The 57,671-nt window shown below is 71.5% G+C and carries 44 protein-coding genes, 1 tRNA gene and 1 rRNA gene (1 of these 46 running past the window's edge); 30 read left to right on the forward strand and 16 right to left on the reverse strand.

Features of this window, described 5'->3' with window-relative positions; all coding sequences use genetic code 11:
* From rrf to ACFC09_RS30555, 3 genes are all read left to right on the forward strand, one after another.
* Window positions 1-91 (forward strand): 5S ribosomal RNA (rrf, locus tag ACFC09_RS30545); the annotation flags it as partial.
* A 114-nt stretch (window positions 92-205) separates the two neighbouring features.
* Window positions 206-868 (forward strand): DegT/DnrJ/EryC1/StrS family aminotransferase, encoded by a 663-nt coding sequence (locus tag ACFC09_RS30550; protein WP_376533640.1) that lies wholly within the window; start codon window positions 206-208, stop codon window positions 866-868.
* Window positions 869-953: 85 nt separating this feature from the next.
* Window positions 954-1,026 (forward strand) — tRNA-Thr (locus ACFC09_RS30555).
* A gap of 109 nt (window positions 1,027-1,135) precedes the next feature.
* Here the strand turns inward: ACFC09_RS30555 and ACFC09_RS30560 are convergent.
* Entirely contained in the window at window positions 1,136-3,892 is a 2,757-nt protein-coding gene (locus ACFC09_RS30560) for a SpoIIE family protein phosphatase (protein ID WP_376533577.1), read from the reverse strand.
* A gap of 416 nt (window positions 3,893-4,308) precedes the next feature.
* On the opposite strand from ACFC09_RS30560, the gene ACFC09_RS30565 reads away from it, so the two are divergent.
* From ACFC09_RS30565 to ACFC09_RS30605, 9 genes are all read left to right on the forward strand, one after another.
* Entirely contained in the window at window positions 4,309-9,768 is a 5,460-nt protein-coding gene (locus ACFC09_RS30565) for a HAMP domain-containing protein (protein ID WP_376533578.1), read from the forward strand.
* Between the two features lie 187 nt (window positions 9,769-9,955).
* Window positions 9,956-10,642, forward strand: coding sequence for a two-component system response regulator (locus ACFC09_RS30570; protein WP_376533579.1), 687 nt, complete (start codon window positions 9,956-9,958; stop codon window positions 10,640-10,642).
* Between the two features lie 122 nt (window positions 10,643-10,764).
* Window positions 10,765-13,488, forward strand: coding sequence for a DNA translocase FtsK (locus tag ACFC09_RS30575; protein ID WP_376533580.1), 2,724 nt, complete (start codon window positions 10,765-10,767; stop codon window positions 13,486-13,488).
* A 281-nt stretch (window positions 13,489-13,769) separates the two neighbouring features.
* Window positions 13,770-14,612: a helix-turn-helix domain-containing protein gene (locus tag ACFC09_RS30580; RefSeq protein WP_376533581.1), complete on the forward strand. Its 843-nt coding sequence runs from the start codon at window positions 13,770-13,772 to the stop codon at window positions 14,610-14,612.
* Between the two features lie 94 nt (window positions 14,613-14,706).
* Window positions 14,707-16,185: a 30S ribosomal protein S12 methylthiotransferase RimO gene (gene rimO / locus ACFC09_RS30585; RefSeq protein WP_376533582.1), complete on the forward strand. Its 1,479-nt coding sequence runs from the start codon at window positions 14,707-14,709 to the stop codon at window positions 16,183-16,185.
* Window positions 16,182-16,925, forward strand: a complete 744-nt coding sequence (gene pgsA / locus ACFC09_RS30590) for a CDP-diacylglycerol--glycerol-3-phosphate 3-phosphatidyltransferase (protein WP_376533583.1) — start codon at window positions 16,182-16,184, stop codon at window positions 16,923-16,925. Before rimO ends, pgsA begins: the two co-directional genes overlap by 4 nt.
* A complete protein-coding gene (locus tag ACFC09_RS30595; protein ID WP_376533584.1) occupies window positions 16,922-17,467 on the forward strand; it encodes a CinA family protein in 546 nt (181 codons plus the stop codon). The genes pgsA and ACFC09_RS30595 overlap by 4 nt, the downstream gene beginning before the upstream one ends.
* A 109-nt stretch (window positions 17,468-17,576) precedes the next feature.
* Window positions 17,577-17,951 carry a helix-turn-helix transcriptional regulator gene (locus tag ACFC09_RS30600; RefSeq protein WP_351359580.1) on the forward strand — a complete coding sequence of 125 codons (375 nt, stop codon included), beginning with the start codon at window positions 17,577-17,579 and terminating at the stop codon, window positions 17,949-17,951.
* Between the two features lie 261 nt (window positions 17,952-18,212).
* Window positions 18,213-18,404, forward strand: a complete 192-nt coding sequence (locus ACFC09_RS30605) for a hypothetical protein (RefSeq protein WP_376533585.1) — start codon at window positions 18,213-18,215, stop codon at window positions 18,402-18,404.
* Window positions 18,405-18,692: 288 nt separating this feature from the next.
* On the opposite strand, the gene ACFC09_RS30610 is transcribed toward ACFC09_RS30605, so the two are convergent.
* The 3 genes from ACFC09_RS30610 to ACFC09_RS30620 form a co-directional block, all read right to left on the reverse strand.
* On the reverse strand, window positions 18,693-19,457 hold the full coding sequence (locus ACFC09_RS30610; RefSeq protein WP_376533586.1) for an SDR family NAD(P)-dependent oxidoreductase: 765 nt from the start codon (window positions 19,455-19,457) through the stop codon (window positions 18,693-18,695).
* A 32-nt stretch (window positions 19,458-19,489) separates the two neighbouring features.
* A complete protein-coding gene (locus tag ACFC09_RS30615) occupies window positions 19,490-20,332 on the reverse strand; it encodes a DNA-formamidopyrimidine glycosylase family protein (protein WP_376533587.1) in 843 nt (280 codons plus the stop codon).
* Window positions 20,333-20,778: 446 nt separating this feature from the next.
* Window positions 20,779-25,977, reverse strand: coding sequence for an ATP-dependent helicase (locus tag ACFC09_RS30620; protein WP_376533588.1), 5,199 nt, complete (start codon window positions 25,975-25,977; stop codon window positions 20,779-20,781).
* 115 nt (window positions 25,978-26,092) lie between these two features.
* Here ACFC09_RS30620 and ACFC09_RS30625 point away from each other — a divergent pair, with 115 nt between their 5' ends.
* The 3 genes from ACFC09_RS30625 (at window position 26,093) to ACFC09_RS30635 (ending at window position 28,082) form a co-directional block, all read left to right on the forward strand.
* Entirely contained in the window at window positions 26,093-26,959 is an 867-nt protein-coding gene (locus ACFC09_RS30625; RefSeq protein WP_376533589.1) for an AraC family transcriptional regulator, read from the forward strand.
* The gene (locus ACFC09_RS30630) at window positions 26,956-27,699 is read left to right on the forward strand and encodes an AzlC family ABC transporter permease (RefSeq protein WP_376533590.1); all 744 of its coding nucleotides are present in this window, start codon (window positions 26,956-26,958) and stop codon (window positions 27,697-27,699) included. Before ACFC09_RS30625 ends, ACFC09_RS30630 begins: the two co-directional genes overlap by 4 nt.
* 74 nt (window positions 27,700-27,773) lie before the next feature.
* Window positions 27,774-28,082 (forward strand): AzlD domain-containing protein, encoded by a 309-nt coding sequence (locus ACFC09_RS30635; RefSeq protein ID WP_376533591.1) that lies wholly within the window; start codon window positions 27,774-27,776, stop codon window positions 28,080-28,082.
* 55 nt (window positions 28,083-28,137) lie between these two features.
* On the opposite strand, the gene ACFC09_RS30640 is transcribed toward ACFC09_RS30635, so the two are convergent.
* The gene (locus ACFC09_RS30640) at window positions 28,138-29,091 is read right to left on the reverse strand and encodes a hypothetical protein (RefSeq protein ID WP_376533592.1); all 954 of its coding nucleotides are present in this window, start codon (window positions 29,089-29,091) and stop codon (window positions 28,138-28,140) included.
* Window positions 29,092-29,171: 80 nt separating this feature from the next.
* Between ACFC09_RS30640 and ACFC09_RS30645 the strand changes: the two genes are divergently transcribed.
* Complete coding sequence (locus tag ACFC09_RS30645; protein ID WP_376533593.1) at window positions 29,172-29,366, forward strand: DUF3046 domain-containing protein; 195 nt, start codon at window positions 29,172-29,174, stop codon at window positions 29,364-29,366.
* A gap of 60 nt (window positions 29,367-29,426) precedes the next feature.
* A complete protein-coding gene (locus tag ACFC09_RS30650; RefSeq protein WP_376533594.1) occupies window positions 29,427-30,692 on the forward strand; it encodes an AI-2E family transporter in 1,266 nt (421 codons plus the stop codon).
* A 96-nt stretch (window positions 30,693-30,788) separates the two neighbouring features.
* Here the strand turns inward: ACFC09_RS30650 and ACFC09_RS30655 are convergent, their stop codons facing one another.
* Entirely contained in the window at window positions 30,789-31,532 is a 744-nt protein-coding gene (locus ACFC09_RS30655; protein ID WP_376533595.1) for a hypothetical protein, read from the reverse strand.
* Window positions 31,533-31,888: 356 nt separating this feature from the next.
* Here ACFC09_RS30655 and recA point away from each other — a divergent pair, with 356 nt between their 5' ends.
* Together recA and recX are read left to right on the forward strand one after the other, a co-directional pair.
* Entirely contained in the window at window positions 31,889-33,016 is a 1,128-nt protein-coding gene (gene recA / locus ACFC09_RS30660; protein WP_376533596.1) for a recombinase RecA, read from the forward strand.
* 3 nt (window positions 33,017-33,019) lie between these two features.
* Window positions 33,020-33,913: a recombination regulator RecX gene (gene recX / locus ACFC09_RS30665; protein ID WP_376533597.1), complete on the forward strand. Its 894-nt coding sequence runs from the start codon at window positions 33,020-33,022 to the stop codon at window positions 33,911-33,913.
* Between the two features lie 208 nt (window positions 33,914-34,121).
* Here recX and ACFC09_RS30670 read toward each other — a convergent pair whose 3' ends face one another.
* The 8 genes from ACFC09_RS30670 to ACFC09_RS30705 all read right to left on the reverse strand — a co-directional run bounded on the left by ACFC09_RS30670 (window position 34,122) and on the right by ACFC09_RS30705 (window position 41,380).
* The gene (locus tag ACFC09_RS30670) at window positions 34,122-34,493 is read right to left on the reverse strand and encodes a rhodanese-like domain-containing protein (RefSeq protein ID WP_376533641.1); all 372 of its coding nucleotides are present in this window, start codon (window positions 34,491-34,493) and stop codon (window positions 34,122-34,124) included.
* Window positions 34,494-34,594: 101 nt separating this feature from the next.
* A complete protein-coding gene (locus ACFC09_RS30675; protein ID WP_376533598.1) occupies window positions 34,595-35,149 on the reverse strand; it encodes a cysteine dioxygenase in 555 nt (184 codons plus the stop codon).
* 80 nt (window positions 35,150-35,229) lie between these two features.
* Window positions 35,230-35,277: a hypothetical protein gene (locus tag ACFC09_RS30680; RefSeq protein WP_351741692.1), complete on the reverse strand. Its 48-nt coding sequence runs from the start codon at window positions 35,275-35,277 to the stop codon at window positions 35,230-35,232.
* 133 nt (window positions 35,278-35,410) lie between these two features.
* Complete coding sequence (locus ACFC09_RS30685; protein WP_376533599.1) at window positions 35,411-37,024, reverse strand: FAD-dependent monooxygenase; 1,614 nt, start codon at window positions 37,022-37,024, stop codon at window positions 35,411-35,413.
* 767 nt (window positions 37,025-37,791) lie between these two features.
* Window positions 37,792-38,694: an amino acid ABC transporter permease gene (locus ACFC09_RS30690; RefSeq protein WP_376533600.1), complete on the reverse strand. Its 903-nt coding sequence runs from the start codon at window positions 38,692-38,694 to the stop codon at window positions 37,792-37,794.
* Window positions 38,691-39,356, reverse strand: a complete 666-nt coding sequence (locus tag ACFC09_RS30695) for an amino acid ABC transporter permease (protein WP_376533601.1) — start codon at window positions 39,354-39,356, stop codon at window positions 38,691-38,693. The genes ACFC09_RS30690 and ACFC09_RS30695 overlap by 4 nt, the downstream gene beginning before the upstream one ends.
* Window positions 39,357-39,430: 74 nt before the next feature.
* Window positions 39,431-40,270: a glutamate ABC transporter substrate-binding protein gene (locus ACFC09_RS30700; protein ID WP_376533602.1), complete on the reverse strand. Its 840-nt coding sequence runs from the start codon at window positions 40,268-40,270 to the stop codon at window positions 39,431-39,433.
* 333 nt (window positions 40,271-40,603) lie between these two features.
* Window positions 40,604-41,380 carry an amino acid ABC transporter ATP-binding protein gene (locus tag ACFC09_RS30705; protein ID WP_376533603.1) on the reverse strand — a complete coding sequence of 259 codons (777 nt, stop codon included), beginning with the start codon at window positions 41,378-41,380 and terminating at the stop codon, window positions 40,604-40,606.
* A 331-nt stretch (window positions 41,381-41,711) separates the two neighbouring features.
* Here ACFC09_RS30705 and ACFC09_RS30710 point away from each other — a divergent pair, with 331 nt between their 5' ends.
* Both ACFC09_RS30710 and ACFC09_RS30715 read left to right on the forward strand, forming a co-directional pair.
* Entirely contained in the window at window positions 41,712-42,398 is a 687-nt protein-coding gene (locus tag ACFC09_RS30710) for a response regulator transcription factor (protein WP_376533604.1), read from the forward strand.
* A gap of 9 nt (window positions 42,399-42,407) precedes the next feature.
* Window positions 42,408-43,832, forward strand: coding sequence for an ATP-binding protein (locus ACFC09_RS30715; protein ID WP_376533605.1), 1,425 nt, complete (start codon window positions 42,408-42,410; stop codon window positions 43,830-43,832).
* Between the two features lie 346 nt (window positions 43,833-44,178).
* Here ACFC09_RS30715 and ACFC09_RS30720 read toward each other — a convergent pair whose 3' ends face one another.
* On the reverse strand, window positions 44,179-45,177 hold the full coding sequence (locus ACFC09_RS30720) for a TAXI family TRAP transporter solute-binding subunit (RefSeq protein ID WP_376533606.1): 999 nt from the start codon (window positions 45,175-45,177) through the stop codon (window positions 44,179-44,181).
* Window positions 45,178-45,261: 84 nt separating this feature from the next.
* Here ACFC09_RS30720 and ACFC09_RS30725 point away from each other — a divergent pair, with 84 nt between their 5' ends.
* The 3 genes from ACFC09_RS30725 (at window position 45,262) to ACFC09_RS30735 (ending at window position 48,052) form a co-directional block, all read left to right on the forward strand.
* A complete protein-coding gene (locus ACFC09_RS30725) occupies window positions 45,262-45,681 on the forward strand; it encodes a MazG nucleotide pyrophosphohydrolase domain-containing protein (protein ID WP_376533607.1) in 420 nt (139 codons plus the stop codon).
* A 112-nt stretch (window positions 45,682-45,793) separates the two neighbouring features.
* The gene (gene miaB / locus ACFC09_RS30730) at window positions 45,794-47,320 is read left to right on the forward strand and encodes a tRNA (N6-isopentenyl adenosine(37)-C2)-methylthiotransferase MiaB (protein WP_376533608.1); all 1,527 of its coding nucleotides are present in this window, start codon (window positions 45,794-45,796) and stop codon (window positions 47,318-47,320) included.
* A 15-nt stretch (window positions 47,321-47,335) separates the two neighbouring features.
* Window positions 47,336-48,052: a class III extradiol dioxygenase subunit B-like domain-containing protein gene (locus ACFC09_RS30735; protein ID WP_376533609.1), complete on the forward strand. Its 717-nt coding sequence runs from the start codon at window positions 47,336-47,338 to the stop codon at window positions 48,050-48,052.
* 36 nt (window positions 48,053-48,088) lie between these two features.
* Here the strand turns inward: ACFC09_RS30735 and ACFC09_RS30740 are convergent, their stop codons facing one another.
* Window positions 48,089-48,406, reverse strand: coding sequence for an antitoxin (locus tag ACFC09_RS30740; protein WP_376533610.1), 318 nt, complete (start codon window positions 48,404-48,406; stop codon window positions 48,089-48,091).
* Between the two features lie 496 nt (window positions 48,407-48,902).
* Here ACFC09_RS30740 and miaA point away from each other — a divergent pair, with 496 nt between their 5' ends.
* From miaA to hflX, 6 genes are all read left to right on the forward strand, one after another.
* Complete coding sequence (gene miaA, locus ACFC09_RS30745) at window positions 48,903-49,841, forward strand: tRNA (adenosine(37)-N6)-dimethylallyltransferase MiaA (protein ID WP_376533611.1); 939 nt, start codon at window positions 48,903-48,905, stop codon at window positions 49,839-49,841.
* A gap of 108 nt (window positions 49,842-49,949) precedes the next feature.
* A complete protein-coding gene (locus ACFC09_RS30750; protein WP_376533642.1) occupies window positions 49,950-50,456 on the forward strand; it encodes a hypothetical protein in 507 nt (168 codons plus the stop codon).
* Window positions 50,457-50,691: 235 nt separating this feature from the next.
* Window positions 50,692-51,561, forward strand: coding sequence for a diaminopimelate epimerase (gene dapF / locus ACFC09_RS30755; protein WP_376533612.1), 870 nt, complete (start codon window positions 50,692-50,694; stop codon window positions 51,559-51,561).
* Window positions 51,562-51,959: 398 nt separating this feature from the next.
* Window positions 51,960-54,311 (forward strand): RelA/SpoT family protein, encoded by a 2,352-nt coding sequence (locus ACFC09_RS30760; protein WP_376533613.1) that lies wholly within the window; start codon window positions 51,960-51,962, stop codon window positions 54,309-54,311.
* Between the two features lie 288 nt (window positions 54,312-54,599).
* Window positions 54,600-56,270: a M1 family metallopeptidase gene (locus ACFC09_RS30765; RefSeq protein ID WP_376533614.1), complete on the forward strand. Its 1,671-nt coding sequence runs from the start codon at window positions 54,600-54,602 to the stop codon at window positions 56,268-56,270.
* A 146-nt stretch (window positions 56,271-56,416) separates the two neighbouring features.
* A protein-coding gene (gene hflX, locus ACFC09_RS30770; RefSeq protein ID WP_376533615.1) for a GTPase HflX crosses the window boundary here: on the forward strand, window positions 56,417-57,671 show its 5' portion. Its footprint extends 245 nt past the window's final position; 1,255 of the gene's 1,500 nt are visible here — the first part of the coding sequence; it begins with the start codon at window positions 56,417-56,419; its stop codon lies beyond the right edge, outside the window.

Raw genomic sequence — 57,671 nt, forward strand, 5'->3', positions numbered from 1 at the left:
GCCCGGTTACATTCCGAACCCGGAAGCTAAGCCTTACAGCGCCGATGGTACTGCAGGGGGGACCCTGTGGGAGAGTAGGACGCCGCCGAACTAATATTGAAAAGGGTTGGTCCTTGAATTCGATTCAAGGACCAACCCTTTTTTGTTTGCCGTAACGTGACGTTCACGTTGCCCGCCCAGCATCCAGCACATGGGTACTGCTGCCATGCTCAGCGCCGCCGGTGTCGGAGTCGGCGACGAGGTCATCGTGCCGGCCTTCGGGAACGTCGAGGTCACCGAGGCTGTGGGCCTCGTCGGTGCACTTCCGGTGTTCGCCGACATAGACCCGGTGTCGTACTGCCTCGACGTCTGTGCGGTGGAGGCCGCGGTGACGTCCCGTACCGCGGCGGTGGTCGTCGTCCACCGCTTCGGACGGCGGGCGGACCTGACGCGGTTGCACGGCATCGGACAGCGACACGGGCTGTTGGTGCTGGAGCGGGCCGAGACCGAAGTGCCGTACGACGAGGTCGCCCAGCGGCGGCAGCGGGCCGCCTATCTCGACGCCAAGCTGCGCGGCGTACGCACCCCCGACGGCGGAGACGGGCACACCTTCCAGCAGTACGTCGTGCGCGTGCCCGGCAACGGCCGGCCGGACCGGGACGCCTTCGCCCGCGCCGTGCGGGCCAGGGGAGTCGAGTGCCGTGTGCCGGTCAAGACGCCCGTGCACCGGCTGCCCGAGTTCCGCCGGTGCGTGTCGCTGCCGGAGACCGAGCGGGCCGCGGACGAGACGCTGGCGCTGCCCGTGGACGCCTCGTTGACCAAGCGGGACATGCAGCGGATCGTGTCCGCGTGCAATGTGCTCGGCGGGCTGCTTCAGCCCGCCTTCTGAACGAGCACCGAACGAATTTGGGAGCGCGGCTCCGTTCGGGGTATGCTCTCTTCCGTTGCCGGGGGAAACCTCGAAAAGGCAACTGGCCCCTATAGCTCAGTCGGTAGAGCGTCTCCATGGTAAGGAGAAGGTCAACGGTTCGATTCCGTTTGGGGGCTCCGCTGAGAAAGGGTCCCACCCGGTCGGGTGGGACCCTTTCTCGTTTTCCCGGGTTTTCCAGTGCCGTGTTCTCCGGAGTCTCCGTGTTCTTCGGACTTTCCGGCCGTTTCAGTCCTTTTGCAGGCCCGGGACGCGCATCGCCAGGATCGCCATGTCGTCGGACGGCGCGTCGGACGCGAAGCGTTCCACCGCGCGCATGATGCGCGCCGCGACCGCGCCGGCCGTGAGGCCCGTGCACGTCGTGAGGACGTCCGCGAGACCGTCGTCGCCCAGCATGCGGGCGCCCTCGCGGCGTTCGGTGACGCCGTCCGTGACGCAGAGCAGGACGTCGCCCGGGTCGAGGGTGACCGTCTCCTCGTACAGTTCCAGGTCCTCGATGACGCCGAGCAGCGGCTGTGGTTCGGCCGCGGCCTCCACCGTGCCGTCCTGGCGGAGCCGGAGGGGGAGCGGATGGCCCGCGCACACCACCTTCAACTCCGCGCTGCCGTCCGGCTGTGGGCGCATCTCGCCGTACAGGAGCGTCAGGAACCGGCTGCGGGCGCCCTCGTCGAGGATGGCCGAGTTCAGGCGCTCCAGGACCGTGGGGCCGCTCAGGCCCTCGCGCGCCAGCAGCCGCAGCGCGTGCCGGGCCAGGCCGGTCACCGCCGCCGCGTTGGGGCCCGTGCCGCAGACGTCGCCGATGGCGAAGCCGTAGGCGCCGTCGCTGATGGGGAAGAGGTCGTAGAAGTCGCCGCCGACCTCGTTGCCCTCGCCGGCCGCGCGGTAGATGACCTCCACCTCCACGCCGTCGATCTGCGGCAGGCCCGGCGGCAGGAGGCTGCGCTGGAGGGACTGGCTGATGGCCGTGCGCTCCGAGTACAGGCGGGCGTTGTCCAGGGCCAGGGCGGCCCGGCGGGACAAGTCCTCGGCCAGCTCCAGGATTTCCTGCCGGAAGTGCTCGTCGGTCGGCTTGCCCAGGGTGAGCATGCCGATGACGCGGTTGCGGGCCACGAGCGGAAGGACGACGGTCTCGCCGCCCACCGCGGAGGCGGTGGCGAGCGTCGGGCCGATACCGGCCGAGAGCTGCTGCGGCGGTCGGCCGCCGCTCAGGCCGAGGCTGCGCATGGACGTGCGCAGGGCCGCCTGGTGGGCCACCTCGGCGGGGGCCGTCCAGACCCGGGCGCCGGGGGTCGGTACCGGGTCCGGCGGCGGGACCTTCGACAGCAACGACTTGATGCCGTCGATGAGTTCCTCGTCCTCGTGCAGGACGTACGACAGGTACGGTTCCGACGCCTGGTCGGCGATGGTGTAGACGGCGCACCACGTGGCCAGGGTCGGCACCGTCATCTGGGCCATCAGGGCGAGCGTCTGGTCCCGGTCGAGCGTGCCGGCGAGCAGGTCGGAAGCCTCCACCAGGAAGCTCAGCGAGCCGCGCCGCAGCCGCTCCAGCTCGCCCAGGCGGGCGGATTCGACGGCCAGGGCGATGCGGTCGGCGGCGAACTGCAGGCGCAGGGCCTCCTCGTTGGAATACCTGCGGGGCGCCTCCGCGGCGACGCCGAGGGAGCCCGTGAGGCGGCCCTCCACCTTGAGCGGGACGGTGACCACCGAGCGCATGCCGGTGCCGTCCAGCAGCGGTGCGGCGCCCGGGACGGCCGCGAGGTCGTCGTGGACGGCCGGCATCCGGGCCGAGCCGTAGCGGCCGGGTCCTGCTTCCACGGGCACGCGTGCGAAGCGCTGACGCGCCGAGGGCAGTCCGGTGGAGGCCCGGACCTCCAACTCCGTCTCGTCGTCGGTCGCCAGGAGCAGGAAGGCGGAGTCGCCGTCGAGCATGTCGCGGGCGCGCTCCACCGTGCGCTGGAGGAGTCCGTCGAGGTCGTCCGGGGCGGGCGAGCCGATGAAGACCTCGAAGGGGTCGGCGCCCTGGCCGTCGGCGGCCGGGGGAGTGTCGGCGGCCGGGCCGCGCAACGGGGTCTGCAGGACGGCGCGTTCGTGGTCCCGTACCAGGAGGCAGACCGTGGACGGCTCGCCGCCCGTGTCGCGCACCCGCAGGTGGGAGGCGTACACCGGGGTGACCCGGCCGTCGGCGCCGCGGATACCGTAACTGCCCTCCCAGCGGGAGAGGCGCAGCGCCTCCGCGATGCCGGTGCTGGTGCCGGGGGTGTGCGGCCAGGCCGCCAGGTCGGTCAGGGGCTTGCCGGTGACCTGGTCGGCGGTGTAACCGAAGAGTTCCCCGGCGTCCTCGTTCCAGGACGTGACGGCGCCCTCACGGTCGATCTGGACGACCGCCACGCGGACCCGGCCGTCGGCGAGCGGCAGCAGGTCGGCGGGCAGGGACGGGCCGGCCGTACGGGTGCCGACCGGGCGCTCGGGCGGGTCGAGCTGGAACCAGACGTTCTTGTGCGTCGGCGTGTAGTCGACGCCCCAGCGGTCGGCCAGGGCCGCGCACAGTTGGAGTCCGCGCCCGCCCTCGCGGTCCGGGCTGCCCATGGTGACCGCCGCGCTCTGCAGGGGCACCTCGCGCTCCGGGTAGCGGTCGGCGACCTCGATCCGTACGCCTTCCTCGGTGCGCAGGCACAGCACGTCCGCTTGCGTGCCCGCGTGCACCACGGCGTTCGTCACCAGTTCGCTGGTGAGGACCACGGCGTCGTCGACGATGTCGGCGAAGCCCCAGCCCTGGAGGGTGTCGCGGACGAAGGACCGGGCGGTCGCGACGGATCGCCCCACGGGCTCGAAACTGGCGGCCGCGCGCGCGGTGATCACTGAACTCCTCGGCCGGTTGTCGACGGAAAGGGCTGCGTGGCCGGTCCGCTCGCGCCGCTGCTGCGGCATCCGCGTGTCCTTCGGCCGGTCCGGGGGCTGTCCCCCGGGGATCAGTCCGGTGGTCATGGTTCTGCGGCCGCCCCTCCGATGCCCGCTCGTGCTCGTCCCACCGCCCAGGCCGGTCGGACCGGTGCGGCTGGACAGCCGCATGCAAGGTTACTTACCTTCGCGGTCCGGACGGATGCCGGTTGCCGGTGTTTACGCCCCCCGGGTGTGCGGACGATGTGCGAAGCTGCCGAACTGTTATGGCCTGGTTCGGTGGGGGTGAAACACTGGGCAAGCTTCTTGTGAAGGTCCGGGCAGGCTGGGTGTGTTCTGTGCACGGGGGGCAAGCAGCCCTTGGTGCGGGCGGATCACATCTGGCAGAAAGACCCTGCAGCAGTAGGCGGTACGCCGGAACACCGGTACGCCGCAGTAATTGGTACGCCGAGCGGTGGTACCCGAACACAGCAGTGAAGGTCGACCCCTGCGGGAGGGACACAGTGGAGTCTGGCGCAGCGACGCGGAGCACTGAGACGCGCGCGAAAGGCGGACGCTCCCAGGGAAAGCAGGGCGGCACCGCCACGGTGGACGGCGCCGCCCTGAACCGGCTGCTCGTGGCTCTCGTCGCCATGCGCGACGGGAACTTCCGCAAGCGGCTCACGGTGTCCGGCGACGGGGTGATGTCGGAGATCGCCGCCGTGTTCAACGAGGTCGCCGAGCGCAACATGCACCTGACAGGCGAGCTGTCCCGGGTGCGGCGCATGGTCGGACGTGAGGGAAAGCTCACGGAGCGGCTGGAGACGGGGGCCTGCGAGGGCTCCTGGGCGGCGGCCATCGACGCGTCGAACGCGCTCGTCGACGATCTCGTACGGCCCGTCTCGGAGGTCGGCCGGGTCCTGACCGCGGTGGCCGAGGGCGACCTGTCGCCGCGCATGGAACTGCGGACGCACGGGCCGAACGGCACGGGGCATCCGCTGCGGGGCGAGTTCCTGCGGGTGGGACGGACCGTCAACAATCTGGTCGACCAGCTCTCCACGTTCACCGACGAGGTCACGCGCGTGGCCAGCGAGGTCGGCACCCAGGGCAAGCTGGGCGGCCAGGCCAGGGTGCGCGGCATGTCCGGTTCGTGGAAGGACCTCACGGACTCGGTCAACACCATGGCCCGGCAGCTGACCGCGCAGGTCAGGGACATCGCGCTGGTCACCACGGCGGTCGCGCGCGGTGATCTGTCACGGAAGGTCACCGTCCATGTGGCCGGTGAGATGCTGGAGCTGAAGAACACCGTCAACACGATGGTGGAGCAGCTCTCCGCGTTCTCGTCCGAGGTGACGCGGGTCGCGCGCGAGGTGGGCACCGAGGGCATCCTGGGCGGTCAGGCGCAGGTGTCCGGAGTGGCCGGCGTGTGGAAGGAACTGACCGATTCGGTCAACACCATGGCGGGCAACCTGACCGCCCAGGTGCGGGGGATCTCGCAGGTCACGACCGCGGTCGCCAACGGTGACCTGTCGCGGAAGGTGACCGTCCCGGCGCGCGGCGAGGTCGCGCAGCTCGCCGAGACGATCAACCAGATGACCGAGACGCTGCGGATCTTCGCCGACGAGGTCACCCGGGTGGCCAACGAGGTCGGCGCGGAGGGCCGGCTCGGCGGCCAGGCGAACGTGCCGGGTGCCGCGGGGATCTGGAAGGACCTCACGGACTCCGTGAACACGGTGTTCCGGAACCTGACCACCCAGGTGCGGGACATCGCCGCCGTGACGACGGCGGTGGCGAGCGGTGACCTGTCGCAGAAGGTCACCGTGGACGTGGCCGGCGAGATGCTGGAGCTGAAGAACACCGTCAACGGGATGGTGGACCAGCTCTCCGCCTTCGGTGCCGAGGTCACGCGGGTGGCGCGGGAGGTCGGGGTCGAGGGCGAGCTGGGCGGCCAGGCGCAGGTGCCGGGCGCGGCGGGTACCTGGAAGGACCTCACCGACTCGGTCAACACCGCCTTCCGCAACCTCACCGGTCAGGTCCGCAACATCGCCCAGGTGACGACGGCAGTGGCGAACGGCGACCTGTCGCAGAAGGTCACGGTCGACGTCTCCGGCGAGATGCTCCAGCTGAAGAACACCGTGAACACGATGGTGGACCAGCTGTCGAGCTTCGCCGACCAGGTGACCCGGATGGCCCGGGACGTGGGCACCGAGGGCCGCCTCGGCGGTCAGGCCCGGGTGGACGGCGTCTCGGGCACCTGGAAGGAGCTGACGGACTCCGTCAACTTCATGGCGGGCAACCTGACGTCCCAGGTGCGGCAGATCGCCCAGGTGACGACGGCGGTGGCGCGGGGCGACCTGTCCCAGAAGATCGACGTCGACGCGCGCGGGGAGATCCTGGAGCTGAAGAACACCATCAACACGATGGTCGACCAGCTCTCCGCCTTCGCCGACCAGGTCACCAAGGTGGCCCGCGAGGTGGGCACCGAGGGCCGCCTCGGCGGGCAGGCCCAGGTACCCGGCGTGGCGGGCGTGTGGCGTGACCTGACCGACTCGGTGAACGGCATGGCCGGCAACCTCACCGCCCAGGTCCGCAACATCGCGCAGGTGGCCACCGCGGTGGCGCGGGGCGACCTGTCCCAGAAGATCACCGTGGACGCGCGCGGGGAGATCCAGGAGCTGAAGAACACCCTGAACACGATGGTCGACCAGCTGTCGTCGTTCGCCGAGGAGGTCACCCGCGTCGCGCGCGAGGTGGGCACCGAGGGCATGCTGGGCGGCCAGGCCGAGGTGCAGGGGGTGGCGGGCACCTGGAAGGACCTCACGCAGTCCGTGAACTTCATGGCGAACAACCTGACGATCCAGGTGCGCAACATCGCCGAGGTCACCACCGCGGTCGCCAAGGGCGACCTGTCGAAGAAGATCACCGTGGACGCGAAGGGCGAGATCCTCGAACTGGTCACCACGGTCAACACCATGGTCGACCAGTTGTCGTCCTTCGCCGAGCAGGTGACCCGGGTGGCCCGCGAGGTGGGCACCGAGGGGATCCTCGGCGGCCAGGCGCACGTGCCGGGTGTCACCGGCATCTGGAAGGACCTCAGCAACAACGTGAACCTGATGGCCAACAACCTGACCATGCAGGTGCGCAACATCTCCCAGGTCTCGGCGGCCGTCGCCAACGGCGACCTGACGCGCCAGGTGACGATCGAGGCGCGCGGCGAGGTGGCGCAGCTCGCCGACACCATCAACACGATGGTCAAGACGCTGAGTTCGTTCGCCGACCAGGTCACCAAGGTGGCCCGCGAGGTGGGCACGGACGGCATCCTCGGCGGGCAGGCGCACGTCCCGGGCGTGGCCGGCACCTGGAAGGACCTCACCGAGTCGGTGAACCAGATGGCGTCGAACCTGACGGGCCAGGTCCGCAACATCGCCATGGTCACCACGGCCATCGCCAAGGGCGACCTGACGAAGAAGATCGACATCGACGCCCGGGGCGAGATCCTCGAACTCAAGACGACGATCAACACCATGGTCGACCAGCTGTCGAGCTTCGCCGAGGAGGTCACCCGGGTCGCCCGCGAGGTGGGCACGGAGGGCCAGTTGGGCGGGCAGGCACGCGTGCGTGACGTGGACGGGACCTGGCGGGACCTGACCGAGTCCGTGAACGAGATGGCCGGGAACCTGACCCGGCAGGTGCGGGCCATCATGCGGGTGGCGACCGCGGTGACCCGGGGCGACCTGAACCTGAAGATCGACGTGGACGCGTCCGGCGAGATCGAGGAGTTGCAGGACTACATCAACAAGATGATCGCCAACCTGCGTGACACGACCATCGCCAACGAGGAGCAGGACTGGCTCAAGGGCAACCTGGCCCGTATCTCGGCGCTGATGCAGGGCCGTCGCGACCTGGAGGACGTCGCCTCGCTGATCATGAGCGAGCTGACGCCGGTGGTCTCCGCGCAGCACGGCGCGTTCTTCCTGGCGATGCCGACGGTCGACGGCAAGGACCGGAACGCCGCGAACGAGGACGCGTACGAGCTGCGCATGCTCGGTTCGTACGGCTATTCGATGGGCTCCATGCCGACGTCGTTCCGCCCCGGTGAGGCGCTGATCGGGACGGCCGCCGAGGAGAAGCGCACGATCCTGGTGGAGAACGCGCCCAGCGGCTATCTGAAGATCTCCTCGGGGCTCGGCGAGGCGCCGCCCGCGCAGGTGATCGTGCTGCCGGTGCTGTTCGAGGGCAAGGTGCTCGGGGTGATCGAGCTGGCGTCCTTCACGCCGTTCACCCACATCCAGAAGGACTTCCTCAACCAGATCGCCGAGATGATCGCGACCAGCGTCAACACCATCTCGGTGAACACCAAGACCGAGGTGCTGCTGAAGCAGTCGCAGGAGCTGACCGAGCAACTGCGGGAGCGTTCGGCCGAGTTGGAGAACCGGCAGAAGGCGCTCCAGGCGTCCAACGCCGAGCTGGAGGAGAAGGCCGAGCTGCTGGCCCAGCAGAACCGCGACATCGAGGTCAAGAACACCGAGATCGAGGAGGCGCGGCAGGTCCTGGAGGAGCGCGCCGAGCAGCTCGCGGTCTCCATGCGCTACAAGAGCGAGTTCCTGGCCAACATGTCCCACGAACTGCGCACCCCGCTCAACTCGCTGCTGATCCTCGCCAAGCTGCTCGCCGACAACGCGGACTCCAACCTCACGCCGAAGCAGGTCGAGTTCGCCGAGACGATCCACGGGGCCGGCTCCGACCTGCTCCAGCTGATCAACGACATCCTGGACCTGTCGAAGGTCGAGGCCGGCAAGATGGACGTCTCCCCGACGCGCATCGCGCTCGTCCAGTTGGTGGACTACGTGGAGGCCACGTTCCGGCCGCTGACCGCGGAGAAGGGGCTGGACCTGTCCGTACGGGTCTCCCCGGAGCTGCCGGCCACGCTGCACACGGACGAGCAGCGCCTCTTGCAGGTGCTGCGGAACCTGCTGTCGAACGCGGTGAAGTTCACCGACTCCGGGTCGGTCGAGCTGGTGATCCGGACGGCCGGTGCGGACGTCCCGGTGGGGGTCCGGGAGCAGCTGCTGGAGGCCGGTTCGCTCACCGACGCGGACGCGGAGCTGATCGCCTTCTCGGTGACCGACACCGGGATCGGCATCGCGGCCGGCAAGATGCGGGTCATCTTCGAGGCGTTCAAGCAGGCGGACGGCACCACCAGCCGCAAGTACGGCGGTACGGGCCTCGGGCTGTCCATCTCGCGGGAGATCGCGCAGCTGCTCGGCGGCGAGATCCACGCGCAGAGCGAGCCGGGCCGCGGTTCGACGTTCACGCTGTACCTGCCGCTGCACCCGAGCGAACTGCCGCCGCAGGGCTACCAGCAGTCGGTGCCGGTGCTACAGGTGAGCGACCTGATCTCGTCCGAGGACCAGCTGTCCGAGCTGTCCGCGGCGGAGATCGAGACGCCGGCCGAGGTGAAGTCGTACCAGGAGACGCAGAACGGCGCCGCCGCCCTCTTCCGGCGCCGCCGCAGGGGCACACCGGAGATCGACCAGCGGCCCGAGCCGCGGCCGGCCCCGGAGCAGCAGGCCGCCCCGCAGCCGCGCCGTGGCGTGCGGTTCGGCGGCGAGAAGGTGCTGATCGTCGACGACGACATCCGCAACGTCTTCGCCCTCACCAGCGTCCTGGAGCAGCACGGCCTGTCCGTGCTGTACGCCGAGAACGGCCGTGAGGGCATCGAGGTGCTGGAGCAGCACGACGACGTGGCGGTCGTCCTGATGGACATCATGATGCCCGAGATGGACGGCTATGCGACGACGACCGCGATCCGTCGGATGCCGCAGTTCGCCGGGTTGCCGATCATCGCGCTGACCGCGAAGGCGATGAAGGGCGACCGGGAGAAGGCGATCGAGTCCGGGGCGTCCGATTACGTCACCAAGCCGGTCGACCCGGACCATCTGCTGTCGGTGATGCATCAGTGGATGCAAGAGGAGACCGTGTGATGGTGTGGGTTTCGGGGAACCTTCCGGTCTCCCGCGGCGTTTCTGCTATGTGCACAGTGACATCGCGGTGACAGGGTGTGGCGACGGGCGGGGTGCGGCTACCATGACCGGCACAAGGACGGGCGGCGCAAGGGAGTCGTCCCCAGGGGTGGCGCCCGGTGTACCGCCGGGGCGAGGAGGGCGGGCCATGGTGCAGAAGGCCAAGATCCTCCTGGTCGATGACCGGCCGGAGAATCTGCTGGCGCTGGAGGCCATCCTCTCTGCGCTCGATCAGACACTGGTGCGGGCATCGTCCGGGGAGGAAGCGCTCAAGGCACTGCTCACGGACGATTTCGCGGTCATTCTGCTGGACGTCCAGATGCCGGGCATGGACGGTTTCGAGACCGCGGCGCACATCAAGCGGCGGGAGCGGACCCGGGACATCCCGATCATCTTCCTGACCGCGATCAACCACGGCCCGCACCACACCTTCCGGGGCTATGCCGCGGGCGCGGTCGACTACATCTCCAAGCCCTTCGACCCGTGGGTGCTACGCGCGAAGGTCTCGGTGTTCGTCGAGCTCTACATGAAGAACTGCCAGCTGCGCGAGCAGGCGGCACTGCTGCGGCTCCAGTTGGAGGGCGGCGGCAAGGGCGCGGTCGGCGGACCCGGCAAGGAGCCCGCGGGGCTGCTCGCCGAGCTGTCGGCGCGGCTCGCGGCCGTGGAGGAGCAGGCCGAGGCGCTGTCCAAGCAGTTGGACGACGAATCCGCGGACGCGGCGGCGGTGGCCACGGCCGCCCATCTGGAACGCAAACTGACGGGGCTGCGCCGGGCGCTCGACGCCCTGGAGCCCGGAACCGGCGGCGGTGCCCCGACGCTGCCGACACAGAACTGACGCCCGCCCGGTCCGCGGTCGCATGAGCGGGCGTCAGTTTTGTGCCTCGGCAAGGGCGACACGAACGGGTGAAGCACTGGGCACGCGTGTCCACCGTCGTCTCCCCCGGTAATCTCACATCCATGGCCTCACGTCCCTCCGCAGCGAAGAAGCAGCCCGCCAAGAAGGCGGCAGCTCAGGCGAAGGCCCCGGCGAAGAAGGCCGCCGCGAAGAAGGCACCGGCCAAGAAGGCGCCCGCCAAGAAGGCCGCGGCGAAGAAGCCCGCGCCCAAGCCGGCACCGAGCCCAACCGGGGGTCTCTACCGGCTCGTGCGGGCGCTCTGGCTGGGGCTCGCGCATGCCGTCGGCGCCGTCTTCCGCGGGATAGGCCAGGGCGCGAAGAACCTCGACCCGGCGCACCGCAAGGACGGTGTCGCACTGCTGCTGTTCGGCATCGCGCTGATCGTCGCCGCCGGCACCTGGGCGGATCTGCGCGGCCCGGTCGGTGACCTCGTCGAGATCCTGGTGACCGGTGCCTTCGGCCGGCTCGACCTGCTCGTGCCGATCCTGCTCGCGGTGATCGCCGTGCGCTTCATCCGGCATCCCGAGAAGCCGGAGGCCAACGGCCGTATCGTGATCGGCCTGTCCGCGCTGCTCATCGGCGTGCTCGGGCAGGTCCACATCGCCTGCGGCTCGCCCGCCCGCAGCGACGGGATGCAGGCGATAAGGGACGCCGGCGGACTCATCGGCTGGGCGGCGGCGACCCCGCTGTCGTACACCATGACCGATGTCCTCGCCGTGCCGCTGCTCGTGCTGCTCACCGTCTTCGGGCTGCTCGTCGTCACGGCCACCCCGGTCAACGCCATCCCGCAGCGACTGCGGACGCTCGGCGTCCGGCTCGGCGTGCTGCACGAACCGCAGGACGCACAGGACGAGGGCGCCACCGAGGACGACGAGCGCTACGAGCAGCAATGGCGCGACGCCCTGCCCGCGCGCCCCCATGGCCGCCGGGGCGGCTCCCCGGCGTACGACCCCGAGGGAGCCGAACAGGAGGCCCTCTCCAAGCGGCGGGGCCGTCCCAGGCGTTCCGCGGTGCCGCAGCCCGCGATGGACCGGCGGCTGGACGCCGTCGACATCGCCGCGGCGGCAGCGGCCGACCTCGACGGCGCCGTCATGCACGGCATGCCGCCCTCGCCGCTGGTCGCCGGCCTCACCCAGGGCGTGAGCGTGGGAGACCGCGAGGAGACCACCCCGACGCCGGTCCCGACCCCCGTCCCGGCCGCGCGGCCCAAGCAGGAGCGGCTGGAGACCGACGCGGTCGTACCCGACCTGACCAAGTCGGCCCCCGAGGAGATCCGCTACCTGCCGCCGCGCGCCGAGCAACTCCAGCTGTCCGGCGACATCACCTACTCGCTGCCCTCGCTCGACCTCCTCACCCGCGGCGGCCCCGGCAAGGCGCGCAGCGCGGCCAACGACGCCATAGTCGCCTCGCTCACCAACGTCTTCACGGAGTTCAAGGTCGACGCGGCCGTCACCGGCTTCACCCGCGGGCCGACGGTCACCCGCTACGAGGTCGAGCTGGGCCCCGCCGTCAAGGTCGAGCGGATCACCGCGCTCACCAAGAACATCGCGTACGCCGTCGCCAGCCCGGACGTGCGGATCATCAGCCCCATCCCCGGCAAGTCCGCGGTCGGCATCGAGATCCCGAACACCGACCGGGAGATGGTCAACCTCGGCGACGTGCTGCGCCTCGCGGAGGCCGCCGAGGACGACCATCCGATGCTGGTCGCGCTCGGCAAGGACGTCGAGGGCGGCTACGTGATGGCGAACACCGCGAAGATGCCGCACGTGCTCGTCGCCGGCGCCACCGGCTCCGGCAAGTCGTCCTGCATCAACTGCCTGATCACCTCGATCTTGATGCGGGCGACCCCGGAGGACGTCCGGATGGTCCTGGTCGACCCCAAGCGCGTCGAGCTGACCGCCTACGAGGGCGTCCCGCACCTGATCACGCCGATCATCACCAACCCGAAGCGGGCGGCCGAGGCGCTCCAGTGGGTGGTGCGCGAGATGGACCTGCGCTACGACGACCTGGCGGCCTTCGGCTACCGGCACATCGACGACTTCAACGCGGCCGTCCGCAGCGGCAAGGCGAAGGTGCCGGAGGGCAGCGAGCGGGAACTCCAGCCGTACCCGTACCTGCTGGTCATCGTCGACGAGCTGGCCGACCTGATGATGGTTGCGCCGCGCGACGTGGAGGACGCGATCGTGCGCATCACCCAGCTCGCGCGCGCCGCCGGCATCCACCTCGTGCTCGCCACCCAGCGCCCCTCGGTCGACGTGGTCACCGGACTCATCAAGGCGAACGTGCCTTCCCGGCTCGCGTTCGCCACCTCCTCGCTCGCCGACTCGCGGGTCATCCTCGACCAGCCCGGCGCCGAGAAGCTGATCGGCAAGGGTGACGGCCTGTTCCTGCCGATGGGCGCGAACAAGCCCACCCGTATGCAGGGCGCGTTCGTGACCGAGGAAGAGGTCGCGGCCGTCGTCCAGCACTGCAAGGACCAGATGGCGCCCGTCTTCCGGGACGACGTCACCGTCGGCACCAAGCAGAAGAAGGAGATCGACGAGGACATCGGCGACGACCTCGACCTGCTCTGCCAGGCGGCCGAACTGGTCGTCTCCACGCAGTTCGGATCGACGTCGATGCTCCAGCGCAAACTGCGCGTCGGGTTCGCCAAGGCGGGCCGGCTCATGGACCTCATGGAGTCCCGCGGTGTCGTCGGGCCCAGTGAGGGATCCAAGGCCCGGGACGTTCTGGTGAAACCCGACGAGCTGGACGGCGTGCTCGCCGTGATCCGCGGGGAGTCCTAAGGACAGGGAAGGGCCCGTTCGGCGGTCTGGATTCAGCCGGGCGGGGCATGACCGTGATCCACCCGTTAGAGATCGGCGAGCAACCGTTTCCCTTTGTGGTACGTCAAGTTGAGCGAGTGGCCAGGCGCGGGTCCCGTCCGGGGTCCGGGCCCGGCCCGTCATCGGGATGACCGGCCATACCGATGGCGTACAAAGTCCTACCGCCCGGTTGCCCCACCCTTTCGTACCCCCCCTAGACTGAATTTCCAGCACAGGTGGCTACACGCTCGAAAGGCGCCCCCGTGTCCATCGGCAACTCCCCTGAAGACGAGCGTCCGTTCCCAGACGTGTCCGAGGAATCCCGAGTCTCCGTCGGCCGTACCCTCCGCCAGGCGCGCATCGCGGCCGGGCTGACGGTCGATGACGTCAGCAGCGCCACCCGGGTGCGTAACGCCATCGTGCACGCCATCGAGGCCGACGACTTCGCCCCGTGCGGCGGCGACGTGTACGCCCGCGGGCACATCCGGACCCTGGCCAAGGCCGTGCACCTCGATCCGGCCCCGCTGATCGCCCGGTACGACGCCGAGCACGGCGGGCGGCCCGCGCCCACCTCGACCGCCCCGCTCTTCGAGGCGGAACGCATCCGCCCGGAGCGGCGCGGGCCCAACTGGACCGCGGCCATGGTCGCCGCGATCGTCGCCGTGGTCGGCTTCGTCGGCTTCACCGCCTTCAAGGGCGGCGACGGCGGAAACGGCGACAAGGCGCAGGTCGCCGAGGGCGCCACGGCCGCGACCAGCAACCCCGCCTCCCCGACGCCGACGAAGACCAGGTCCGAGGAGCAGACGCCCGCGCCGTCCGACAGCGCCATCGCGGCCGCCCCGCAGGACAAGGTGACCGTCCAGGTGAGCGCCGTCGACGGCCGGAGCTGGATCTCGGCCAAGGACCACAACGGCCGGATGCTGTTCGACGGCCTGCTGGAGAAGGGCGATTCCAAGACCTTCCAGGACGGCTCGAAGGTCAACCTCATCCTCGGCGACGCCGGGGCCGTCCAGCTCTACGTCAACGGCAAGAAGATCCAGGACGACTTCAAGCCGGGCGCCGTCGAGCGCCTCACCTACACCAAGGGCGACCCCGCGATCGGCTAGCCGGTTTCCGGGAGGGCGTGCGAAGACGGGGTTGGCCATGATCGGCCAACCCCGTCGGCGTGGGCTGTCAGTGAGACAAAGTAGTCTTGAGCGCATGCCTGAACGCCGTACCGTCGCACTCGTCACACTCGGCTGCGCCCGTAACGAGGTGGACTCCGAGGAGCTCGCAGGCCGTTTGGAAGCGGACGGCTGGCAGCTCGTCGAGGACGCCACGGACGCCGACGTTGCCGTGGTCAACACCTGTGGCTTCGTCGAGGCCGCCAAGAAGGACTCCGTCGATGCCCTCCTTGAGGCCAACGACCTCAAGGGACATGGCAGAACACAGGCCGTCGTGGCGGTGGGCTGCATGGCCGAGCGGTACGGCAAGGACCTGGCCGAGGCCCTTCCCGAGGCGGACGGCGTGCTCGGCTTCGACGACTACGCGGACATCTCCGACCGGCTGCAGACCATCCTGAACGGCGGCATCCACGCCGCACACACCCCGCGCGACCGGCGCAAGCTGCTGCCGATCAGCCCCGCCGAGCGCCAGGAGTCGGCCGCCTCGGTCGCCCTGCCCGGACACGGACCCGCCGACCTGCCGGAGGGCGTCGCCCCTGCCTCGGGCCCGCGGGCGCCCCTGCGCCGCCGCCTGGACGGTTCGCCGGTCGCCTCGGTCAAGCTGGCCTCCGGCTGCGACCGGCGCTGCTCCTTCTGCGCGATCCCCTCCTTCCGCGGCTCCTTCGTCTCACGCCGTCCGAGTGATGTGCTGAACGAGACGCGATGGCTGGCCGAGCAGGGCGTCAGGGAGATCATGCTGGTCTCCGAGAACAACACCTCGTACGGCAAGGACCTGGGCGACATCCGCCTGCTGGAGTCGCTGCTGCCCGAGCTGGCCGAGGTCGACGGCATCGAGCGGGTGCGGGTCAGCTACCTCCAGCCGGCCGAGATGCGCCCCGGGCTGATCGACGTGCTGACCTCCACCCCGAAGGTCGCCCCCTACTTCGACCTGTCCTTCCAGCACTCCGCGCCCGGTGTGCTGCGCGCCATGCGCCGATTCGGTGACACCGACCGCTTCCTGGAACTGCTCGGCACCATCCGCTCCAAGGCCCCGCAGGCCGGCGTGCGCTCCAACTTCATCGTCGGCTTCCCCGGCGAGAGCGAGGCCGACCTCGCCGAGCTGGAGCGCTTCCTGAACCACGCCAGGCTGGACGCCATCGGGGTGTTCGGCTACTCCGACGAGGAGGGCACGGAGGCGGCAACGTACGACGACAAGCTCGACCAGGACGTCGTCGCCGAACGGCTCGCGCACATCTCCCGGCTGGCCGAGGAACTGGTCTCGCAGCGGGCCGAGGAACGCGTGGGCGAGACGGTGCGGGTGCTGGTCGAGTCCGTCGACGAGGACGCCGAGGACGGGCCGTACGGCCGCGGCGCGCACCAGGCGCCGGAGACGGACGGCCAAGTGCTGCTCACGAGCGGCGCGGGCCTGAGTGTCGGTCGTATGGTCGAGGCGAAAGTGGTCGGTACGGAAGGTGTCGACCTGGTGGCCGAGCCGTTGCAGGGCTCGCTCGCGTGTAGTGAGGAGGCGGGCAGATGACGGGAGCCCCGGCATCCGCCGCGGGCGGGCCCTCCGGCCCGCAGGGGGCTCCGGCCTCCGCGGGCGAGGGACTCCCGGGCACGGCGGCATCCGGAGCGCAGGGCGGCACGCTGCCCGCGCGTGCCGGGAAGCTGGCGGCCGCGGCCGTCGACCAGGCCAGCGTCTGGAACGTCGCCAACCTGCTGACCATGCTCCGGCTGCTCCTCGTCCCCGCCTTCGTGGCGCTGATGCTGGCCGACGGCGGTTACGATCCGGCGTGGCGCTCGCTGGCCTGGGCCGCGTTCGCCATCGCCATGATCACGGACCTGTTCGACGGCCACCTGGCGCGCACCTACGACCTGGTGACCGACTTCGGGAAGATCGCCGACCCCATCGCCGACAAGGCGATAATGGGGGCCGCGCTGATCTGTCTCTCCTCGCTGGGTGACCTGCCCTGGTGGGTGACGATCGTCATCCTCGGCCGGGAACTGGGCATCACCCTGCTGCGCTTCCTGGTCATCCGCTACGGCGTCATCCCGGCAAGCCGCGGCGGCAAGCTCAAGACGCTCACGCAGGGCGTGGCCGTGGGGATGTACGTGCTGGCGTTGACGGGCTGGCTGGCCAGCCTGAGGTTCTGGGTGATGGCGGCGGCGGTGGTGCTGACCGTCGCGACCGGACTCGACTATGTGAGACAGGCCATTGTGCTGCGCAGGCGCGGAGTGGCCGAGCGCACGGCGGTGCTGGAGGATTCGGAAGCGTGAACTCCGAGGCAGCCGACGTGGTGCGACTACTCACGGTGAGGGGCGAGACGCTCGCCGTCGCGGAGTCGCTCACCGGCGGGCTGGTGGCGGCCGAGATCACCGCGGTCGCCGGGGCCTCGAAGATGTTCCGGGGATCGGTCACCGCCTACGCCACCGACTTGAAGCACCGGCTGCTGGCCGTCGACGACGGTCTGCTGGCCCGCACAGGGGCGGTGGATCCGCAGGTCGCGGCCCAGATGGCGGCCGGGGTGCGCAAGGCGCTGGGTGCCGACTGGGGCATCGCCACGACCGGCGTGGCCGGGCCCGAACCGCAGGACGGGCAGCCCGTGGGCACGGTGTTCGTGGCCGTCGACGGGCCCCACGGACCAGGATCCGGTTCTGCCGGTGGCGGAAAAGTGGAGGCCCTGCGGTTGAACGGCCGACGTGCGGAAATTCGTATGGAGAGTGTACGGAGCGTACTCGCACTGCTTCTGAAGGAGCTTGCGGGCGAACAGACCGGGAATGAGCGGGCACAGGATACGGAACAGAACGGGGGGTTTTGATGTTTGCAGCCCTGAGTGAACACGACATCGCTCCCCGCACGGCCGCGGCGCGAGGCGGTACGGTGGGGCGAGAAGGATGCGGCTACGCGGTCCGAGGAGGGAGCCACCGATGATTCTGCTCCGTCGCCTGCTTGGTGACGTGCTGCGTCGGCAGCGCCAACGCCAGGGCCGTACTCTGCGCGAAGTCTCCTCGTCCGCCCGAGTCTCACTCGGCTATCTCTCCGAGGTGGAGCGGGGGCAGAAGGAGGCATCCTCCGAACTGCTCTCCGCCATCTGCGACGCGCTGGACGTACGGATGTCCGAGCTCATGCGAGAAGTGAGCGACGAACTCGCCCTCGCCGAGCTTGCCAGGTCTGCTGCGGCCACCGAGTCCGTGCCCGCGCCGGTTCGCCCGATGCTGGGTTCCGTCTCGGTGACCGGTGTGCCACCGGAACGGGTGACCATCAAGGCGCCCGCCGAGGCGGTGGACGTGGTCGCCGCGTGACGTTCACACGCATGGCCCTGTAACGCGAAACGTGGGAGGCCCTGGCCGGGCCCTTCCGGGAAGACCCGGAGGGCATGGCCAGGGCCTCCGCCCTGTGTACCTGCTGTGCGTCCTAGGCCGTCGGTGTTTCCTTTGCGTCCATTTGCCGGTATTGGGCGGGGCGGTCATGGTGGAGGGGCGGATCGAGATCGGGTTTGGAGCAGGTCCGGATTTGGATCGTGTTCGGATCGGGTGAGCCGACGGAGGCTACGGAGGCTGTGCATGTACGTCGAGAGCCTGCTGTCGGACAGGAGCCCGCTTCCGGACGCGGACCCCGGGACCGTGGCCGAGGCGCCGCACGGCGTCCTCGTCGGCCTGCCGACGGTCGGCCCGCCGCCGGCGGATGGCGGACCCCTCGGCGACGGCCCGTCGGCCCGGTGGCCGACCGTGTGTGGTCCGGTGCTGCATCGGTGAGCCGTCCATGCGCCTGCACGGCGGGTGAGGCGGCGTTCTAGCGTCCGGCTGGAGGTGGGCCCATGGTGCGGCGGACAGTGTGCTGGGGGATGGTTGCGGGGCTCGGCGCGGTGTGGGCGTGGGCCGTCGTGCGCATCGTGCTCGGAGCGGACGTGGGCGCTCTGGAAGGTGCCGTCGCGGCGGGCGGGTGGGGGTTGAGCCTGCTGCCGGTGCACTGCATGCCGAAGGCGTCCGCCGCGGGAGCCGTCGGGCCGGAGCGGTGGGTGGCCGCCTGGCGGGCCGGTGATGTCACCAGGGCATCGCGACGCCACCGTTCGGACGCAGGATCTGGCCGGTCGTGAACGACGACGCGTCGGACGCCAGGTACAGCACGGCGTGCGCGATCTCCTCCGCCGTGCCGACCCGGCCCAGCGGCGCCCTGCGGGACATCAGCGCCTCGGTGTGGGTCTGCGCCGCGTGGTCGTGGCGCTCGGTCATGGGCGTGCGGATCCAGCCGGGTGCGACCGCGTTGACCCGGATGCCGTGCCGTCCGACCTCGGTCGCCAGGGTTTTTGTGAGCTGCACCACGGCGGCCTTCGCCGCGCCGTAGCAGAGCAGCCCGGGGCCGCCGGTGTCGACGGCGCCGGAGGCCATGGTGACGATGCTGCCCGGCGAGCCGCGGTCGAGCATCAGGCGTGCCGCCTCCTGGCAGGCGTGGAGGACGCCCTTGAAATTGACGGCCAGTACCCGGTCGAGGTCCTCGTCACGGGTCTCCAGCACCGGGCTGCTGTGCATGATCCCGGCGATCGCCGCCAGAACGTCCAACCGCTCGCAGGACCGCACGGCCTCCCGCAGTCGCGCCCGGTCCGTGACGTCCAGTCGATGGACGCGGGCGGTGCCGCCCCGGGCCTTGACCAGGTCGGCCGTCTCGTCCAGGCCGGCCCGGTCCCGGTCGGCGCAGTGCACGGTGGCGCCCGCCTCGGCGAGCAGTACGGCGGAGGCCCGGCCGATGCCGCTCGCGGCGCCGGTGACGAATGCGGTGCGTCCGGTGAGGTCGTACGCCTTGACGGGCATGCAGCGACCGTACGAGCGTTTCTGACGGTTCGTCAATTGTTGGTAAGGGGACGGATACCGCGGGCCTGGGCAGAACCCGGCGCGGGGGCCGGGCCCCGCTGGCAGTTCGGGCACCAGTACGTGGGGCGCTCCCGGGAGCCGTCCCCCTGGCCGGCCACCCGGACCGGGGTGTGGCAGCGCAGGCATGGGCGGGGCGCGCGACCGTAGACGAAGAGGTCCTGGCCGTGCCGGCCCGTGGTGGCGCGGACCGGCCGGTCGCGGTTGGCTTCGAGGAGCCGCTTCGCGAGGGCGGGCAACTGCGCGGCACGGTCCTCGGGCAGGGCGCCCACCGCGAGCCACGGGGTGACACCGAGCAGGAAGCAGAGTTCGCTCTTGTAGACATTGCCGATGCCGGCCAGGTTGCGTTGGTCGAGCAGTGCCTCGCCGAGGGGCCGTGCCGGGTCGGCGAGGAGGTTGGCGAGGGCCGTTCCCGGGTCCCAGTCGGGGCCGAGCAGGTCGGGGCCCAGATGGCCGACGACGCGGGATTCGTCGGGGGTGCGCAGCAGTTCCAGGACCGGGAGGCGGTAGCCCACCGCGGTGTCCGTCCCGGTGCCCAGGATGACGCGGATCTGGTGGGCCGGGCCGCCGCTCCAGCGCCGACCTTCGCCGTACACCTGCCAGGCGCCGTCCATCCGCAGATGCGTGTGCAGCGTGAGGCCGCCCTCGATACGGGTGAGCAGATGCTTGCCGCGCGGGATGACGTCCAGGACGGTGCGTCCGGTGAGATCGACCGTGGCGTACCTGGGCACCCGCAGGTCGCTGCGGGTCAGCACCCGCCCCGCGAGCGCGCCGTGCAACCGCCTCGCGGCCTGCCAGACCGTGTCACCTTCGGGCATGGGTCAAGGGTGGCACGGGGGCGGCGGGGGTGTCGGGGGCGGATGGTGTGACGTGGGATGGCGTGGGATGGCGTGGCATGGGTGGTGGGAAGGATGGCGGTGGTGGTGTGGCGGACGGTTAGCGGTGGCTGGGCGGAGTTCATCGCCGGGGTGAGGTGGATGGTCAGGAGAGTGGGGGGCGGACCGTGAGGCCGTGACGGCGGGAGTGGATGGCAGTGGTGGCGTGGTGGACGGTCAGAGGTCGGGACGGTCAGTGGTGGTGTCGTGCACGGCGAGAGCGGCGGGGCGATGTTCAGGGGTGTGGTGGTCGACAGGGGGCGGTGGGGCGCACGGGGGTGGTGGTGTTGTGGTCGACAGGGGGCGGTGGGGCGCACGGGGGTGGCGGGGCGCACGGCACTGGGGGTGTGGCGGTCGATCCCTCGTCCGTTCGCTCGGTGCCCCGCGGATCACGCCCTGAGGCGTAGGCCGCGCGGGGTCGCCACGAAACCGGCTCCTTCCAGCAGCGCGCCGATGGGGGAGGTCAGGGCCGAGGCGCCGTTGACCCGCTCCACCGTGACCGTGCCGAGCGCACCCGCACGGGCCGCGGCCGCCAGGGCGTCCGCGGCGGCGTGCAGACGCGGGTCGTCTGCGGGGTCGGTGTCCGCACCGGCGGGCCAGGCCAGCAGGGTCTTGCCGCCGCGCTCCATGTAGAGCGTCAGCTCGCCGCCCACCAGGACCACCAGTGAGCCCGCCTTGCGGCCCGGTTTGTGCCCGGCCCCGGTCGGTGGCTCGGGCCAGGGGAGGGCCGATCCGTAGGCGTTCGCCGGGTCGGCGGCGGCCAGGACGACCGCCCGGCCGTCGGCGGTGGACGTAGGGGGACGCCGGTCGGAGGTGAAGGCGGGGGTACGAGGACGGCGTTCGCCGTACCCGTACGGCAGGGCCTGGCTGCCTCGCGGACCGCCGTACCCCGGTGAGGCCGGCTCCCTGGGGTCTCGGTGATCTCTGAGGTCTTTGGGGGAGACGTAGTCCCCCGGGGCGGTGCGATGGCCCGTCGGCCAGGGGAATACGTCGTCCGGGTCGGGCTCGCCCATCCTGCCGGTTCCGTTCTCGGTGTCCCATCCGGTGGTGGTCGGATCGAGATCGGCGGGAGCCGGGCCGGAGGCGGCGGGGGCCTGGTCGAAGGCGGTGGGCGAGGGGTCGGTCCCGGGTCCGCCGGAGTTCGGGAGCGCGCTGTTCCCGGTTGGGCCGGGGGCCCGGGAGGTGTCCGTGAAGGGGGCGTTCGCGGGTGTGCCGGGGCCCGGGAAACTGTCGTTCCACGTTGCGTCCGCGCCTGGGAAGTCGTCGGGGCCGAAGCCAGGGGCGTCGCCCCATGCGAGTCCCCGGCCGCCGTCCCCGGAGCCGGGCGCGGCGGGCAGGCCGTCGCCGCGCTCCCGGGCGTTGGCCACCGCTCGCAGCCGGTCCACGGCGCCGTCCATCGCGAACTGCGCGGCGCCCAGCCCCTCGACGACATAGCCGCGCCGGGCCTGGCCGCTCTCCTCGAACGCGGACAGGATCCGGTAGACGGCCGAGAAGCCGCCCTCCACGCCCTCGGCGGCGACCGCCCCGCGAGTCACCACGCCGTGCCGGTCGAGCAGCGTGCGGGCCAGGGCGTGGGCGCGCACGGTGGGGTCGGGCTCGCGCTGCGGCAGCAGGGACCAACGGCCCGCGACGGTCGGCGGGCCGGCCCGGGAGACGGGCCGGGCGGCGGCCGTCAGGGAGCCGTAGCGGCCACGCGGGACCGTGCGCTTGGCGCGGTGGGCCGTGGAGCCCGCCGTGCGCCCCGAGCCCAGCAGGGACCGCATCGGGGTCAGCGTGTCGTTCGTCAGCCGCCCGGACCAGGCCAGGTCCCACAGGGCGTCGGCCAGTTGGGGATCGGTGACGTCGGGGTGCGTGGTGGCGCGGACCTGGTCGGCGATCTGCCGGAAGAACAGGCCGTACCCGCCGGAGAGGGCGTCCAGTACCGACTGGTGCAGCGCGGTCGGCTCCAGGGGGTGGGGCGGCGGCAGGAGCAGGGGGGCCGCGTCCGCCAGATACAGCGACAACCAGCCGTCCTTGCCGGGCAGCGCCCCCGCTCCCGCCCACACGACCTCGCCGGTCGAGGTGAGTTCGTCGAGCATCGACGCGGTGTAGTTCGCCACCCGCGACGGCAGGACCAGTTTCTCCAGGGCGGACGCCGGGACGGGTGCGCCCTGCAACTGCTCGACGGCGCGCACCAGTCCGTCGGCGCCGCGCAGACCGTGCCCCCTCCCGATGTGCTGCCACTGCGGCAGGAACTGTGCGAGCGCCGGCGGCGGCACCGGCTCCAGCTCGTGCCGCAGCGCGGCCAAGGAACGCCGGCGCAGCCTGCGCAGCACGGCCGCGTCGCACCACTCCTGGCCGATCCCCGCGGGATGGAACTCGCCCTGGACGACCCGGCCGCCCGCGGCGAGCCGTTGGAGGGCCCCTTCCGTGACCGCAACGCCCAGTCCGAAGCGGGCCGCCGCGGCCGCCGACGTGAACGGGCCGTGGGTGCGGGCGTACCGGGCCAGGAGGTCGCCGAGCGGATCCTTGACCGGTTCGGTGAATGCCTCGGGCACCCCCACCGGCAGCGCCGTGCCGAGGGCGTCGCGCAGCCGGCCCGCGTCCTCGACCGCCGCCCAGTGATCGGCTCCGGCGATCCGGACCCGGATGGCCCGGCGGGCGGCGGCCAGTTCCCCTGCCCACCGCGGGTCGGCGCCGCGCTCGGCCAGTTCGGCCTCGGTGAGTGGTCCTAGCAGCCGCAGCAGGTCGGCCACGCCCTCGGCGTCCTTGACCCGCCGGTCCTCGGTGAGCCACTGGAGCTCCCGCTCCAGCTCGGTCAGCGCCTCCGCGTCGAGCAGTTCGCGCAACTCCGCCTGGCCCAGCAGCTCGGCCAGCAGCCGTGAGTCCAGGGACAGGGCGGCGGCCCGGCGTTCGGCCAGCGGGGAGTCGCCCTCGTAGAGGAACTGGGCGACGTAGCCGAACAGGAGGGAACGCGCGAACGGTGACGGTTCGGGGGTGGTGACCTCGACCAGGCGGACCCGGCGGGACTCGATGTCGCCCATCAGCTCGACCAGCCCGGGGACGTCGAAGACGTCCTGGAGGCACTCGCGGACCGCCTCCAGGACGATCGGGAACGAGCCGAACTCGCTCGCCACCTGGAGCAGTTGGGCGGCACGCTGGCGCTGCTGCCACAGCGGCGTACGGCGGCCGGGGTTGCGGCGCGGCAGCAGCAGCGCGCGGGCGGCGCACTCGCGGAACCGGGAGGCGAACAGCGCGGAGCCGCCCACCTGGTCGGTGACGATGCGGTCGACCTCGCCCCTGTCGAAAGCGACGTCCGCCGCGCCGACGGGCGCCTGGTCGGCGTCGTACGCCGTGGACCCCTTCGCGGGTTCCTGGTCGAGCAGGTCCAGGCCCATCAGATCGGCGTCGGGCAGCCGCAGCACGATGCCGTCGTCGGCGTGCATGACCTGCGCGTCCATGCCGTAGCGCTCGGACAGGCGGGCGCCGAGCGCGAGCGCCCACGGGGCGTGCACCTGGGCCCCGAAGGGGGAATGGACGACGACACGCCAGTCGCCCAGTTCGTCGCGGAAGCGCTCCACGACGATCGTGCGGTCGTCGGGGACATGACCGCATGCCTCGCGCTGCTCGGCCAGATAGGACAGGACGTTGTCCGCGGCCCAGGCGTCGAGTCCCGCGGCGAGCAGCCGCAGCCGGGCGTCGCCCTCGGGGAGCGAGCCGACTTCGCGCAGGAACGCGCCCACGGCCCGGCCCAGTTCGAGTGGGCGGCCGAGCTGGTCGCCCTTCCAGAAGGGCAGCCTGCCCGGCACACCGGGCGCCGGGGAGACCAGGACCCGGTCGCGCGTGATGTCCTCGATGCGCCAGGAACTCGTGCCCAGTGTGAAGACGTCTCCGACGCGCGATTCGTAGACCATCTCCTCGTCGAGTTCGCCGACCCTGCCGCCGCCCTTCTTGGGGTCCGCGCCGGCGAGGAAGACCCCGAAGAGACCCCGGTCGGGAATGGTGCCGCCGGAGGTGACGGCGAGCCGCTGCGCGCCGGGGCGTCCGGTGACCGTCCCCGCGACCCGGTCCCAGACCACGCGCGGGCGCAGCTCGGCGAAGGCGTCGGACGGATAGCGGCCCGCGAGCATGTCCAGGACGGCCGTGAACGCCGACTCCGGGAGCGACGCGAAGGGCGCGGCGCGGCGCACGGCGGCCAGCAGATCGTCGAACTGCCAGGTGTCCAGCGCCGTCATGGCGACCACTTGCTGGGCGAGGACGTCCAGCGGGTTCGCCGGGACCTTCAGCGACTCGATGGCGCCGGTGCGCATCCGCTCGGTGACCACGGCGGCCTGCACCAGGTCGCCGCGGTACTTCGGGAAGACCACACCGGTGGAGACGGCCCCCACCTGGTGGCCCGCGCGGCCGACCCGCTGCAGACCGGAGGCGACGGAGGGCGGCGACTCCACCTGGACGACGAGGTCGACCGCGCCCATGTCGATGCCCAGTTCCAGGCTGGAGGTGGCCACCACGGCGGGCAGCCGGCCGGCCTTCAGGTCCTCCTCGACCAGGGCCCGCTGTTCCTTGGAGACCGACCCGTGGTGGGCGCGTGCGATGACCGGGGGCGCACCCTGGGCCGCACCCGAGCCGCCCATCAGCTGGGCGGGGGAGTGATGCTCCGTCAAGGGCTCGCCGGTCGCCCGTTCGTAGGCGATCTCGTTGAGCCGGTTGCACAGGCGCTCGGCGAGGCGCCGGGAGTTCGCGAACACGATCGTCGACCGGTGGGCCTGGACCAGGTCGGTGATCCGCTCCTCCACATGCGGCCAGATCGACGGCCGCTCCGCACCGTCGGAGCCGTCGGCGACCGGGGAGCCGGCCAGCTCGCCCAGGTCCTCCACCGGGACGACGACGGAGAGATCGAACTCCTTGCCGGACTCCGGCTGCACGATCTCCACCTTGCGGCGCGGCGAGAGATACCGGGCCACCTCGTCCACCGGCCGGACGGTCGCCGACAGCCCGATGCGGCGGGCGGGCCTGGGCAGCAGTTCGTCCAGCCGCTCCAGGGAGAGCGCGAGATGCGCGCCGCGCTTGGTACCCGCGACCGCGTGCACCTCGTCCAGGATCACCGTCTCGATGCCGGTCAGCGCGTCCCGGGTGGCCGAGGTCAGCATCAGGAACAGGGACTCGGGAGTGGTGATCAGGATGTCCGGTGGGCGGGTGGACAGGGCTCGCCGCTCGGCCGCCGGGGTGTCACCGGAGCGGATGCCGACCTTCACCTCCGGCTCGGGCAGGCCCAGGCGCACGGACTCGTGCCGGATACCGGTCAGCGGGCTGCGCAGGTTGCGCTCGACGTCGACGGCGAGGGCCTTGAGCGGCGAGACGTACAGCACCCGGCAGCGCTTCTTGGGGTCGGCCGGTGGAGGGGCGGAGGCCAGCTGGTCCAGAGCGGCGAGGAACGCGGCCAGTGTCTTGCCGGAACCGGTCGGGGCCACCACCAGCACGTCCGAGCCCTCACGGATGGCCTGCCACGCGCCCGCCTGGGCCGCGGTGGGCGCGGAGAAGGCCCCCGTGAACCAGCCGCGGGTCGCGGGGGAGAAGCCGTCGAGGGCTCGATGTGCGGAGCTGACCATGCGTCCATCCTGCACCCGAGCACTGACAATCGCTCTGACCTGCGTAGACGTCGTCGGCCGGGGTGTCCGGCGGTCGGCGGCGGGTGCTGGGGCCGGTGTGGCGGAGAATGCTCCCATGACGGGACCGGCGGAGCTGGCACGGCACTGGCAGTACGAGGAACTGCCCGGTGTCGACCTGCTGCGCGCCCGTTACGTCCGCAAGACCTTCGTCCGGCACACCCACGAGCACTACGTGATCGCGGCCGTCGCGGACGGTGTCGAGGTGTTCCACCACCGCGGGTCCGACGTGTACGTCGGCGCCGGATCGCTGGCGCTGGTCAACCCGGACACCTCGCACACCGGCCGGGCGGGCGTCCCCGAGGGCTGGCGGTACGGCGCGGTCTACCCGTTGCCCGACCTGGTGGCCGGGATAGCGGCCGAGACCACCGGGATCCGCGGCACCCCCGGCTTCGTCAGCGCCGTCCTCGACGATCCCTATGCGGCCGGCCTCGTCCACCAGGTGCTCCGCGCCGCCGACGAGGGCAACGCGCTGGCCGCCGACACCCTGCTCCGGGTGGCCGTGACCCGGCTGCTGCGGCTGAACGGCGGACCGATGCCACGGCGCGAGGTGCGTACGGCCGGCGCCCGGATCGCCGTACGCGCGCGTGCCGTGCTGGAGGACCGGATGGCCGAGCCGCCCACGCTGGAACAGCTCGCCGCCGACCTCGGTACCAGCCCCTTCGCCCTGCTGCGGGCGTTCCGCGACGCCTACGGCATGCCGCCGCACGCCTGGCTGACCGACGCCCGGGTGCGCCGGGCGCGGCGCCTGCTGGACGCGGGCACGACACCGGCCCAGGCCGCCGTCACCGTCGGATTCACCGACCAGCCGCACCTCAACCGTCATTTCACCCGGATCGTCGGCGTGCCGCCCGGGGCGTACCAGCGGGAGCGCAAGAACGTACAAGACCCGCGGTGGCGGCTGACCGTACCGTCCGAGGCGTGACAGAACAGACAGCTCTCGCAGACATACGCCCCAAGGACGGGGACAAGACCGATTCCGCCGTCGTCCGGGACGCCCTCGGCGTCGGAATCGCCGTAGGGCTGTCCGGGTTCGCCTTCGGGGTGACCTCGGCCGGGGCCGGGCTGAGCGTGCCGCAGACCTGCGCGCTCAGCCTCCTGGTGTTCACCGGCGCCTCCCAGTTCGCGCTCGTGGGAGCGCTGGCGGCCGGCGGCGGACCGCTCACGGCCGCCGCGGGCGCCTTCTTCCTGGGCGTGCGCAACGCCTTCTACGGGCTGCGGCTGTCACAACTGCTGGCCCTCGCGCGCGTGGTGCGGCCGTTCGCGGCCCACTGGGTGATCGACGAGACCACCGCGGTGTCACTGGCACAGCCGACCCGGCGCACCGCGCGTCTCGGGTTTCTCGTCACCGGGCTCAGCCTCTACGTGCTGTGGAACCTCACCACGCTGCTGGGCGCGCTGGGCGCGAAGGCCATGGGGGACACCGACGCGTGGGGCCTCGACGCGGCCGGACCCGCCGTCTTCCTGGCACTGCTCGCGCCGATGCTGACGTCGGTGACCGAGCGTGTCGTGGCGGGCCTCGCGGTGGTCCTGGGGCTCGGCCTGTTGCCCGTCCTGCCCGCCGGCGTACCGGTCCTGCTGGCCGCGCTCGCGGCGCCGCTCGTTCTGCTCGTGGAGGGCCGCCGCGGGGGACGGGCTGCCCGCGGCGACGCCTCCGGGCGCTGACGACGCCTTCGAAGGTGACGACGCGCAGTCCGTGACGGCCTGCCGGATCAGATGACAGAAGGAGTACGAGCACGTTGAACACCTGGATAGCCATCGGCGCGACCGCCCTCGGCTGCTACGCCGTCAAGCTTGCCGGGCTGCTGGTGCCCGCGGGCGCCCTGGAGCGGCCGCTCGTCAAGCGGCTCGCCGCCCTGCTGCCCGTCGCCCTGCTCGCCGCCCTCACGGCCCAGCAGACATTCGCCGACGGGCACGCGCTCGTGCTGGACGCCCGGGCCGCGGGGCTTGCGGCGGCGGCCGTGGCGCTGCTGCTGCGCGCTCCGTTCCTGCTCGTCGTCGCGGTGGCCGTGCTGGTGACGGCGGGCGTGCGCGCCCTGGGCGGCTGACGGCCCAGGCACGCGGACGCGCTCCGGGACTGCGCGTCCGGCTGCCCCGGACCGCTCAGCCCACGTGGCGGCCGTGTGCCTGAAGGGTCCGCAGGGCCTCGATCGTGGCCATACCGCGGGTCTCCAGGGCGGCGCCCGGGGCCCACTCGGGGCGGCGGTTCGGCCAGCCGCCGTCCTCCTGCTGCTGTGCGGCCAGGAGGTCAAGCGAGCGTGCCATCTCACCGTCGGTGAACCACGCGCGCGCGAGGGAGCGCGGGGTTCTGGCGAAGTCGTGCGGGAAACGCACGAAGCTCCGCTCACCGGAGGCGTGGCCCGCCCCGACGCGGCGGTCCGGCGAGCGGTCGGCGGTCGGCGGGGCGAGCCGCTGCGTGCGCACCAGGCGGCCCAGCCGGTCGGCGGCCGCCTCCGCGCGCGGGCGGTCGGGCACCGCGTCCAGGAAGGCCACCGCCGCCTCGATCTCACCGGGACGGGCCTGCTCCAGCGACTCCACGGCCCGCCAGCAGAAGTCCGTGGCCCGGAACAACCAGGCGTGCCACACCTCGTTGCGGTGCAACAGGCCGACCACCGGACCGGTGGCGAGAAGATCACTCGGCGGGTGGTCCGCGACCCGGACGTACGGGGCGGTCGGGTGGCCACGCCGGCCGGGACCGACCGCCGGCAGGGCGCCGTCCGCGGTGGACACCGACGTCAGATAGCGGCACACACGCTCCACCCGCTGTCCGCCGCACCGCCCGATGGCGTCCAGCACGCCCAGCGCGTGACCGGTGTGCAGCGGCTGGCTGACCGGGCCGCGCAGATCGGGCTCCAGCGCGTGGCCGTACCCGCCGTCCTCGTTGCGGTAGGCGTCCAACGCCCGCTCCACCGGGTCGGCGCCGCCGTTCAGGAAACGGTGGGCGAACAGGCGCTGCTCCAGCACGCGCGCGTGGAGCCAGACGAAGCGCTCGGCATGGACGAGCGGGGAACGCACCGAGGGCGCGGGGGAGAGCGCGGAAGCTCCGGATTCGGCCATGCGTCAGACCGTAGGGCGGAAAGTGTCACCGGCATGCCGTACCAGGCTGGGCCCACTCCTAGGGGCGGGATACTGGATTCATGCGGTTGACGGTCTTCTGGCAGCGGATGGCGGACCATTTCGGTCCCGGGTACTCCGACACCTTCGCACGCGATCACGTGATGGCGGAGCTGGGCGGACGTACGGTGCACCAGGCGCTGGACGCCGGCTGGGACGCCAAGGACGTGTGGCGCGTGGTCTGCACCGTCATGGACGTGCCCGGGGAAAAGCGCTGATCGGTCACGAAGACCGGAGTGGGGCAGCGGGCTGTCGGTGGCGTGGGCGAGACTTGCCCCGTGGCATCCACTGACGACACGGCCCAGATCACCCGGAACGCATCCCCGCCCGGCACGCCGCCGCCCGTCCGCCCCCCGGCGGGCAGCACCGCGCGGGGCGCCCGCATGCCGCGCTGGCTGCCACGCGCCATGGTGCTCGCGCTCGCCCTGATCGCCTCGTTCCAACTGGGCAGCTGGGCCTTTCACCAGCTGACCGGCCTGCTGATCAACATCCTCATCGCGTTCTTCCTGGCACTCGCCATCGAGCCCGCGGTGAGCTGGATGGCCTCGCGCGGCATGCGCCGCGGGCTCGCCACATTCCTGGTCTTCCTCGGCCTGGCGATCTTCACGGCGGGTTTCGTCACCCTGCTCGGCTCGATGCTCGCGGGCCAGATCGTCAAGATAGTCGAGGACTTCCCCGACTATCTCGACTCGGTCATCAACTGGGTCAACAACACCTTCCACACCGACGTCAGACGCGTCGACGTCCAGGAGGGGCTGCTCCACTCCGACTGGCTGCGCAAGTACGCGCAGACCAGCGCCGCCGGGGTGCTCGACGTGTCCGCCCAGGTGCTCGGCGGCCTGTTCCAACTGCTGACGGTCGCGCTGTTCTCGTTCTACTTCGCCGCGGACGGGCCACGGCTGCGCCGCGCCCTGTGCTCCGTGCTGCCCCCCGCCCGCCAGGCGGAGGTGCTGCGCGCCTGGGAGATCGCCGTGGACAAGACGGGCGGCTACCTGTACTCCCGTGGTCTCATGGCGCTCGTCTCCGGGGTCGCGCACTATGTCCTGCTGCAGTTCCTGGGCGTGCCCTACGCGCCCGTCCTGGGCGTATGGGTGGGCCTGGTCTCCCAGTTCATCCCGACCATCGGCACGTATCTCGCGGGTGCGCTGCCCATGCTGATCGCGTTCACGGTCGACCCCTGGTACGCGCTGTGGGTGCTGATCTTCGTCGTGATCTACCAGCAGTTCGAGAACTACGGGCTGCAGCCCAAGCTCACCGCGAAGACCGTCGACATCCATCCCGCGGTCGCCTTCGGATCGGTCGTCGCGGGCACCGCGCTGCTGGGCGCCGTCGGCGCGCTGATCGCCATCCCCGCGGTCGCCACGCTGCAGGCGTTCCTGGGCGCGTACGTGAAGCGGTACGACGTCACCGACGACCCCCGGGTACAGGGTCACCCGGTGCGCGGACCGAGCGGTCCCGGCCTTCTCTCACGCGTGCGGACGCAGTGGACGCGGCGCGCGGAGCGGGGGGAGCCGGAGGAGGCGCCTGAGGAGGGCTCCGCCTGAGGGCCGCGTCCGAGGACCCGGGCGCGGTGCCGCGCGACGGGCTGAACACTGCGCGGCCCGGAGTCCGCCGCGTCCGCCGCCCGGAGTCCGCCGCGTTCAACGGGTGAGGACCGCCCATATCCCGGCCGCGGCGACCGCGGCCGCGTAGCAGCCGATCGCCGCGGCCACGATCCGCCGCCGCGCCCGGTCGCTCCAGGAGGTGCGGGACAACAGCCAGGCCAGCGCCGGCAGGACCAGCACGGCGTGCAGGCTCACCGCGTGCAGTGGCTTCAGCGGGGCCGTCGAACGGTAGGCGGCCTCCTGGTGGCCGGTCCGGGTGAGCACCACCCCGCGCGCGATCATCGCGGCGCCCGAGGCCAGCGCCACGAGCAGGACGGCGAATCCGGCACGCACCGCCGCCGGCATGCCCACGGGACCCGTCGGCCGGTACCGGAAGGACACGGCCGCGAAAAAGGTGAGCAGCACCACGAGCACACCGCCGCCGACCGCGAGCGTCATGGACACCGCCGTGTCGAAGGGCGTCTCCATGTCGAGGTGCGAGGGTACCCGGCGCCATGCCTGCAAGGTGATGCCGCCGACCTCCACCACGCAGTCGGCGGCGAACACGGCGAGCAACACGGTGCGCGCCCGCTCCCCGATACGCAGATACGAGGTGACCCAGGTGACCGCGATCAGTGTCACGCCGAAGGAGAGCCCGAAGGTGACGGGCTTGCGCCAGGAGACGGGGCCGTACCAGGGGCCGCCGTCGACGGCGAACACCGCCAGGTGCACGAGGCCGGAGACGACGAGAAGCAGGCCGATCGCGTGGCAGAGACGCTCGACAGGGCGCGGATGATCCATGCGCCAAGGCTCCCGGGCGCCGGGCCCGAGGTCGTCGTCCGGTCGAAGACACCCGCCGTACGCCGTGGGAAGCAGCGCGGCGACTGGCGCAACAGCCGTGGGAGGGACGTGCGTCCGGGCGGTGTCGCCGTGCGGCACCGCGCGACGGAAGTGCCGGGTGGTGCGCTTGACACGAAAATCGAACATCTATTCTTATGGAGGTCCGGGCGAGGTTCTCGACGGGGGGTTCGGCCCGGTTCGGGTGGAGAAGAGCGGGAGTTATCCACAGGCCGGATCGGCGTCGGGACGCATTGTCAGTGGCAGGCGTTAGCGTCTTTGACGTGAAGCGATCGACTCAAGCAAACCGGGTGGAGCCCATGGCAGCAACCGATCGCGAGAAGGCACTCGATGCCGCGCTCGCGCAGATTGAACGGCAATTCGGCAAGGGCGCGGTCATGCGCATGGGCGAGCGGTCGAGGGAGCCCATCGAGGTCATCCCGACCGGATCGACCGCGCTCGACGTGGCGCTCGGCGTCGGTGGCCTGCCGCGCGGCCGTGTCGTCGAGATCTACGGACCGGAGTCCTCCGGTAAGACGACCCTGACCCTGCACGCCGTGGCGAACGCGCAGAAGGCCGGCGGTCAGGTCGCGTTCGTGGACGCGGAGCACGCCCTCGACCCGGAGTACGCGCGCAAACTGGGCGTCGACATCGACAACCTGATCCTCTCCCAGCCGGACAACGGCGAGCAGGCGCTGGAGATCGTGGACATGCTGGTCCGCTCCGGTGCGCTCGACCTGATCGTCATCGACTCCGTGGCCGCGCTCGTCCCGCGCGCGGAGATCGAGGGCGAGATGGGCGACAGTCACGTGGGTCTGCAGGCCCGGCTGATGAGCCAGGCGCTGCGGAAGATCACCAGCGCGCTCAACCAGTCCAAGACCACCGCCATCTTCATCAACCAGCTCCGCGAGAAGATCGGCGTGATGTTCGGGTCACCGGAGACCACGACCGGTGGCCGGGCGCTGAAGTTCTACGCCTCGGTGCGTATCGACATCCGCCGTATCGAGACGCTGAAGGACGGCACGGAGGCGGTCGGCAACCGCACGCGTTGCAAGGTCGTCAAGAACAAGGTCGCCCCGCCCTTCAAACAGGCCGAGTTCGACATCCTCTACGGCCAGGGCATCAGCCGTGAGGGCGGCCTGATCGACATGGGCGTGGAGCACGGCTTCGTCCGCAAGGCCGGCGCCTGGTACACGTACGAGGGCGACCAGCTCGGCCAGGGCAAGGAGAACGCGCGCAACTTCCTCAAGGACAACCCCGACCTGGCCAACGAGATCGAGAAGAAGATCAAGGAGAAGCTGGGCGTCGGCGTACGGCCGGAGGAGCCCGCCGCCGAGCCGGGCACGGACGCGGCAGCCGCCACCGCTCCGGGCGACGAGACGAAGACGGTGCCCGCCCCGGCAGCCGCCAAGGCCACCAAGCCCAAGGCCGCCGCAGCCAAGAGCTGACCCGTGACACGACGAACCGACTGGGCCGAGTACGCACACCTCGACGCTCCCCGGGAGCGGACGGGGAGAGGTGGCGTCGGGCCCGCCACCCGGGCGGGAGACGGTACGGACGGCGAGGGCACGTTCGACGACGGCCAACTGTTCGGGCGCGGATCCCGCGTCGGGACCGGCGCCTACGGTCCCGACGAGCCACCGGCCCCGTACAGCGGCGAGTCCCACGGAGGCGGGCCGCACGGGGGCGGTGACCACGATGACGGGGGCCATGGCTACGGGCCACGCGGCGGGGGGCGCCGTGGCGGTGGTTCGCGCGGGCGCCGTCGGCGCGGCTTCGGGGAGCCGCCCGGCGAAGACCGAGATTCCTTCACCTCGTCGAGGGCCGAGCAGGGGGAATCTCCGCGAGACCCGGCTGAGCAGGCACGGGCGATCTGTCTGCGCCTGCTCACCGGGACTCCGCGCACCCGCAGACAACTGGCGGACGCCCTGCGCAAGCGGGAGATCCCGGAGGACGTCGCGGAGGAGGTGCTGTCGCGGTTCGAGGAGGTCGGTCTGATCGACGACAGCGCATTCGCCGACGCCTGGGTGGAGTCCCGGCACCACGGCAGAGGGCTGGCCCGCCGTGCGCTCGCCCGGGAACTGCGGACCAAGGGGGTCGACTCGGCACTGATCGACGAGGCCGTGGCCCAAGTCGACGCCGAACGGGAGGAGACGACCGCTCGCGACCTCGTTGCCCGGAAGCTGCACACCACCCGCGGCCTCGACCGGGACAAGCGGATGCGGCGCCTGGCCGGGATGCTGGCCCGCAAGGGTTACCCCGAGGGCATGGCCCTCCGGGTGGTCCGACAGGCACTGGAGGAAGAGGGTGAGGACACGGAGTTCCTCGACGGCGAGGGGTACTGACCCACCGGACCGGTCGGCAGGAGACGAGACGGCCATGCCGCCGAGTCGTCTCACCACCGGGCGGCGGGGAGTCGGCGGCGTCGTCGGGTCAGGACGTCACCGGAAGGAGCGCCGACGCTGCTCCGTTCGGCTGCCCCGAGGGCCGGGGCGCCAGGTCGTCAGCGTTTGGAGCGCTGACGTGGGCCCGGTGTAACTGTCCGTCAATGGATCAGGGCGTCACCGGCAGTCCCGCTGCCCGCCACGCCTGGAAGCCGCCGATCAGGTCCGTGGCCCGGTGCAGGCCGAGCTGGTGCAAGGAGGCGGCCGCCAGACTGGATGCGTAACCCTCGTTGCAGATCACCACGACGCGCAGGTCGTGGCCGGTGGCCTCGGGTACACGGTGGCTGCCCTGGGGGTCGAGGCGCCACTCCAGCTCGTTGCGTTCCACGACGAGTGCGCCGGGGATCAGCCCGTCGTGCTCGCGCAGTGCCGCGTACCGGATGTCGACCAACAGGGCCTGCCCGCCCCGTGCGGCTTCGTACGCTGCGCGGGGCTCGATCCGCCGGTAACCCGCACGGACCTGGGTCAGCAACTCGTCGATGCCGAGCGGCCGTCCGTCTCGGTCCGGGCCTGCTGACCCGTGGCCCGCTGACCTGTGGCCTGTTGATTCGTCGCCCGCCGGCTCGTGGCCGGCCGACCCGCTCACTGCCAGTCCTCGGGGCGTTCGACCTGTTCCAGACGGAGTACCGGGCCGCTGCGGCTGTACCGGCGGATCTGCGGCAGCGGCGGGTAGTAGGCGTGGACGGAGATGGCATGCCGGTCGGTGGACTCGTTGAGCACCTCGTGGACATGGTGCCGACCGAAGGAGCGGCCCCGCCCGGCCGACAGCCGCCGCTCGCGGTCCACGTCGTCGGACAGTTCCAGCGTCTTCCAGCCGTCGGTGGGCAGCCGGGCGGCGAGGGAGTTCTCCTTCAGCTCGCCGACCGCGGTGAGGAAGGCACCGATCGACTCGGCGTGATCGTGCCAGCCGGTACCGGTACCGGGCGGCCAGCCGATCAGCCAAGCCTCGCTGCCGCCGGGACCTTCCAGGTGCACCCAGGTGCGCCCCTCCGGGTCGAGCGGAAGCGAGGCGATCAGTTCGGTGTCGGCGGCGGTCCGCCGTACGAAGTCGAGCAGGTCCGCCTGGGTGGGTGTGGCCGCGGCAGAACCGGCGGCCGGGGCGGCGGACGGAACAGAAGCGGAGGGAGAGACAGACACGTACACCGTCCTGTTGAGAGTTCGCGAAAAGCGCGCGGCAGCAGGGGCTCGGCGCGCTCATGAGGGGGAGAAATGCGACTTCAGCAGGTGCGGCGACACACACAGCCCGCATAGCGGACCAGGTCCATATGGACCCTCCGCCACAGGTGCACGCAAGTGTCGATCACGAAGCGGAGTACACCACTGCGCAGGCTCGGTGGTCAACTCGTCGTCGGTATGTGGACGGGCGCGTGGGAGTGCGCGGGGGGCGCGCGAGAGTGGTCAGTGCGTGCCGGTGCCCGCCCCCGCGGTGGCCTCGGTCTCCTCCTTGGCCGCGCCGCCCAGCGCCGCCTCCGCGGCCGAGTACAGGTCGGCCGGACGGACCCCGCCCAGCGCGGTGACCAGGTGCCCGTCCGGGCGCACGAGCAGCACGGTGTGCGCGGGGGCGCCGGGGTAGGTCTCGGCGACCAGCAGTTCGGCGGGGTGCGGCAGTGCGGTCACCGCGGCCGCCAACCGGGGCATGACCCCGGCGGTCACCCAGTGCTTGCGGTCCCACACGCCCGTGCCCGGCGCGATCAGTACGACGAGCAGCGCCCCACGGCCGAGTCGGTCCCGCAGCCGGACGAAGGTGCCGTCCTCCGCGGTGACGCGCACATCGGTGATCTGCGCGCCGGGCGGCGTGTCGACCGGGATCTCCGCGTCGAGGTGTCCGGGCGCGAGCGGCGAGTCGGTGTACAGCCCCGCAGCGCCGAGCGGCCCCCGGCCCAGATGGCCGTCGGTGAGCAGCGCGTCGTGGCCGCGTGCGACACCGGGGACGTACGAGCGCAGCCCGCCACCGCCGCGCAGTATCGGCAGCACCTGGTCGGCGGCGCGCAGCCGCGCGGCGACCACGGCTCGCCGCTCCACCTGGTAGCTGTCGAGCAGTGCCTCGTGCGGGCGGTGGTGCCAGGCCGAGGCCAGCTTCCACGCGAGGTTGTCGACGTCCCGGAGCCCTTCGTCGAGGCCCTGGGTGCCGAGCGCGCCGAGCAGGTGGGCGGCGTCCCCGGCGAGGAAGACCCGGCCCACGCGCCACCGTCGGGCGAGCCGGTGGTGGACCGTGTGGACACCGGTGTCGAGGAGGTCGTACGGCGGTGTGGTGCCGCCCGTCCAGCCGGCCAGGGTCTCGCGGACGCGCCCCACCAGGAGTTCGGGCGTGACGAGGTCCTTGCCCGGCGGCAGCAGCCAGTCCAGGCGCCACACACCGTCCGGCAGGGGACGGGCGGTCACCTCCCCGGCGGACGGCCCGGACGCCCGCCACGGCGGCAGCCGGTGCAGCAACGCCCAGTCCGGACGGGGAAGTTCGGCACGCAGCGCGGCGACGGCGTGCCGCTCCACCGCCGTACGGCCGGGGAAGCGGATGTCCTGGAGTTTGCGCACGGTGGAGCGGGGGCCGTCGCATCCGACGAGGTAGCTGCCGCGCCACCAGGTGCCGCCCGGGTCCCGGGTGTGCGCGGTGACACCCGACGGCTCCTGCTCGATCGTGTCGAGACGGCTGTTCAGCACCAGCCTGGCCAGCGGCTCGTCCGCGAGCGCGGCGCGCAGGGCGCCGGTCAGCACGTGCTGTGCGAGATGCAGCGGGCCGGGCTCGGTGTCGCCGAACTCGATCTCGCCCATCACCTGCTTGCGCCGCAGCGACCGCCATCCGGCCCAGCGCAGCCCGCGCTCGGCGACCGGCGCGCCGGTGAGCCGTGTCACCAGCGCGGCGGTGTCCTCGCGCAGCACGACGGTGCGCGCGGTGCGTGGTTCGTCCGTGCCGGGACCCTCGTCCAGAACGACGGACGGCACATCCTGACGGGCCAGCGCCAGGGCGAGCGTGAGCCCGACGGGCCCCGCTCCGACGATGATCACCGGGTCCACGGCGCGGCGCCCCCTGCCCACAGCTGTGCCTGGACGGACGTGGGTGAACAGAGAGGTGGAGCAGGGTGCACGATCACAGAACGTATGCAACCCATTGCCGGTGTTTGCGTCAAGTGACCAGAGGCAGTGGCGATCATGCCACTGCCCCGCACTGTTGTCGCTTCGTCAGCTCATCGGCTCATGGGACTGATGGAGATCGCCGGGCTGACCGGGCTACCCGCGCTCACGGGTCCCCTCGGCCGATACGTCCGGCCTGCCCCGTACTTCGGCGGAGCCGTGGTTCGGCTGACCCGGTGGTCCGCCTGGGCCGGAGGTCCGCTCGACTTGGCGGTCCGGTCGACCCGGTGGTCCGCCCGGCCCGGAGACCCGGACGCCGCCGGCCCGGAGACCCGGTCGCTGCAAAGACCCAGTCGGCTCGCTGGCCGACCCGGCCGCCGGGCCCAGTCGCCACGAGGTGCCAGTGGCCACGAGGTGCCGGCCGGTCCCAGCTGCCGCCGGTTCAAGGCGCCGCCGGTCCAAGGCGCCAGTCGGCCCAAGGACCCGGACGACTGCTCACGAGGCCGGCCAGCGGCTCACGGGCCCGACCGACCGCTCACAGGGCCGACGCCGACTGCTCACGGGACCGGGCGCTCAGCTCCTCGTCCGGCTCACTCGGCCCTCGTCCGGCTCACTCGGCCCTCGTCCGGCTCACCCGGCCCTCGTCCGGCTCACCCGGCCCTCGTCCGGCTCACTCGGCCCTCGTCCGGCTCACTCGGCCCTCGTCCGGCTCACCCGGCCCTCGTTACGTCGCCGTGCTCGCCCGGGGCGGCCAGTTCGTCGACCTCGCCGGCGCCGACCACGACGCCCGTGGACTTCCTGCCCCGCCGCAGCCGCCGCTCCAGCCAGCCCGCGAAGGAGGTGAGCGAGAAGTTGATCACAATGAAGATCAGGGCCACGACCGTGAAGGACGCGATCGTGTTGGCCCCGTAGTAGCTGCTCATCGTGTTGGCCGACGACAGCAGCTCGGGGAAGGTCAGGACCGCGCCGCCGATTGCCGTGTCCTTCACGATCACCACGAGTTGGCTGACGATCGCCGGGAGCATCGCGGTGACCGCCTGCGGCAGCAGGACCACCCGCATCGTCTGGCTCTTGCGCAGACCGATCGCCATCGCGGCCTCGGACTGGCCCCGGGGCAGCGACAGGATACCGGCCCGCACGATCTCGGCCAGGACCGAGGCGTTGTACAGCACGAGACCGGTGACCACGGCGTACAACGGGCGGTTGTCCGAGCTGACGTCGGTGTACTCGGAGTACAGGGCGAGTCCGAAGACCATCAGCACCAGTACCGGGATCGCCCGGAAGAACTCGACCACGATCGAGGCCGGTACACGCACCCAGACGTGGTCCGAGAGCCGGGCTATGCCGAAGACCGCGCCCAGCGGCAGCGCGATGACCATCGACAGCGCCGCGGCCTTCAGCGTGTTCTCCAGGCCGGGCCAGATGTACGTCGAGTACGCCTCGGTGCCGCTCAGGAACGGCTTCCACTTCTCCCAGGCCAACTGGTCCTTGTCCGCGAGGGTGCTGAACACCCACCACAGGACGGCGGCCAGGGCGACGACGAAGACCGCCGTGTAGAGGACGTTGCGCCGTTTGGCGCGCGGGCCCTGGGAGTCGTACAGGACCGAGCTCATCGCTTCACCGCCACTTTCTTGCCCACCCAGCCGAGGATCAGCCCGGTCGGCAGCGTGAGACAGCAGAAGCCGACGGCGATGACGGCTGAGATCAGCACCAACTGTGCCTCGTTCTCGACCATTTCCTTCATCAGGTACGCGGCCTCCACCACACCGATCGCGGCTGCCACGGTGGTGTTCTTGGTCAGCGCGATCAGGACGTTGGCCAGCGGGCCGACGGCCGCCCTGAAAGCCTGCGGCAGCACCACAAGGCCCAGTACCTGGGTGAAGTTGAGGCCGATCGCCCGAGCCGCCTCGGCCTGCCCGACCGGCACGGTGTTGATGCCGGACCTCAGCGCCTCGCACACGAAGGCGGACGTGTAGACGATCAACCCGAGCACGGCGAGGCGGAAGTTGATGACCTTGAAGTCGTCCGAGCCGAGGTTGATGCCCAGCGTCTGGTTGAGGCCGAGCGAGCTGAACAGGATGATCACCGTGAGCGGGATGTTCCGCACGATGTTCACGTACGCGGTGCCGAAACCGCGCATCAGCGGCACCGGGCCGACCCGCATGGCGGCCAGCAAGGTGCCCCAGATCAGGGAGCCGACGGCGGCCAGCAGCGTCAGCTGCACCGTCGTCCAGAAGGCCCCCAGCAGGTCGTAACCTTCAAGAAAGTCGAACACGATCTCCCGCGCTTCCGCGTGTAGGGATGCCCGGGTGCGCCGCCCCGAGAGCGGCGCACCGGCCGGGCGCTGCCTCAGCTCTTGATGTCGCCGATCTTCGGAGCGGGCTCGTTCTTGTAGTTGGCCGGACCGAAGTTGGCGTCCACGGCCTTCTGCCAGGAACCGTCGGAGGACATCTCCTCAAGGGCCTTGTTGATCTTGTCCTTGAGGTCGCTGCCCTTCTTGACGCCGATGCCGTAGTTCTCGTTGGTCATCTTGAAGCCGCCGAGCTTGAACTTGCCCTTGAACTGGGACTGCGCGGCATAGCCGGCGAGGATGTCGTCGTCCGTGGTGAGCGCGTCGATGGCCCCGTTCTGCAGACCGCTCAGGCACTGCGAGTACGTCTGGTACTCCTGCAGCTTGGCCTTGGGGGCCAGCGTGTCGTGCACGTTCTGCGCCGAGGTCGAACCGGCCACCGAGCACAGCTTCTTGTTGTTGAGGTCCGCGGGCGCCTTGATGCTGTTGTCGTCCGCGCGGATCAGCACGTCCTGGTGGGCCAGGAGGTACGGGCCGGCGAAGTCCACCTGCTGCTGGCGCTCCGGGGTGATCGAGTAGGAGGCGACGATGAAGTCCACGTCACCGCGCTTGAGCATGGTCTCGCGGTCGGCGCTCTTGGACTCCTTCCACTCGATCTGGTTCGCGTCGTAGCCGAGCTTCTTGGCGACGTACGTGGCCACGTCCACGTCGAAGCCCGAGTAGCCCTGCGGGGTCTTCTGGCCGACGCCGGGCTGGTCGAACTTGATGCCGATCGCGATCTTGTCGCCGTTGCCGGAGGAGGAACCGCCGTCGTCCTTCTTGTCGGAGCCGCACGCGGTGGCGGCCACGGAGAGGGCGAGCACGGCGGCCGAGGCTGCGGTGATCTTGCGGAGCTTCATGCTGAACATCCTTCGTGTGGTGAGGAAGCGGGCCGCCGGTGCGGGCGAACCCCGGCCGTGCGGGATGCGTGCGGGCGTCGTCGGGCCGTGCGGAGTGCGTGGGGGACTGATCGGTCGTGCGGGCTGCGGCGGAGTCGTCGGGACGTGCGGGATCCGGGGGGACTCGCGGGTCCCCGAACTGAGTGCCGGCGGCCTCGGGGCCTCGGGGCTGCGGGCCGGTGTCGTCGGAGCGGAATCCGGTCCGCCTGACGGTGCCGCCCGCCGTCCGGACCGCGCGCCGGCGGCGCCGGATCGTCGTCGGGAAGGCGAGCGGGCGCCGTCAAGCGGGCGCCGTCAGTGGTGCAGGATCTTCGACAGGAAGTCCTTGGCCCGGTCGCTGCGCGGGTTGCTGAAGAACTGGTCCGGCGCGGACTGTTCCACGATGCGGCCGTCCGCCATGAAGACCACGCGGTTCGCGGCCGAGCGTGCGAAGCCCATCTCATGGGTGACGACGATCATGGTCATGCCGTCTCGGGCGAGCTGCTGCATGACCTCCAGGACCTCGTTGATCATCTCGGGGTCCAGGGCGGAGGTCGGCTCGTCGAACAGCATCACCTTCGGATCCATCGCCAGAGCCCGTGCGATGGCGACGCGCTGCTGCTGACCACCGGAGAGCTGCGCCGGGTACTTGTCCGCCTGGGTGCCCACGCCGACCCGGTCGAGCAGGGTCCGGGCCGTCTCCTCGGCCTGCTTCTTCTCCGTTCTGCGTACTTTGACCTGACCCAGCATCACGTTTTCGAGCACGGTCTTGTGCGCGAAGAGATTGAACGACTGGAACACCATCCCGACGTCCGCCCGCAGCCGGGCCAGTTCCTTGCCCTCCTGGGGCAGCGGCTTGCCGTCGATCGTGATGGTGCCCGAATCGATGCTCTCCAGGCGGTTGATGGTGCGGCACAGGGTCGACTTACCGGACCCGGAGGGTCCGATGACCACCACCACCTCACCGCGAGTGATCGTCAGATCGATGTCCTGGAGCACGTGCAACGCGCCGAAGTGCTTGTTGACGCTATTCAGGACGACCAGATCGCCGGTCGCGGCCACGTCTTCCTTGGCCACCGATACTTCGGTCATCGCTCTCAGGCTCCGTCCTCCTCGGTTTTGGAGGACAGTAATGACCCAATGCGATGGCCGTCAGCACATCTGAGGGGAATCTGAGCATCACAATCCGATAGCAATCGGACACGTGTCGTAGCAGTTGCGCCCTGGTCACGTATCGGCCGAGTAACGGATGCTCTGGGTAACCAGAACACCCTTGACGCCGTCATCCTCCATCGGCGTGACTGCACTTGGTACGCACGATCTCGTCCACGCGCGCGTGGACGACATCTTGTTCCTGGAAGCTTATTCTTGCGGGCCGGTTGCGAACCGGGTCCGTACGACCGCTGAACCGGAGGGGGCCGGAATGAGACTGTTGCTCGTCGAGGACGACAACCACGTCGCAGCCGCACTGTCCGCGATCCTGGCCCGGCACGGGTTCGACGTCACGCACGCCCGCAGCGGCGAGGAAGCGCTCCAGGCGCTCGTTCCCGAAGGCCCCGGCTTCGGCGCGGTCCTGCTCGACCTGGGCCTGCCCGACCAGGACGGCTACGAGGTGTGCGGCAAGATCCGCAAACGCACCAACACCCCGGTGATCATGGTCACCGCGCGCTCCGACGTCCGCTCCCGCATCCACGGCCTCAACCTCGGCGCGGACGACTACGTGGTGAAGCCGTACGACACCGGGGAACTGCTCGCCCGGATCCACGCCGTCAGCCGGCGCACCGTCCACGAGGACTCCGCGGCCAGCGGCGAGAGCGCGCTGCGCCTCGGCCCGGTGCAGATAGAACTGCCCAATCGCCAGGTCAAGGTGGACGGCACCGTCGTCCAGCTGACCCGCAAGGAGTTCGACCTGCTCGCGCTGCTCGCGCAGCGGCCGGGGGTGGTGTTCCGGCGGGAGCAGATCATCAGCGAGGTCTGGCGCACCAGTTGGGAGGGCACCGGGCGCACCCTTGAGGTGCACGTCGCCTCGCTGCGCGCCAAACTGCGCATGCCCGCACTGATCGAGACCGTACGCGGCGTGGGCTACCGGCTCGTCGCCCCGGCCGCGTAGCGGGGACGGGTGCGCACACGTCTCCTCCCGCTGCTCATCGTCCTGATGGCCGCGGTGCTGCTCGCGCTCGGCCTCCCGCTCGCCATGAGCGGCGCCGCCGCCCAGCAGCAGACGGTGGTCGTCGACCGGATCGACGACACCGCCCGGTTCGCCGCGCTGGCCCAGTTCGTCACCGACGCGCCCACCGGGTCGCGCCGTTCGGCCGAGGACGAGCGCAAGCAGACCCTGCGCCGCGAACTCACCAGCTACTACGAGGTCTACGGCATTCGGGCGGGCGTCTTCTACCGCAACGCCTCACCGATGGCGAACGCACCGGGCGACTGGCTGCTGCCCCCGGAGGGCGAGGTGCGCGACGCCTTCGAGGAGGCGCTCCTCAGCCGGCGCAGCCACGACCCGCAGCAGGTGTGGCCCTGGCAGCGCAGCCGGCTCGTCGTCGCCTCGCCGGTGATCCGTGACGGCGACGTCATGGCCGTGGTGGTCACCGACTCGCCGACCGGCGCCATGCGGTCCAGGACACTGCGCGGCTGGCTGCTCATCGCCACAGGTGAGTTCGCCGCGATGCTGCTGGCCGTCGGCGCCGCCCTGCGGCTGACCGGCTGGGTGCTGCGGCCCGTGCGCGTCCTGGACGCCACCACCCACGACATCGCCACCGGGCGCCTGAAATCGCGGGTGGCGGTGGCCGGCGGCCCGCCGGAACTGCGCAGGCTGGCCCGTTCGTTCAACGAGATGGTGGACAACGTCGAGAGCGTGCTGGAGCAGCAGCGCGCCTTCGTCGCCGACGCCTCGCACCAGTTGCGCAACCCGCTCTCGGCGCTGCTGCTGCGCATCGAACTGCTCGCCCTCGAACTGCCCGCGGGCAACGAGGAGATCGCCTCCGTGCAGACCGAGGGCAGGCGGCTCGCCCAGGTCCTGGACGACCTGCTCGACCTCGCCCTGGCCGAGCACGCCGAGGCGGACCTGCGGCTCACGGACATCGGGCAGCTCGCCGCCGAGCGGGTGGCCGCCTGGGCGCCGGCCGCCGGGGCCAGGGGCGTCCGGCTGGCCGGCGACTGTCCGCCCACCACCGGCTGGGCGGACCCGATCACGCTGTCCAGCGCCCTGGACGCGCTGATCGACAACGCGGTGAAGTTCACGCCCGAGGACGGCGTGGTCGAGGTGGCCGTCGCCGCCAACGGCGAGAGTGCGACGGTCGTCGTCAGGGACACCGGACCCGGCCTGACCGATGAGGAACTGGCCCGCGTCGGCGACCGTTTCTGGCGCAGCGGACGCCATCAGAACATCAAGGGGTCCGGCCTCGGCCTGTCCATCACCCGGGCTCTGCTCGCGGCGGGCGGCGGCTCGATCGGGTACGGGCATCACGCGCCGCGGGGCCTGACGGTGACGGTGACGGTGCCCAGGCACGGCCCGTCGGCCCGCGGCACGCCCGTGGGGTGACCTTGCCCGACCGCGCGGTCGGGCCGCCACGACCGGCGGACCGACCACCTGGGCCACGCCGAGGTCTTGACGACGCCGGTTTGACGACGCCGGTCCTGACGACGTCAGGGGCTCGCCCGCCCGGTGGATCCGAGGGAGGGGCACGACGGTGCGAGCGCGCAGGCCGGACCGGTTTCGCGGGCACGCGCGCGTCGGTATGGTCCCGCCGTCCCGCCGTCCCGCCGTCCCGCCGTCCCGCCGTCCCGCCGTCCCGCCGTCCCGCCGTCCCGCCGTCCCGCCGTCCCGCCGTCCCGCCGGCCGCCCGGGTCCGGGGACGGCGGGCGCCGGGCCGTTCCCGGTGGTGTGCCTACGGTTTGACCGACCGGTAGTACCGCCGGGCGCCTTCGTGGAGGGCCAGCGGATCGGTGTAGATCGCGGTGCGCAGATCGACGAGTTGGGCGGAGTGGACGTGGCTGCCGATGTCGTCACGGCTCTTGATCACCGTACGGGTCAGCCACTCGGTCAGCTTCGGGTCCATGTCCTTGCGGGTGATCAGCAGGTTGGAGACGGCGATCGTCGGCACGGGCACGTTCTGCTGGGCGGCCGGATAGGCCGACTCGGGCATGCTGGTGGTGCGGTAGTAGCGGGTGACGTCGCCCTGGCCGCGCAGCTTGGCCACGAGGTCGGCCCCCATCGGGATGAACCGGATGGCGAAGTTCCGGGCCACCTCGGACAGCCCCTTGGTCGGCAGGCCGCCCGACCAGAAGAACGCGTCGATGTCGCCCGCCTTCAGCCGGTCGGGCCCGGTGTCGATCCCGTCGGCCAGCGGCGTGATGTCCTTTCCGGGGTCGATGTCGGCCGCTCTGAGGATCCGGTCGGCGATGAGCCGCACCCCGGAGTCGACCGGCCCGATGGCCACCCGCTTGTGCCTCAGGTCCGCGACCGAGTGCACATCGGAGTCGCGCGCCACGATGAGCTGCATGTAGTCGTCGTACAACCGGGCCACGCCGCGCAGGTCCCGCGCGCCGGGCTGGTTCCCGAGCAGGTACGTCTCCACCGCGTCGGCCGCCGCGATGGTGAAGTCGGCCTTGCCGGTCGCCACCCGCTGCACGTTCTCCTGCGAACCCGCGCTGCTCAGCAGCTTCACCGTCAAACCCGGCATGTCCTTGTCGAGTTCGCTGCGCAGCCGCTGGCCGTATTCCTGGTACACCCCGCGCTTCGTCCCGGTGCTGAAGACGATCGTCCCGGTCGGCGGGGTCTCGCCCAGGGGCAGCAGCCACCATGCCAGCAGTGCGAGGGCGACGGCGCCGACCGCCGCGCCCTGGAACGTCCGGCGCCTGCCGAGCCGGGGGAACACCTTGGACATGCGCGCGATCCTGCCAGTCCGTGCGCGCTCCTGACCAGGCCGAGCAGCCACAGTGATGTCACAGCCGGCCGCTACAGTCGCCGTATGACCTCTTCGCCCGCCGACCTCGTCCGTGAGTTCCACCTGGCCTTCGGCCTCGACGCCCGCAGCAGACCGGCCGAGGTGTCGCCCGAACTGGCCGCGCACCGTGGGGAACTGCTCGCCGAGGAGGCCGCGGAGGTCGCCGAGGTCTCGGTCACGGGCCCCCTGGACCGGCTCGCGCACGAACTGGCCGACGTGGTCTACGTGGCGTACGGCACGGCGCTGGTCCACGGGATCGACCTTGACGCGGTGCTGGCCGAGGTGCACCGCTCCAACATGAGCAAGCGCGGGCCCGACGGACAGATCTCCCGCCGGGCCGACGGCAAGGTGCTCAAGGGCGATCACTACGCGGCGCCGGACGTCACCGAGGTCCTGCGCCGCCAGGGCTGGGCCGCGGGCGGCGGGCTCCCCGAAGGCGCCTGACCTCGGGTCCCGGGCGGGAGCGGCGCCCGGCCCGAGGGCCGCGGCGGGGCCCGGTGGTGGCCCCACGGGCCGCACCGGCGGGGGCCCGCCGGGAAGCGCCTACCCTTGAGGAATGACCAGCAGCAGCGACCGGAGCCCCGCGGTGGACGTTCGAGGACCTAAGAGCTACGAGATCCGCACCTACGGGTGCCAGATGAACGTCCACGATTCCGAGCGATTGTCCGGGCTGCTCGAAGAAGCCGGTTACGTGCGCGCGCCCGAGGGTTCGGACGGCGACGCGGACGTCGTCGTCTTCAACACGTGCGCCGTGCGCGAGAACGCCGACAACCGCCTGTACGGCAACCTGGGCCGGCTCGCGCCGAAGAAGACACAGCGCCCCGGGATGCAGATCGCGGTCGGCGGCTGCCTGGCCCAGAAGGACCGGGACACCATCGTGAACAAGGCGCCCTGGGTGGACGTCGTCTTCGGCACGCACAACATCGGCAGGCTCCCGGTCCTGCTGGAGCGCGCCCGTGTGCAGCAGGAGGCCCAGGTCGAGATCGCCGAGTCGCTGGAGGCGTTCCCCTCGACGCTGCCGACCCGGCGGGAGAGCGCGTACGCGGCCTGGGTGTCGATCTCCGTCGGCTGCAACAACACCTGCACCTTCTGCATCGTCCCGGCGCTGCGCGGCAAGGAGAAGGACCGCCGCCCCGGCGACATCCTCGCCGAGGTCGAGGCCCTGGTCGCCGAGGGCGTCTCCGAAATCACGCTGCTCGGCCAGAACGTCAACGCGTACGGCTCCGACATCGGCGACCGCGAGGCGTTCAGCAAGCTGCTGCGCGCCTGCGGCGCCGTCGAGGGCCTGGAGCGGGTGCGCTTCACCTCGCCGCACCCCCGCGACTTCACCGACGACGTGATCGCCGCCATGGCCGAGACGCCGAACGTCATGCCGCAGCTGCACATGCCGCTCCAGTCCGGATCCGACACCGTGCTGAAGGCGATGCGCCGCTCCTACCGGCAGGAGCGCTACCTCGGGATCATCGAGAAGGTGCGCGCCGCGATCCCGTACGCGGCGATCACCACCGACATCATCGTGGGCTTCCCCGGGGAGACGGAGGAGGACTTCGAGCAGACCCTGCACGTCGTCCGCGAGGCACGCTTCACGCAGGCGTTCACCTTCCAGTACTCCAAGCGGCCCGGCACCCCGGCCGCCACCATGGACGGCCAGATCCCCAAGGAGGTCGTCCAGGCACGCTACGAGCGGCTCGTCGCCCTTCAGGAGGAGATCTCCTGGGAGGAGAACAAGAAGCAGGTCGGCCGCACCCTGGAGCTGATGGTCGCGGAGGGCGAGGGCCGCAAGGACGGCGCCACCCACCGCCTCTCGGGCCGTGCCCCCGACAACCGTCTGGTCCACTTCACCAGGCCCGAGCAGCCGGTGCGCCCCGGCGACATGGTCACCGTGGCGGTGACGTACGCCGCCCCGCACCACCTGCTCGCCGAGGGACCCGTCCTCGACGTGCGCCTTACACGCGCGGGTGACGCGTGGGAGAAGCGCACCGCCGAGGAGTCGGCCAAGCCGGCCGGCGTCATGCTGGGCCTGCCGAAGATCGGCGCTCCGGAGCCCCTGCCGGTCGCCGCGGGCGCCTGCGGCTGCGACTGACGTACGCTGCCGGTCATGCTCGTCGCCGCCGCCGTCTGCCCCTGTCCGCCCCTCCTCGTGCCCGAGGTCGCCGCGGGCGCCGCGCCGGAACTGGACGCCGCGCGTGCCGCGTGCGCGGACGCGCTCGGTGTACTGGCGGCGGCCCGCCCCGACCGGCTGGTGGTCGTCGGGCCCGCCGAGCAGGAAGGGCGCGGTGCCCACCCGCAGGGCGCCCGGGGATCGTTCCGCGGGTTCGGTGTGGATCTCGACGTGCGGCTGGGCCCCGCCGGGGATCCGTCGGCCGACGAGCGCGAGCTGCCGCCGTCGCTCGCCGTGGCCGCGTGGCTGCTGCAACGGACCGACTGGGCCGATGCCCCGATCGAGGGACTCGGCGTCGGGGAACCGCTGGCGCCCGAGCGGTGTATTGAAGTGGGAAGGGAAATCGGCGCGCGGGCCGCGCGGACGGCACTGCTGGTGATGGGCGACGCCAGCGCGTGCCGCACGCTCAAGGCACCGGGCTACCTGGACGAGCGGGCGATGCCGTTCGACGAGGAGGTCGCGCGTGCCCTGGGGACGGCGGACTGGGCCGCACTCGTGGCACTGGACGCCGAGTTGGCGTACGAACTGAAGGTCTCGGGCCGCGCCCCGTGGCAGGTCCTGGCGGGTGCCGCCGAGGGCGCGGACCTGACCGGCACCCTCCTCTACGAGGACGCGCCCTACGGCGTGGGGTACCTGGTGGCGGCCTGGTCATGAGGCATGTGGTCCGCGTCCCGGACGCGGACCACATGATCAGGAGGACGGCGGGGGTGTCTCCGACGTACCGCCCGCCGTGCCGGTCGTCTCCTTGGTCGGCGTGGTCCCACTCGCGCCGGCAGCGCCGCCGTCCGCCTCGGACTCGCCCTTGTGCGCGATCCGGTCCATGGCGTCCTTGGCCTTGTGGGTACCCGCGTGGATCTTGTCGCTGTACTTGCCCTTGGTCTTCTCGTCGACCACCTTGGCGGCCTTGTCGAGACCGTCCTGGATCTTGCCCCCGTGCTGCTGCGCGAGGTCCGACACCTTGTCCTTGGCCGGGCCCAGCTTGGCCTTCACATTGTCGAAAAGACCCATGGTCCACTCTCCTTGCCGGACGGTTGCGTGCGGGCACCCGCACCGTCCCCGTCGTCGCCGCGGCGCCCGCGCCGGTCCCGGTCGAAAGCGACCGGAACGCGGGGCGGCGCGCCCGCATCCGCTTCCGTCGAGTGCCCGTACGTGAAGTGCCCACATACGCTCCATACGGTACCCGCGCGGGCGGAATTACGCGTGACCCCGAACCTTTCCTGACGGCCCTCGAACCGGCCCGGGGCGCGGGGAACGGCGCCGGGCGGGGCGTGCGGCCCGGCCGGTCGGCCGGCGGTGCTGCCGGGCGGGCTGTGAGACCCGCTGCCGCATCCGCCGGGCGGGTCGGGGAACCCTGCCGGCGGGGCCGCACGCCCCGCCTGGACCCCGCCCGGTGGGAAGAGGAGCCCTGTCGGGAGGGGCGCGACCCCCGTGGGGCGGGTCCGCCGTGCACGGCCGTCGCACAACCCGATCGCAATACGGCCCGGGGGTTTGCGAAACTGGGGCAGTGAGCAGTGCACCCCCCGCCCCCCGAGTCATCGCCGTCGTCGGACCCACCGCGGCGGGCAAGTCCGATCTGGGCGTCTTCCTCGCCCAGCGGCTCGGCGGCGAGGTGATCAACGCCGACTCCATGCAGCTCTACCGTGGCATGGACATCGGCACCGCCAAGCTGACGCCCGAGGAGCGCGGCGGCGTCCCGCACCATCTGCTGGACATCTGGGACATCACGGTCACCGCGTCCGTCGCCGAGTACCAGAGGCTGGCGCGCGCCCGGATCGACGCCCTGCTCGCCCAGGGACGCTGGCCGATCCTGGTCGGCGGCTCGGGCCTCTACGTCCGCGGAGCGGTCGACAACCTGGAGTTCCCCGGCACCGACCCCGAGGTCAGGACCCGGCTGGAGGACGAACTCGCACTGCGCGGCTCGGGGGCGCTGCACGCACGCCTCGCCGCCGCCGACCCCCAGGCCGCCCGCGCGATCCTGCCCAGCAACGGCCGCCGTATCGTCCGGGCCCTGGAAGTGATCGAGATCACGGGCCGGCCCTTCACCGCCAACCTTCCGGGCCCCGACTCGGTCTACGACACCGTCCAGATCGGCGTCGACGTGGCCCGCCCCGAACTCGACGACCGCATCGCCCGCCGCGTCGACCGCATGTGGGAGGCGGGCCTGGTCGCCGAGGTGCGCGCACTGGAGGCGCGCAGCCTGCGCGAGGGGCGTACGGCGTCGCGCGCGCTCGGCTACCAGCAGGTGCTCGCGGCACTGTCCGGGGAATGCACCGAACAGGAGGCCCGGGTCGAGACCGTACGCGCCACCAAACGCTTCGCGCGCCGCCAGGATTCGTGGTTCAGACGAGACCCCCGTGTGCACTGGTTGAGTGGGGCCGTGGCAGACCGTTCGGAACTTCCGCACCTCGCACTGACGTTGGTCGAACGACCGGTCACAGCCTGATCACGTGATGGCATCGGGATGCGCCGCCGGTTATCGGGGCCTGTGGCGCCATGCCATCATCGAGCTTCGATCGACCAAGTGGAGTCCGAGTTGGGAGGGCGCGTGGCGATGGAGGCCGGCCCTCGCGACACCGCACAAGACACCGAGCACGCCACCCCCGGAAGGGGCGAAGCGGAGCAGGGCGAGGACGGCCTGAGCCCCGACGGACCCGACGAGACGCCGGGTGGTGTGACCGACGACGGGCCGGCACCCGAGGAGATGTTCACCAGCGGGCCCGAGGTCGAGGTCGAACTGCGGCCGCAGCGTCGGCTGCGCATCTGGCAGCTCGCCCCCATCGTGGCCCTGGCCGCGGTCGGCTCCCTCATGTTCGCCTTCCCGCTCGCCTTCGACTTCGGCGACAGCGGCGCGGTGATCGCGATGCTCGGCCTGCTGATCTGCGCCTGCTCCGCCGGCTGGGGCATGATGGCCGCCCGCCGGGTCGGACACACCCTGCCGGGACTGCCCCCGCGGGGCTCGGGACGCCGCCCTGACTGGCGGGTCCTCCTGGCCTACGTCCTGGTCGTGGCCGTGGTGGCGGTCCTCGCCGTGTGGCGGGTGGCCCGACTGCGCCACTGATCCGGACGTGCCGGGCCGGCGCACGGCAGGCCCGCCGGACACGGCGACGCCGTTGCGGTCGCGTACCTCCGCGCGACCGGTGAGCCGCGGGCCTCGAACCGCTGTGGGTCTTTGAACCCCAGTCGCTCTTGGAATCGTCGCAGGTCCTGGAACCGCCGTGGGTCTTGGCGCCGTCGTCGGTCCCGGCACCGCCGCACGACCCGGCGATGTCGGGGCGACCCCGTACGATCGAGGAATGAGCACGCGGATCGCCTTCCTCAAGGGTCACGGCACGGAGAACGACTTCGTGATCGTCCCCGACCCGGACAACACCCTCGACCTGACGCCGGCCGTCGTCGCGGCCCTGTGCGACCGCCGCGCCGGCCTCGGCGGCGACGGTGTGCTGCACGTGGTGCGCTCCGCGGCCCACCCGGAAGCCGCGGGGATGGCGTCCGACGCCGCATGGTTCATGGACTACCGCAACAGCGACGGATCGATCGCGGAGATGTGCGGCAACGGAGTGCGGGTGTTCGCCCGCTACCTCCAGCACGCCGGGCACACGGACGAAGGCGATCTCGCCATCGCCACGCGCGCGGGTGTGAAGACCGTGCACATCGCCAAGAACGGCGACATCACGGTCGGGATGGGGAGCGCGCGGCTGCCCGAGGGAGACGTGACGGTCGCCGTCGGCGAGCGCAGGTGGCCCGCGCGGAACGTGAACATGGGCAACCCGCACGCCGTCGCCTTCGTCGACGACCTCGCGCACGCCGGCGATCTCCTCGCCCCGCCGCCGTACAGCCCGGCCGCCGCCTACCCCGACGGGGCCAACATCGAGTTCGTCGTCGACCGCGGACCCCGGCACGTCGCGATGCGCGTGCACGAGCGCGGCTCCGGCGAGACCCGCTCCTGCGGCACGGGCGCGTGCGCCGTCGCCGTGGCCGCCGCCCACCGGGACGGGGCCGATCCGGCCGTCACCGGAGCGCCGGCGACCTACACCGTGGACCTGCCCGGCGGACGCCTGGTGATCACCCTGCGGCCGGACGGCGAGATCGAGATGACCGGTCCCGCGGTGATCGTGGCCGAGGGCGAGATCTACGCCGAATGGCTGGAGAACGCGGTCCGCTGACCCGCGCGGCGCGGCGGATGCCCGGGAACGGACCCCGCGAAACGCGGCGCGACCACCCGCCACGCGCGCTCTCGGCGACGGCCGCGCTCGTCGGTGACGGCCGCGCTCTCGGCAACGGCGTCCGCGGCCGAGTGAACCGGTTCGAGACCCCGGTCACCGCTGTCCGCGGCCGAGTGAACCAGTTCGAAACCACGACCGACCCCAGAGCGCTCAGCGCGATCGTAAACCTCCGGATCGTCGCTCAAACAGGTGATCCGTTTCACGCTCGGCGAGAGGCGGTCAGTCGGGCGTGATGGGCTCGATAGCATCAAGCACCGGCACGGACGGGGGGACGTCGCCATCCCTGAGCCTCGTATGCCCTGGGGCTCCGTCCGCCGGTCCACGAGCCGGAGGTGCCCATGAGTGCGGAGGCCACTAACCCTGCGACGCCCGGTCCTGCAATCCCTGCAGTGGCCCGCAGGAAGGCCCGCCCCCGGATCGATCTGCGCCGGCTCGGGCGGGCCGCGCTGCTCGGCCCCGCGGCGCGCGACCGGCTGCCCGACGCCATCGGCCATGTCGTCGACGCCCACCGGGCCCACCACCCCGACGCCGACCTCGAACCGCTGCGCCGCGCCTACGTCCTGGCCGAGTCCTCGCACCGCGGCCAGCTGCGCAAGAGCGGCGAGCCCTACATCACGCACCCCCTCGCCGTGACCCTGATCCTCGCCGAACTCGGCGCCGAGACCACCACCTTGACGGCCTCCCTGCTCCACGACACGGTCGAGGACACCGATGTGACGCTGGACCAGGTGCGCGAGCAGTTCGGCGAGGAGGTCCGCTACCTGGTCGACGGGGTCACCAAGTTGGAGAAGGTCGACTACGGGGCGGCCGCCGAACCCGAGACCTTCCGCAAGATGCTCGTCGCCACCGGCAACGACGTCCGCGTGATGTCGATCAAACTCGCCGACCGGCTGCACAACATGCGCACCCTCGGCGTGATGCGCCCCGAGAAACAGGCCCGGATCGCCAAGGTGACCCGCGACGTCCTGATCCCGCTCGCCGAACGGCTGGGCGTCCAGGCGCTCAAGACCGAACTGGAAGACCTCGTCTTCGCGATCCTCCACCCCGAGGAGTACGCGCGCACCCGGCAACTGATCGCCGACAACGAGACCCGCCCCGACGACCCCCTGGCCGTGATCGCCGACGAGACCCGCACGGTCCTGCGCGATGCCGGAATCCAGGCCGAAGTCCTCATCCGGCCGCGGCACTTCGTCTCCGTGCACCGCGTCTCCCGCAAACGGGGACGGCTGCGCGGCGCCGACTTCGGACGCCTGCTCGTCCTGGTCAACGAGGACGCGGACTGCTACGGCGTGCTGGGCGAACTGCACACCTGCATGACACCCGTCGTCTCGGAGTTCAAGGACTTCATCGCCGTACCCAAGTTCAACCTGTACCAGTCGCTGCACACCGCCGTCGCCCGCGCCGACGGCCAGGTCGCCGAAGTCCTCATCCGCACCCACCAGATGCACCGCGTCGCCGAGGCGGGCGTGGTCGCCCTCGGCAACCCCTACGCCCCGCCCGCCGACGAACACGCCTCGGCGGCCGACGGCGAACGCGCCGACCCGACCCGCCCCGGCTGGCTCTCCCGGCTCCTCGAATGGCAGCGGGGCGCCCCCGACCCCGACACCTTCTGGTCCACGCTCCGTGAAGACCTGGCCCAGGACCGCGAGATCACCGTCTTCCGGCCCGACGGCGGCACGCTGGGCCTGCCCGAGGGCGCGACCTGCGTGGACGCCGCCTACGCCCAGTACGGCGAGGACGCGCACGCCTGCATCGGCGCCCGCGTCAACGGTCGCCTCGCCACCCTCAGCACCGTCCTCAGGGACGGCGACTCCGTCCAGCTCCTCATGGGCCAGGACCCGGCCTCCGAACCCTCCCGGGACTGGCTGGAGCACGCCCACACCCCGGCCGCGCGGATCGCCATCCAGCGGTGGCTCGCGGCACATCCCGAGGCGCCGGCGCAGGATCCGGTGGGGGAGCACGTCCGGTTCGGGCAGCGCCGCGCCGACACCGCCGACGCCGCCGGCACTCCCGGCGCCGCGGCCGTTCCGCGGTCCGGGACGCCCGCCACCGACCCGACCGCGCCCGAGGCCGATCCCCGCCGTCCCGCTTCCGGAGGCGGGCCCGAGGGCGCCGGCACTCCTGCCGGCGGTGCGCCGGGCGCGCACTCCGCGGGCAACGGCGTACGCGCCGGAGGCCCCGGCGCACGCTCCAAGGGCCCCGGCACGCGTGCCAAGAACGGTGGCCGCCGCCTCGGGGGCGCCGACCTCCTCGTCGACCGCCCCGGTGCCGTCGTACGACTCGCCGGGTGCTGTACGCCCGTGCCGCCCGACGAGATCACCGGCTTCTGCGTGCGCGGCGGCGTGGTGACCGTGCACCGCGTGCACTGCGCCGCGGTCACCCGCATGAAAAGCGGGGGGCGCGCGGAAATCGGCGTGCGCTGGGGTGAGAGCGCCGCGTGCCGGGTCACGCTGGTCGCCGAATCGTTCGGCCGCCCCCATCTGCTCGCCGACCTCACCGAGGCGATGGCCCTGGAGGGCGCCGAAATCGTCTCAGCGACCGTCGAGCCGCCGAGCCAGCAGCGCGTCCGTCACACCTACACCCTGCAACTGCCCGACGCGGCCCGACTCCCGGCCCTGATGCGGGCCATGCGCAACGTACCCGGCGTGTACGACGTGGGCCGCGCCCAGCACCAGGACCCGCCCGCCTGAGCTGCTCTCCGGCCCGGGTGGGATGTCGGTATCCGGGGCGCGGCAGGGTGCCGGACCTCGGCCCGGCACCCAGGTCGCGCCGGGCCCCGGCCTGCCCGGGGGCGTCCGGTGGCGGGCCAGGGAGACCAGGGTGGCCAGGGAAGGCGCGTGAAGACAGGCAGACCGGCGTGGTCTGGGCGCTCCCGGGCACCCCTGAGTGCCCCGGCGGCGCCCACCGGACCAACCCGTTCGGGTGGGCCCGGCGCGAGTCGCCACGGTCGCGCACGTGCGCGCTGGTAGCGGTGGTGCATGCTGCTCACCCCTCGCACCCGGTCGCCCCGGGCCGCCCGGGGCCGGAAGGCCGCCCTCCTGGCCGCCGCCGTGTCCCTGTGCCTGCTGTCCGCGAGCGCCCCCGCCGCACCGCTGGGCGTCGGCGACCGACTCTTCCCGTACCTCGGCAACCCCGGATACGACGTGGCGTCGTACGACCTCGACCTCACCTATCCCGGCAGCAACGACAAACCCCTCAAGGCCGTCACCACCATCGACGCCTGGACGACCACCGTCCTGGACCGGCTCAACCTCGATTTCGCGCACGGCACGGTCGAATCCGTGGAGATCGACGGCAAGGCGGCAGGTTTCGTACGGGCCGGGGACGACCTGGTCATCACCCCGGACAGGCCGCTGCCCCAGGGCGACTGGCTGCGGATCACCATCCGGCACACCAGTGACCCGAGGCCCGTCAAGGACCGGGACGGCGGCTGGGTGCGCACCACGGACGGCCTCGCCATGGCCAACCAGGCCGACGCCGCGCACCTCGTCTTCCCGTGCAACGACCACCCCTCCGACAAGGCGCTGTTCACCTTCCGGATCACCGCCCCCAACGACTACACGGCCGTCGCCAACGGCCTGCCGACCGGCGTGGACCGGGTCGGCTCCAAGACCACCTGGACGTATCGCAGCCAGCACCCCATGGCCACCGAACTCGCCCAGGTGTCCATCGGCCGCTCCAGCGTGCTGCACCGCAAGGGCCCGCACGGACTGCTCGTCCGCGACGTCGTGCCGACCGCCGACCGCAAGACCCTCGAACCGTGGCTGGCCAAGACCCCCGACCAGATCGCCTGGATGGAGAGCAAGGTCGGAACCTACCCCTTCGAGACCTACGGCCTGCTCATGGCCCAGGCGGCCACCGGCTTCGAACTGGAGACGCAGACGCTCTCCCTGTTCGAGAAGGAACTGTTCACCGAACCCGCCTACCCCAAGTGGTACGTCGAGTCGATCATGGTGCACGAGCTGTCCCACCAGTGGTTCGGCGACAGCGTCAGCCCGCGGGCGTGGTCCGACCTGTGGCTCAACGAGGGGCACGCCACCTGGTACGAAGCCCTGTACGCGGAGGAGAAGGCCGACCGGCCCATGGCGGACCGGATGAAGGCCGCCTACGGCGCCTCCGACCGCTGGCGGGACTCCGGCGGGCCGCCCGCCGCGCCCAAGCCGCCCAAGCCGGGCCAGAAGATCGGGATCTTCCGGCCGAACGTCTACGACGGCGCCGCGCTGGTCCTCTACGCACTGCGCCAGGAGATCGGGCGCCCCGCCTTCGAGCGGCTGGAACGGGTCTGGGTGCAGACCCACCGGGACAACACCGCGACCACGGCCGACTACGAACGCCTCGCGTCCGCCATCGCCGGCCGTGACCTGACCGGGTTCTTCAAGGACTGGCTGTACGGCGCGAAGACCCCGCCGATGCCCGGACACCCGGACTGGAAGTCCACACCGCCCGCCAAGAACGCCTCGGGGCCGACCACGAGGAACGCCCACGGGCCCGCTACGGGGAACCCCCACGGGCCGACCACAGGGAACGCCACCCACGGGCCGACTGCGAAGAACGCCCACGGGCCCGCTACGCGGAACGCCCCGGAGCCGGCCGCGGAAATCGCTCCGGAACCCCCGAGGAAGACCCCGGCGCTGAAGGCCGCGGGCTGAGACCGGGCGATAAGCCGATGACGAGACGGCCGTGCCGTGCGACCATCGTGAGGTCGGCGCGGCACGGGACCCGGGAATCTACCGCGGCTCTCGTGCGTTGTACCAAACGGCCGCCGTAACGGAATCCACTGCGACGTAAGGACCCAATGACCTCCTCTTCTTCCGCTTCCCAGGACACCAGGCGCAAGCGCCTCGCGCACGACCACCCCGAAGGTCTTCGGGCCGATGCCCTGATGGAAGAGGACGTCGCCTGGAGCCACGAACTCGACGGAGAACGGGACGGCGACCAGTTCGACCGCTCCGAGCGCGCGGCCCTGCGCCGCGTGGTGGGTCTCTCCACCGAGCTGGAGGACGTCACCGAGGTCGAGTACCGGCAGCTCCGCCTGGAGCGGGTCGTGCTCGTCGGGGTGTGGACCTCCGGCACCGTGCAGGACGCCGACAACTCACTCGCGGAGCTGGCCGCCCTCGCGGAGACCGCCGGCGCACTGGTGCTCGACGGCGTCGTCCAGCGCCGCGACAAGGCGGACCCGGCCACCTACATCGGCTCCGGCAAGGCCGAGGAACTGCGCGACATCGTCCTCGAAACGGGCGCGGACACCGTCATCTGCGACGGTGAACTGAGCCCGGGCCAGCTGATCCACCTGGAAGACGTCGTCAAGGTCAAGGTCATCGACCGTACGGCCCTGATCCTGGACATCTTCGCCCAGCACGCCAAGTCCCGGGAGGGCAAGGCGCAGGTCGCGCTCGCGCAGATGCAGTACATGCTGCCCAGGCTCCGCGGCTGGGGCCAGTCGCTGTCCCGCCAGATGGGCGGCGGCAAGGGCGGCGGCCTCGCCACCCGTGGCCCCGGTGAGACCAAGATCGAGACGGACCGGCGACGGATCCGCGAGAAGATGGCGAAGATGCGCCGGGAGATCGCGGAGATGAAGACCGGCCGTGAGATCAAGCGCCAGGAGCGCAGGCGCCACAAGGTGCCGTCCGTCGCCATCGCGGGCTACACCAACGCCGGCAAGTCGTCCCTGCTCAACCGCCTCACCGGCGCGGGCGTCCTGGTCGAGAACGCCCTGTTCGCGACCCTGGACCCGACCGTCCGCCGGGCCGAGACCCCGAGCGGCCGGGTGTACACGCTCGCCGACACCGTCGGCTTCGTCCGGCACCTGCCGCACCACCTGGTCGAGGCGTTCCGCTCCACCATGGAGGAGGTCGGAGACTCCGATCTGATCGTGCACGTGGTGGACGGCTCGCACCCGACCCCGGAGGAGCAGCTGGCGGCCGTGCGCGAGGTGATCAGGGACGTCGGCGCCACCGATGTGCCCGAGATCGTCGTGATCAACAAGGCGGACGCGGCCGACCCACTGGTGCTCCAGCGGCTGCTGCGTGTCGAGAAGCGGTCCATCGCGG

Origin of the sequence: Streptomyces sp. NPDC056161 (assembly GCF_042268025.1) — a bacterium.
Taxonomy (GTDB): domain Bacteria; phylum Actinomycetota; class Actinomycetes; order Streptomycetales; family Streptomycetaceae; genus Streptomyces.

Bases quoted from the DNA above. Each gene is read 5' to 3' on its own strand.
- ACFC09_RS30600 (WP_351359580.1), top strand. From the start codon at position 17,577: ATGATTCTGCTCCGTCGCCTGCTTGGTGACGTGCTGCGTCGGCAGCGC.
- ACFC09_RS30575 (WP_376533580.1), top strand. From the start codon at position 10,765: ATGGCCTCACGTCCCTCCGCAGCGAAGAAGCAGCCCGCCAAGAAGGCG.
- pgsA (WP_376533583.1), top strand. From the start codon at position 16,182: ATGACGGGAGCCCCGGCATCCGCCGCGGGCGGGCCCTCCGGCCCGCAG.
- ACFC09_RS30700 (WP_376533602.1), bottom strand. From the start codon at position 40,270: ATGAAGCTCCGCAAGATCACCGCAGCCTCGGCCGCCGTGCTCGCCCTC.
- dapF (WP_376533612.1), top strand. From the start codon at position 50,692: ATGAGCACGCGGATCGCCTTCCTCAAGGGTCACGGCACGGAGAACGAC.
- rimO (WP_376533582.1), top strand. From the start codon at position 14,707: ATGCCTGAACGCCGTACCGTCGCACTCGTCACACTCGGCTGCGCCCGT.
- ACFC09_RS30625 (WP_376533589.1), top strand. From the start codon at position 26,093: ATGACGGGACCGGCGGAGCTGGCACGGCACTGGCAGTACGAGGAACTG.
- ACFC09_RS30725 (WP_376533607.1), top strand. From the start codon at position 45,262: ATGACCTCTTCGCCCGCCGACCTCGTCCGTGAGTTCCACCTGGCCTTC.
- ACFC09_RS30610 (WP_376533586.1), bottom strand. From the start codon at position 19,457: ATGCCCGTCAAGGCGTACGACCTCACCGGACGCACCGCATTCGTCACC.
- ACFC09_RS30765 (WP_376533614.1), top strand. From the start codon at position 54,600: ATGCTGCTCACCCCTCGCACCCGGTCGCCCCGGGCCGCCCGGGGCCGG.
- ACFC09_RS30620 (WP_376533588.1), bottom strand. From the start codon at position 25,977: ATGGTCAGCTCCGCACATCGAGCCCTCGACGGCTTCTCCCCCGCGACC.
- ACFC09_RS30560 (WP_376533577.1), bottom strand. From the start codon at position 3,892: ATGACCACCGGACTGATCCCCGGGGGACAGCCCCCGGACCGGCCGAAG.
- ACFC09_RS30605 (WP_376533585.1), top strand. From the start codon at position 18,213: ATGTACGTCGAGAGCCTGCTGTCGGACAGGAGCCCGCTTCCGGACGCG.
- ACFC09_RS30690 (WP_376533600.1), bottom strand. From the start codon at position 38,694: ATGAGCTCGGTCCTGTACGACTCCCAGGGCCCGCGCGCCAAACGGCGC.
- ACFC09_RS30570 (WP_376533579.1), top strand. From the start codon at position 9,956: ATGGTGCAGAAGGCCAAGATCCTCCTGGTCGATGACCGGCCGGAGAAT.
- ACFC09_RS30550 (WP_376533640.1), top strand. From the start codon at position 206: ATGCTCAGCGCCGCCGGTGTCGGAGTCGGCGACGAGGTCATCGTGCCG.
- ACFC09_RS30740 (WP_376533610.1), bottom strand. From the start codon at position 48,406: ATGGGTCTTTTCGACAATGTGAAGGCCAAGCTGGGCCCGGCCAAGGAC.
- ACFC09_RS30705 (WP_376533603.1), bottom strand. From the start codon at position 41,380: ATGACCGAAGTATCGGTGGCCAAGGAAGACGTGGCCGCGACCGGCGAT.
- ACFC09_RS30640 (WP_376533592.1), bottom strand. From the start codon at position 29,091: ATGGCCGAATCCGGAGCTTCCGCGCTCTCCCCCGCGCCCTCGGTGCGT.
- ACFC09_RS30710 (WP_376533604.1), top strand. From the start codon at position 41,712: ATGAGACTGTTGCTCGTCGAGGACGACAACCACGTCGCAGCCGCACTG.
- ACFC09_RS30615 (WP_376533587.1), bottom strand. From the start codon at position 20,332: ATGCCCGAAGGTGACACGGTCTGGCAGGCCGCGAGGCGGTTGCACGGC.
- ACFC09_RS30655 (WP_376533595.1), bottom strand. From the start codon at position 31,532: ATGGATCATCCGCGCCCTGTCGAGCGTCTCTGCCACGCGATCGGCCTG.
- miaB (WP_376533608.1), top strand. From the start codon at position 45,794: ATGACCAGCAGCAGCGACCGGAGCCCCGCGGTGGACGTTCGAGGACCT.
- ACFC09_RS30645 (WP_376533593.1), top strand. From the start codon at position 29,172: ATGCGGTTGACGGTCTTCTGGCAGCGGATGGCGGACCATTTCGGTCCC.
- ACFC09_RS30720 (WP_376533606.1), bottom strand. From the start codon at position 45,177: ATGTCCAAGGTGTTCCCCCGGCTCGGCAGGCGCCGGACGTTCCAGGGC.
- ACFC09_RS30750 (WP_376533642.1), top strand. From the start codon at position 49,950: ATGGAGGCCGGCCCTCGCGACACCGCACAAGACACCGAGCACGCCACC.
- recA (WP_376533596.1), top strand. From the start codon at position 31,889: ATGGCAGCAACCGATCGCGAGAAGGCACTCGATGCCGCGCTCGCGCAG.
- ACFC09_RS30735 (WP_376533609.1), top strand. From the start codon at position 47,336: ATGCTCGTCGCCGCCGCCGTCTGCCCCTGTCCGCCCCTCCTCGTGCCC.
- ACFC09_RS30760 (WP_376533613.1), top strand. From the start codon at position 51,960: ATGAGTGCGGAGGCCACTAACCCTGCGACGCCCGGTCCTGCAATCCCT.